43 protein-coding genes and 1 pseudogene are annotated in these 45,049 nt (G+C 65.7%); 18 read left to right on the forward strand and 26 right to left on the reverse strand.

All coding sequences use genetic code 11. From position 1 onward, the window contains the following. On the forward strand, positions 1-190 hold a 190-nt coding region (locus A5777_RS25475; RefSeq protein WP_231895080.1), incomplete at its 5' end, for a hypothetical protein. Here A5777_RS25475 and deoC read toward each other — a convergent pair. After that, positions 187-864: a deoxyribose-phosphate aldolase gene (gene deoC / locus A5777_RS15200; RefSeq protein ID WP_064863279.1), complete on the reverse strand. Its 678-nt coding sequence runs from the start codon at positions 862-864 to the stop codon at positions 187-189. The genes A5777_RS25475 and deoC overlap by 4 nt on opposite strands. A 27-nt stretch (positions 865-891) precedes the next feature. Here deoC and purU point away from each other — a divergent pair, with 27 nt between their 5' ends. After that, positions 892-1,785 carry a formyltetrahydrofolate deformylase gene (gene purU / locus A5777_RS15205; protein ID WP_064863299.1) on the forward strand — a complete coding sequence of 298 codons (894 nt, stop codon included), beginning with the start codon at positions 892-894 and terminating at the stop codon, positions 1,783-1,785. Between the two features lie 40 nt (positions 1,786-1,825). Here the strand turns inward: purU and A5777_RS15210 are convergent, their stop codons facing one another. The 6 genes from A5777_RS15210 to A5777_RS15235 form a co-directional block, all read right to left on the reverse strand. Further along, complete coding sequence (locus tag A5777_RS15210) at positions 1,826-2,623, reverse strand: hypothetical protein (RefSeq protein ID WP_064863300.1); 798 nt, start codon at positions 2,621-2,623, stop codon at positions 1,826-1,828. A 150-nt stretch (positions 2,624-2,773) separates the two neighbouring features. Then, positions 2,774-3,928, reverse strand: coding sequence for an LmeA family phospholipid-binding protein (locus A5777_RS25060; protein ID WP_064863280.1), 1,155 nt, complete (start codon positions 3,926-3,928; stop codon positions 2,774-2,776). Between the two features lie 76 nt (positions 3,929-4,004). Continuing rightward, positions 4,005-4,799, reverse strand: coding sequence for a carbon-nitrogen hydrolase family protein (locus tag A5777_RS15220; protein ID WP_039857072.1), 795 nt, complete (start codon positions 4,797-4,799; stop codon positions 4,005-4,007). Between the two features lie 44 nt (positions 4,800-4,843). Next, entirely contained in the window at positions 4,844-5,545 is a 702-nt protein-coding gene (locus A5777_RS15225; protein ID WP_231895082.1) for a class I SAM-dependent methyltransferase, read from the reverse strand. Between the two features lie 127 nt (positions 5,546-5,672). Next, positions 5,673-6,182, reverse strand: coding sequence for a DUF2505 domain-containing protein (locus A5777_RS15230; RefSeq protein WP_005209386.1), 510 nt, complete (start codon positions 6,180-6,182; stop codon positions 5,673-5,675). Positions 6,183-6,269: 87 nt separating this feature from the next. Continuing rightward, on the reverse strand, positions 6,270-6,764 hold the full coding sequence (locus A5777_RS15235; protein WP_064863281.1) for a DUF2505 domain-containing protein: 495 nt from the start codon (positions 6,762-6,764) through the stop codon (positions 6,270-6,272). 70 nt (positions 6,765-6,834) lie between these two features. Here A5777_RS15235 and A5777_RS15240 point away from each other — a divergent pair, with 70 nt between their 5' ends. After that, positions 6,835-7,917, forward strand: a complete 1,083-nt coding sequence (locus A5777_RS15240; protein ID WP_197501274.1) for a UDP-N-acetylmuramate dehydrogenase — start codon at positions 6,835-6,837, stop codon at positions 7,915-7,917. 130 nt (positions 7,918-8,047) lie between these two features. Here the strand turns inward: A5777_RS15240 and A5777_RS15245 are convergent, their stop codons facing one another. The 5 genes from A5777_RS15245 to A5777_RS15265 all read right to left on the reverse strand — a co-directional run bounded on the left by A5777_RS15245 (position 8,048) and on the right by A5777_RS15265 (position 12,384). After that, positions 8,048-9,127 carry an alpha/beta fold hydrolase gene (locus A5777_RS15245; protein WP_064863282.1) on the reverse strand — a complete coding sequence of 360 codons (1,080 nt, stop codon included), beginning with the start codon at positions 9,125-9,127 and terminating at the stop codon, positions 8,048-8,050. A 30-nt stretch (positions 9,128-9,157) separates the two neighbouring features. Then, positions 9,158-10,030, reverse strand: a complete 873-nt coding sequence (locus A5777_RS15250) for a MerR family transcriptional regulator (protein ID WP_064863283.1) — start codon at positions 10,028-10,030, stop codon at positions 9,158-9,160. 91 nt (positions 10,031-10,121) lie between these two features. Further along, positions 10,122-10,439, reverse strand: coding sequence for a DUF2516 family protein (locus A5777_RS15255; protein WP_005209405.1), 318 nt, complete (start codon positions 10,437-10,439; stop codon positions 10,122-10,124). Between the two features lie 10 nt (positions 10,440-10,449). Further along, entirely contained in the window at positions 10,450-10,971 is a 522-nt protein-coding gene (locus A5777_RS15260) for a helix-turn-helix domain-containing protein (RefSeq protein WP_064863284.1), read from the reverse strand. Between the two features lie 72 nt (positions 10,972-11,043). Continuing rightward, positions 11,044-12,384, reverse strand: a complete 1,341-nt coding sequence (locus tag A5777_RS15265; protein WP_156527339.1) for a DUF445 domain-containing protein — start codon at positions 12,382-12,384, stop codon at positions 11,044-11,046. Between the two features lie 112 nt (positions 12,385-12,496). Here A5777_RS15265 and A5777_RS15270 point away from each other — a divergent pair, with 112 nt between their 5' ends. Together A5777_RS15270 and A5777_RS15275 are read left to right on the forward strand one after the other, a co-directional pair. Beyond that, positions 12,497-13,234, forward strand: coding sequence for a TetR/AcrR family transcriptional regulator (locus A5777_RS15270; RefSeq protein WP_040517800.1), 738 nt, complete (start codon positions 12,497-12,499; stop codon positions 13,232-13,234). Beyond that, on the forward strand, positions 13,227-14,093 hold the full coding sequence (locus A5777_RS15275; protein ID WP_064863286.1) for a PPK2 family polyphosphate kinase: 867 nt from the start codon (positions 13,227-13,229) through the stop codon (positions 14,091-14,093). Before A5777_RS15270 ends, A5777_RS15275 begins: the two co-directional genes overlap by 8 nt. Before the next feature lie 19 nt (positions 14,094-14,112). Here the strand turns inward: A5777_RS15275 and A5777_RS15280 are convergent, their stop codons facing one another. Beyond that, positions 14,113-15,303 (reverse strand): benzoate/H(+) symporter BenE family transporter, encoded by a 1,191-nt coding sequence (locus tag A5777_RS15280; RefSeq protein WP_064863287.1) that lies wholly within the window; start codon positions 15,301-15,303, stop codon positions 14,113-14,115. 67 nt (positions 15,304-15,370) lie between these two features. Between A5777_RS15280 and A5777_RS15285 the strand changes: the two genes are divergently transcribed. Together A5777_RS15285 and A5777_RS15290 are read left to right on the forward strand one after the other, a co-directional pair. After that, positions 15,371-15,940 carry an XRE family transcriptional regulator gene (locus tag A5777_RS15285; protein WP_197501276.1) on the forward strand — a complete coding sequence of 190 codons (570 nt, stop codon included), beginning with the start codon at positions 15,371-15,373 and terminating at the stop codon, positions 15,938-15,940. Between the two features lie 118 nt (positions 15,941-16,058). Continuing rightward, positions 16,059-17,003: a type IV toxin-antitoxin system AbiEi family antitoxin domain-containing protein gene (locus tag A5777_RS15290; protein ID WP_064863288.1), complete on the forward strand. Its 945-nt coding sequence runs from the start codon at positions 16,059-16,061 to the stop codon at positions 17,001-17,003. 105 nt (positions 17,004-17,108) lie between these two features. On the opposite strand, the gene A5777_RS15295 is transcribed toward A5777_RS15290, so the two are convergent. The 4 genes from A5777_RS15295 to A5777_RS15310 all read right to left on the reverse strand — a co-directional run bounded on the left by A5777_RS15295 (position 17,109) and on the right by A5777_RS15310 (position 21,797). Beyond that, a complete protein-coding gene (locus A5777_RS15295; RefSeq protein WP_064863289.1) occupies positions 17,109-17,912 on the reverse strand; it encodes a hypothetical protein in 804 nt (267 codons plus the stop codon). A gap of 201 nt (positions 17,913-18,113) precedes the next feature. After that, on the reverse strand, positions 18,114-18,995 hold the full coding sequence (locus A5777_RS15300; RefSeq protein WP_197502392.1) for a 3-hydroxybutyryl-CoA dehydrogenase: 882 nt from the start codon (positions 18,993-18,995) through the stop codon (positions 18,114-18,116). A 221-nt stretch (positions 18,996-19,216) separates the two neighbouring features. Continuing rightward, entirely contained in the window at positions 19,217-20,503 is a 1,287-nt protein-coding gene (gene aceA, locus A5777_RS15305; RefSeq protein WP_005209419.1) for an isocitrate lyase, read from the reverse strand. A 526-nt stretch (positions 20,504-21,029) separates the two neighbouring features. After that, positions 21,030-21,797: a hypothetical protein gene (locus A5777_RS15310; RefSeq protein ID WP_064863290.1), complete on the reverse strand. Its 768-nt coding sequence runs from the start codon at positions 21,795-21,797 to the stop codon at positions 21,030-21,032. Between the two features lie 93 nt (positions 21,798-21,890). Here A5777_RS15310 and ramB point away from each other — a divergent pair, with 93 nt between their 5' ends. Next, a complete protein-coding gene (gene ramB / locus A5777_RS15315; protein ID WP_005209421.1) occupies positions 21,891-23,312 on the forward strand; it encodes an acetate metabolism transcriptional regulator RamB in 1,422 nt (473 codons plus the stop codon). A gap of 216 nt (positions 23,313-23,528) precedes the next feature. Further along, the gene (locus A5777_RS15320) at positions 23,529-24,929 is read left to right on the forward strand and encodes a lipase family protein (RefSeq protein ID WP_231895081.1); all 1,401 of its coding nucleotides are present in this window, start codon (positions 23,529-23,531) and stop codon (positions 24,927-24,929) included. A gap of 52 nt (positions 24,930-24,981) precedes the next feature. Here A5777_RS15320 and A5777_RS15325 read toward each other — a convergent pair whose 3' ends face one another. Further along, positions 24,982-25,449, reverse strand: a complete 468-nt coding sequence (locus tag A5777_RS15325; RefSeq protein ID WP_005209425.1) for a MaoC family dehydratase — start codon at positions 25,447-25,449, stop codon at positions 24,982-24,984. Positions 25,450-25,475: 26 nt separating this feature from the next. Between A5777_RS15325 and A5777_RS15330 the strand changes: the two genes are divergently transcribed. Beyond that, positions 25,476-26,036, forward strand: coding sequence for a carboxymuconolactone decarboxylase family protein (locus A5777_RS15330; RefSeq protein ID WP_039857059.1), 561 nt, complete (start codon positions 25,476-25,478; stop codon positions 26,034-26,036). A gap of 10 nt (positions 26,037-26,046) precedes the next feature. Next, positions 26,047-26,703, forward strand: a complete 657-nt coding sequence (locus tag A5777_RS15335) for a class I SAM-dependent methyltransferase (protein WP_005209428.1) — start codon at positions 26,047-26,049, stop codon at positions 26,701-26,703. A gap of 100 nt (positions 26,704-26,803) precedes the next feature. On the opposite strand, the gene A5777_RS15340 is transcribed toward A5777_RS15335, so the two are convergent. The 5 genes from A5777_RS15340 to A5777_RS15360 form a co-directional block, all read right to left on the reverse strand. Beyond that, a complete protein-coding gene (locus A5777_RS15340; protein ID WP_005209430.1) occupies positions 26,804-27,907 on the reverse strand; it encodes an LLM class flavin-dependent oxidoreductase in 1,104 nt (367 codons plus the stop codon). Continuing rightward, the gene (locus tag A5777_RS15345; RefSeq protein WP_005209432.1) at positions 27,904-28,644 is read right to left on the reverse strand and encodes an ABC transporter ATP-binding protein; all 741 of its coding nucleotides are present in this window, start codon (positions 28,642-28,644) and stop codon (positions 27,904-27,906) included. Before A5777_RS15345 ends, A5777_RS15340 begins: the two co-directional genes overlap by 4 nt. Beyond that, positions 28,641-29,483, reverse strand: a complete 843-nt coding sequence (locus A5777_RS15350; protein WP_005209434.1) for an ABC transporter permease — start codon at positions 29,481-29,483, stop codon at positions 28,641-28,643. The genes A5777_RS15345 and A5777_RS15350 overlap by 4 nt, the downstream gene beginning before the upstream one ends. After that, positions 29,483-30,481: an ABC transporter substrate-binding protein gene (locus A5777_RS15355; RefSeq protein ID WP_005209436.1), complete on the reverse strand. Its 999-nt coding sequence runs from the start codon at positions 30,479-30,481 to the stop codon at positions 29,483-29,485. The genes A5777_RS15350 and A5777_RS15355 overlap by 1 nt, the downstream gene beginning before the upstream one ends. Before the next feature lie 194 nt (positions 30,482-30,675). Continuing rightward, on the reverse strand, positions 30,676-31,560 hold the full coding sequence (locus A5777_RS15360) for a DNA-3-methyladenine glycosylase family protein (RefSeq protein WP_064863306.1): 885 nt from the start codon (positions 31,558-31,560) through the stop codon (positions 30,676-30,678). Positions 31,561-31,724: 164 nt separating this feature from the next. Here A5777_RS15360 and A5777_RS15365 point away from each other — a divergent pair, with 164 nt between their 5' ends. Further along, entirely contained in the window at positions 31,725-32,579 is an 855-nt protein-coding gene (locus A5777_RS15365) for a universal stress protein (RefSeq protein ID WP_064863291.1), read from the forward strand. 223 nt (positions 32,580-32,802) lie between these two features. On the opposite strand, the gene lpdA is transcribed toward A5777_RS15365, so the two are convergent. Next, positions 32,803-34,188, reverse strand: coding sequence for a dihydrolipoyl dehydrogenase (lpdA, locus tag A5777_RS15370; RefSeq protein WP_082933692.1), 1,386 nt, complete (start codon positions 34,186-34,188; stop codon positions 32,803-32,805). A 116-nt stretch (positions 34,189-34,304) separates the two neighbouring features. Between lpdA and A5777_RS15375 the strand changes: the two genes are divergently transcribed. Then, positions 34,305-34,904 (forward strand): TetR/AcrR family transcriptional regulator, encoded by a 600-nt coding sequence (locus A5777_RS15375; RefSeq protein ID WP_064863293.1) that lies wholly within the window; start codon positions 34,305-34,307, stop codon positions 34,902-34,904. Continuing rightward, a complete protein-coding gene (locus tag A5777_RS15380; RefSeq protein ID WP_064863294.1) occupies positions 34,901-36,109 on the forward strand; it encodes an oxidoreductase in 1,209 nt (402 codons plus the stop codon). Before A5777_RS15375 ends, A5777_RS15380 begins: the two co-directional genes overlap by 4 nt. A gap of 187 nt (positions 36,110-36,296) precedes the next feature. On the opposite strand, the pseudogene A5777_RS15385 reads toward A5777_RS15380, so the two are convergent. After that, positions 36,297-38,826, reverse strand: a pseudogene (locus tag A5777_RS15385) (excinuclease ABC subunit UvrA). A gap of 192 nt (positions 38,827-39,018) precedes the next feature. Here A5777_RS15385 and A5777_RS15390 point away from each other — a divergent pair. Both A5777_RS15390 and A5777_RS15395 read left to right on the forward strand, forming a co-directional pair. Next, positions 39,019-41,088: a prolyl oligopeptidase family serine peptidase gene (locus A5777_RS15390; RefSeq protein WP_064863295.1), complete on the forward strand. Its 2,070-nt coding sequence runs from the start codon at positions 39,019-39,021 to the stop codon at positions 41,086-41,088. A gap of 153 nt (positions 41,089-41,241) precedes the next feature. After that, the gene (locus A5777_RS15395; protein WP_064863296.1) at positions 41,242-42,390 is read left to right on the forward strand and encodes a lipase family protein; all 1,149 of its coding nucleotides are present in this window, start codon (positions 41,242-41,244) and stop codon (positions 42,388-42,390) included. 65 nt (positions 42,391-42,455) lie between these two features. Here the strand turns inward: A5777_RS15395 and A5777_RS15400 are convergent, their stop codons facing one another. Beyond that, positions 42,456-43,427, reverse strand: coding sequence for an AraC family transcriptional regulator (locus A5777_RS15400; protein WP_064863297.1), 972 nt, complete (start codon positions 43,425-43,427; stop codon positions 42,456-42,458). Between the two features lie 223 nt (positions 43,428-43,650). Between A5777_RS15400 and A5777_RS15405 the strand changes: the two genes are divergently transcribed. Continuing rightward, on the forward strand, positions 43,651-44,472 hold the full coding sequence (locus tag A5777_RS15405) for an SDR family oxidoreductase (RefSeq protein WP_064863298.1): 822 nt from the start codon (positions 43,651-43,653) through the stop codon (positions 44,470-44,472). Positions 44,473-44,512: 40 nt separating this feature from the next. Then, the coding region (locus A5777_RS15410; RefSeq protein ID WP_331710601.1) for a styrene monooxygenase/indole monooxygenase family protein at positions 44,513-45,049 on the forward strand (537 nt) is incomplete at its 3' end.

Here is a 45,049-nt window from a genome sequence, read left to right on the forward strand (position 1 = left end):
ATCGAAGGATGTGGGTGCTGCAGCGCACACATCCTTCGATTCGACACACATTCTCCGGTCAGTCGACGGCGTGCTGCCTCCAATCTTCGACGACGCCCGCACGATCGACGACTACGCGGCTGCGCTGCCGACCGCCCTACGTGCATCGGTCACGGCGAGGTCGGCGTTGATCATCGCGCCGGAACGCTAGTCGGGGAAGCCGTCGAGCACCGCGCGGCTGCCGGACAGTCCGAGCCTGCTCGCTCCGGCCTCGATGAGTTCTGCCGCGAAGTCGGCGGTGCGGATGCCACCGCTGGCCTTCACCCCGACAGTCTGGCCGACGGTGTCACGCATGATGCGCACGGCCTCGATCGACGCGCCGCCCGCCGGATGGAAACCCGTCGACGTCTTGACGAATCCTGCGCCTGCCGCCACTGCGCGACGACACACTTCGGCGAGAGTCTCGTGACCCGCAACGTCGAGGAGTACGGCAGATTCGACGATCACCTTGAGCACCGCGGCGTCGCCGATCGCCTCGTGCACGGTCAGCACGTCGACGAATACCTCTTCGAAGTTGCCCGCCAGCGCTGCTCCGACGTCGATGACCATATCGACCTCGTCAGCACCGGAGTCGACGGCCAGCCGCGCCTCCGCAGCTTTGACCAGCGAGTGGTGCTTCCCCGACGGAAAGCCCGCCACGACGCACGACTTCTGAGCGCCCGTCGCGATCGGCAACATCGACGGTGAGAGGCAGACGGCGTAGACGCCGAGGTCGGCGGCCTCGGCGATCGCCGCTTCGGCGTCGGCGCGCGTGGCTTCTGGTTTGAGGAGTGTGTGGTCGACGATCGCGGCGACGTCGGAGCGCGTCAGGTCGGTGTTGGTCACATAGGCGAGCTTGGCACACTGAGTGGTGTGACCCTCACAGACGCCTCCAGCCCAGACGCCTCGAGCCGACGGTATGTGCTGACCCTCGGATGTCCGGACCGGACCGGTATCGTCGCGCGGATCTCGACGTTCCTCGCCGACGTCGGCGGTTGGATCACCGAGGCCGCCTATCACTCCGACCCCGACACCGGCTGGTTCTTCACACGCCAGGCCGTCCGCGCCGACTCGGTCTCGGCAGACGTCGACGATCTTCGCGAGCGGTTCGCCGCGGCCATCGCCGATTTCGGACCGGACACCGTCTGGCGACTCACCGACAGCGGGGTGCAGAAGTCGGTGGTGCTGCTCGTCAGCAAGGAGGGGCACTGCCTCACCGATCTGCTCGGTCGCGCCGACCGCGGCGAACTACCCGCCCGCGTCAAGGCCGTCGTCGGCAATCATCGTGACCTCGAGGGACTCACGACGCGGTTCGGCGTGCCGTTCCACTACGTGCCCTTTCCCGCGGGCGACAAGCAGGGTGCCTTCGAGAAGGTGGCATCGATCGTCGACGACCTCGACCCCGATGCCGTCGTCCTGGCCCGTTTCATGCAGATCGTGCCGCCGCAGCTGTGCGATCGGTGGGCCGGCAAGGCCATCAACATCCACCACAGCTTCCTGCCGAGCTTCGTCGGAGCGCGCCCCTACCATCAGGCCTTCGCCCGCGGCGTGAAACTCATCGGCGCGACGTGCCACTACGTCACCGCCGACCTCGACGCCGGGCCGATCATCGAGCAGGACGTCACCCGTATCGATCACGGCGACTCGGTGAACGACATGGTGCGTCAGGGCCGCGACATCGAAACGCTCGTGCTGTCACGCGGACTCCGCTGGCATCTCGAGGATCGCGTGCTGGTTCACGGACGAAAGACCGTGGTGTTCAACTAGTTTCGCGCACAGTCGGCGGGATAGAGCGCCCGGTCGACGGTCAGAAGTCGAAGCCGCCGAAGTCGAAGCCCCCGTCACCGCCACCGTCGAAACCGCTGCCGCCGTCGAAACCATCGCCGCCACCGAAGTCGTCGCCGCCGTCACCACCGAAGTCGTCGCCGCCTCCGTCGATGCCTGCCATGTCGGAGCCGTCGCCCGCGCCGTTCTCGAATGCGGCTGCGTCGTAAGGCACTCCGTGCATGCCCGAGAACAACGTCGAGAAGAGCAGCATGGAGCCGACGCCCCATGCACCTGCGACCAGTGCGGGCTTCCACCACGGTTCGGAGTACCACCCGGCGGGTACAGGGCGTCCGGCAACCCGGCCGCCCGGATAGTAGTTCGGGGTCCGCGACGACGGAGCGGGCGACGCCTCGACCTGGCGTCCGTCGAACTCGACGGTGCGGTCCTCGGTGACGGCGCCCGCGCTGCGCTGACCGTCGAGCTCAGGGATTGCCGGGCCGGGGTCCATGTTCATCGCGGTGCGCGCCGCACGGATGTAGTAGAGGCCTTCGATCGCGGTCTGCTTCGCGAGGCGGGCCTGTGCGGGTGAGTTGGCCTGATCGATCTGCGAGCCCGCCGCCGTGTAGCGCTCCCCGGCATCGGCGAGTGCCTGCTTCGACGCAGGTGAGTCGCCGACCAGCATGTACACCTGGCCGCCGAGACGTTCGATGACCTGTCGGGCGTCGGCCTTGGCGTCGTCGAGGCTGCGGGCCTTGCTCGCGCCCGAACGCTGCTGCGACACCACCACCACCCCAACCACGAGGACGACGACGATGATGATCAAGAGCAGCGCGGTCATGTTCTCCTCCAACACGGGGGCGGGTGGGTGTCGCGGCGAAAAATCGGACATCCCCCTTCGAGGGTACCGATGCCGCACGAGTCCGGCCTGCGACGACGTTGTGGAACTACCCCTGCGGCCAGGGATTGGTCCCAGATCGGTCGGGCGAGGTCAGAGGACGTTGCAGCCATTCGTGTTGTCGTTGGCACCCGTGGCGGAGTTGGTCAGCGTGAGGTTGTCGCCGTCGACGGCAAAGTCGACGCCGTCGTTGGTCACCTTGAGGTTCTTGACGTTCACCTGATCGAAGAACGGGCCGAACATCGTCTTGGACACGCCGTCGACGATCTGCTGGGCATAGTCGGAAGGGATGCCGAAGACGAAGGCGTTGGCCTTGACGACCTCGAACTTGATGTGACCGTTCTCGGTCGTGGGTTTGATCGTCGCGCTCACCGGGATCGGGATGAATCCCAGGTTGAACGACGTACTGACGTCGACGGTACCGTCTGCCTCGTTACCCGTGATGGACTCGATGTTCGCGCCGGAGACGATCCCACCGGCACCACTCTGATCGGTTCCGGTGCCACTCCCGCCGGTACCGGTACCGCCTGTACCGCCTGTGCCCGTGCCGCTGCCGCCCGTCTCCTGCTTACCGAGTTCGACGACGCGAGAGAACGGGACGTAGCCGCTGCCGTCGAGCGAGCCGACGGTGGTCTTGTCACTCTCGGCGTCGATCCGGTCGGCACGGATGTGCAACCGGGTCGCGCCAGAATCGTTCGCGGTGTCGACCTGCACCCAGGGGATCTCACTTCCCGTGGCCTGCAGCAGCATGGGCTTCTTACTGAGCGAGACGGTCGTAGGCACCCCGGTGAGGCTGCTGAACTGCTGCTCGAGACAGTCCGTCACCCGCTTACGCAGGATCAGCTCCGACGCCACCGCGCCGATGACGAGTACCAGGACCAGCGCAGCCGCAGTGATGCCGATGATCTTGGCGGTGCGACGCCGACGCACAGGTGAGGTGAGGACCGGCTCGCCCGCGGGATCGGCCGGATCGATGACAGTCGTCGCCGTACCCTGCTCGAATGACCGGGTTCCACCGTCGGTCGCCGAGTACGCCCGCGGCCCGGGCTCGGTCGGCGCCGCCGCGAACTGCTCGGTCGGGGCGTGATCGGCAGGAGCGTGATCGCTTGGCGCGTGATCGGTCGATGAGACCCCAGCGTGCGACGACGACGAAGTCGAGTCGGCCACCGGCGCCCATTCGCTGTCGGGGGTTGCCGACGCGTCGGCGTCGCCTGGCCGCGCCTGGGGTTCTTTCTCGTTGTCGGTCATGGTCAGAGCACCTTCGGTCCGTGGTCGTCGATCCGTGGCGCACAAGCTCGGTGGTGAGTGCTTGGGCCGAGATCGGTCAGATGGATTTCCGGTTGGCGAGGACGGCGATGCGCGTCCGTGCCGTCTCCACCGCCGCTAGGTCGATGTCGTGAGCCCGGACACATTCTCCGGACCCGTACGCGGCGACCACCGTACCCAAGGGATCTGTGATTTGGCTGTGGCCTACACCGGTTGGTGTACTGCCCCGCGCAAGGTCCGGATCCTCGGGTTCTGCCTGCCCGACCGCAACCACGTAGCACGACGAATCGAGCGCCCTCGCCGTCGCGAGCACTTCCCATTGCGCGACCTTCCCCGGCCCCGCACCCCATGACGCAGGCACGGCAATGACCTGCGCGCCGCGATCGGCAAGGGTCGTGAACAGATCGGGGAAACGGATGTCGTAGCAGGTGGCGACGCCGACCGCGGTGCCCGCGACGTCGACGATCACCGGTTTGTCGCCTGCGGCAACGGTCCGGGACTCGAGAAACCCGAATGCGTCGTAGAGGTGGATCTTGTCGTACGACTCCCGGCGACCATCGGGATGCGCGATCAGCAGGGTGTTGAACACCCGGCCGTCGTCGGCGGGCGTGAACATGCCCGCGATGATCACGATCTGCCGGTCGACGGCGATCTGCGAGACCCGCGTGGCCCATGGCCCGTCGAGCGGTTCGGCGATCGGGCCCAGCGGAACCCCGAAGCGACACATGGTCGCCTCCGGGAACACGACGAGGTCGGCTCCGTCGCCTGCAGCCTGTGCCGCGGCGTCGGCAACGACGACGAGATTCGCGCTCGGATCATCGCTGGAGTTGATCTGTGCCATTGCGATGCGCATGTGGCAAGCGTAGTTGCCCGACCCGACCGTCGAGACGGTCTCGGCTACTCCGTCGGCGCAACGACGGACCACGGAACCGTCAATACATTGTCGACGCTGCGCCTGCGGACGGGCTCGACCGGAACACCCGCCTCGGACAACAGTCGCAGCGTTTCGCGCCACCGGGCACGCGGGCCGAACGCGGCGTGCGGAGCCGCGACGTCCCAGCACCGATCGGCGGCCACGAGCAGCTCGTGCACGGGCTCGCCGGGCACATTGCGGTGGATGAGCGCCTTGGGTAGCCGCTCGGCAACCTCCGACGGTCGGCTCGTGTACGCGGGAGCCCAGCTCAGGGTGAGGCTGCGGGGTCCGTCAGCGTCGAGCAACACCCACGTGCAGCGTCGACCGAGTTCGTCGCAGGTGCCCTCGACGATCACGCCGTTCGGTCCGAGCCGGTCCATCAGCCGACGCCATGCGGGCCAGACCTCGTCCTCGTCGTACTGCCGGAGCACGTTGAACGCACGGATGAGCTGCGGTCGCAGTCCCGCGAGTTCGAACCCACCGAGACCGAATCGCACACCGTCACGAGGTTCGACGACGCGCTCGGGATCGATCTCGAGTCCGACCATCTCCAGATCGGGCGCCACCGCTCGCAACCGCTGAGCCATCTCGACCGTGGTGTCGGGTCGGGCACCGTAACCGAGGTCGACGACGAGCGGTGCGTTCACCTCACCGAGCGCCGTGAGCACCGAGGCATCGGTTGCCATCCAACGGTCGACGCGGCGCAGACGGTTGATGTTCGTCGTGCCGCGAGTGATCCGGCCGGTCGGTTTGCCGGAGCCGCGCTTGTCGGAGCCACGCTTGTCGGGGCCGGCTCCGCGCTCAGGCAAGGCGCTAGAGGTTCTTCGTGATCCAGTCGGCGGCGTACTCGGCCTCGGCACGGAACAGGTCGACGAGGTTGACCAGCATCAACTGCTCGAGCTTGCCGTTGACGAACGGGATGTACACCTTGACCTCGGTGGTCTTGCGGATCGTGCAGCCCGTCTCCGTGGGAAACAGCTCCTGCCAGCCGTTGAGGCTGCCGGGACCCGCGGGAATCGACGCGTTGTAGTCGCCCTTGGTGTTGTCGGGGTCGAACGGACCGAACGACTCCTCGCGGGTGATGACCATGTCCTTCATCAGCACGGTCTGCGCCAGTGCCGGGAGCTGATCGCGTCCGATGGTCTGCTTGAGGACAACACTCATGCCGGTCTCGTCGGATCGGAAATCCTCGACCTCGCAGTGCGGCGAGATCATCTGGAACCCCGCCATCATGTCGTCCCAGTACTGCTTTGTGCTCTGCGCTTCGTAGAGCTTCTCCACGGGATGCGAGTAGCGCGCTGAGTAACTGAGCCGTCGTGCCATGGGTTTCAGGCTAACCGAGCAGGGTACGGCCATCAAAAACCGGCACCCGCGCCTACCCGCGCCGTAGCGCGTCCTCTCGCCACCAGCTCAGTGGTTGGACTGCTCCCAGGTGACGGTCTCGTCGTGCTCGGCGTCGAGCAGCTTGATCAGTTCGTCGATGACGGCCTTCTCGATCTTGCCGCCGACGAACGGGATCGAGACATTCGCGCTGCCGCTGTACTGCATCGACGCTGGATCGCCCGTCACCGACACCGTGGCCTCGACCGTCGCGGGCGCGCCGGTGACCGACGCGGTCATGGTCCCGCTGATGGTCTCACCGTTACGCGTGAACACGTTGCGACGCGGGATCTCCAGGTCGCCGGGGCGAACCTTGGTGATCATCGACGGCAGTTTGTCCTCGGGGATGCCCTGCTTCATCTCGACGGCCACGGTGTCGCCGTCGAGGGAGAACGACTCGAGCACGCCGTGACTCGAGTTGATGATCTGGAGCAGATCACGCCAATACTGCTCGTTGGTGATGATCTCCCAGTACCGCGCGGTGGAGAACGTGTAGGTCACGGTGTGATTCAGCGTGCTCGCCATGGGTGAGGACATTACCCGAGCGAGCGCGCACCATCGGTCCCGACAGCGCGCGCTCGGTTACCGTTACACCGTGATCGACAACCCCTCCGCCCTGCAATCCGCGCCGCTCGCCGATCTGACCACTCTGCGGGTCGGCGGACCGGCACACGCGATCGTGCACTGCCCGGACACCCGCAGCGTCGTCGAGGAGATCACCGCACTCGACGCCGAGTCGGAACGGGTCCTCGTCATCGGCGGAGGATCGAATCTGTTGATCTCCGACGATGGGTTCGATGGCACCGCCGTCGTGATCGAGAGCGGACACATCAACTTCGGCACCGGCCGCGAATCGGGTCGCGCGCACGTGACCGCCGACGCCGGGGTGGCGTGGGACTCGCTCGTCGCAGCAACGATCGATGCGGGATTCGGTGGGCTGGAATGCCTTTCGGGAATCCCGGGCGCCGCAGGCGCCACGCCGGTGCAGAACGTCGGCGCATACGGGGTCGAGGTCGCTGACATCTTGCGCAGCGTGCAGGTACTCGACAGGCGAGCACGAACGCTGCGCTGGGTGTCCCCCGGCGAACTCGGACTGGGCTATCGGACGAGCAACCTGAAGTACCGCGACGATTTCGTCGTCGTCGCAGTCTCGTTCTGGCTCAACGACGATCGCCTCAGTCAGCCTCTGCGATACCGCGACCTCGCCGACCGACTCGACGTCGCACGCGATTCACGTGTCGACGCCTCTCGCGTCCGCGAGACGGTACTGGGGCTGCGCCGCAGCAAGGGCATGGTGCTCGACGCCGACGACCACGACACCTGGAGTGCCGGTTCGTTTTTCACCAATCCGATCATCGGGTCCGGCGACGCACCCGCAGTCATGGAACGCATCCGCGACCGCGTCGGCGCCGACATCTCCATGCCCGCGTTCCCCGTCGCCGACGGCGTCAAACTCTCGGCGGGCTGGCTCATCGAACGGGCGGGATACGCCAAGGGCTATCCCGGCCCTGCCTCACCCGCACGACTGTCGACCAAACACACACTGGCAGTGACCAATCGGGGCGGGGCGACCGCCGACGAACTCCTCGACCTCGCACGCGACGTACGCACCGGCGTGTACGAGGCGTTCGGCGTCACGCTGCACCCCGAGCCGGTGCTGGTGAACTGCTCACTCTGACCGACTATCGCGGCCGACTGGATCGTGTACGCCGTGTGCACCCGGCCGCGCCACCACGAGACTGGCGAGTTCGTGGCCGGAGATTGAGCGCGGCGGCGGTCGCCCTGAGCCTCCCGTTGGTCAGCGCGCCTCAGAACTGAGCGGCCTGCACCTGGGTGCGCGACACCTCGCCGACGACGTCGTCGAGCAGCTCGTTGACGCGCTGCGCGGCCTCGATCGTCGACATGTGCCCGACGCCGTCGAAGATGATTTCGTCACGCAGAGAACCGTTGCGGCGCAGGATGTCTGCCATCTCGTCGGCGTGTCGGCGAGGGGTGAGCCGATCGTCGGTGCCCACGATCACGGTCGTCGGAACGCTCAGCGCATCGAGTCCGGCCGCGACGTCGAGGCGGCCCATCGCCGCACCCCACCGACCGCGCGCACGAGGCGAACACGCCATGATCATCGTGTCGACGAACTCCACATGCGACGCGCGTGCCTCTGAGCCGAGCGCCACGTATTGGGATATGCGAGAAGTGAACTGGCCGTGCGGCAATGGTGTCGACGCACTGGTGACGATTCGACTGACCGCGGGCACGAACGGCCTGCTGTAACGCGGCAACCCCTCGGGGATGAGCATGTGGTTCTGCACAACGCCGCGCGCCGCCGTGGACGCGAGCACCACCGCCGACACCGTCGTCGACACCTTCTCGGGGTGCTGCTTGGCCCACGACATGATGGTCATGCCACCCATGCTGTGGCCGATGAGAATCGCCTTGCGACCGGGCGGGACAACGGCGCCGAGCACGGCGTCGAGGTCGTGGCCGAGGGTGTCGACAGTCGGCCTGCGTCGTCCGAGCTCGCTGAGCCCGTGCCCGCGCTGGTCGTAGGCGACGACGGTACGCTCACCCGCGAAGTGGTTGATCTGCGGATTCCAGTAGTGGGCGTTGCAGGTCCACCCGTGTACCGCGACGATCACGTCACCGGTGTCGGCGGCTGCAGGATCGGGACCGTACAACTCGACGTTCAGCTTGGTCCCGTCGATGCTCGCCACGCTGCGCTGCACGCGAGGTGCCGTCGGGTCGGCCAGCAGGTCATCGGGTCCATCGTCGACGGCCGGAGCCGACGACATCACCCCGCGCGCGATCCCCGCGAGGTTGGTGCCCGCACCGACCGCCACCGAACCGAGCCCGAGCGCCGCGGCGCCGAGCGCCCAGTTCCGAGTCTTCATACGTCTCCACTCCACCCCGTGTGGTGCTCTCTACTCGCGAATGACATCTTCTGATGTAACACTACCCGTTGTCAGATTCGACGGCGATGCCTCATAGGTCGACTCCTCGGCGACCGCCTCCCCACCCGCGGCTGCCTCCCCGTCCGCAACCGCGTCCCCGCCCGCGGTTGCGTCTGGTCCGCCTGATGCGGCGTCGAAGTAGGTCGACGCCTCGCCGATGGCCTTCGAGATCTCGTCGTCGAGGGCTTTGCGAAATGTGGTCTCGACGATGTCGTGAGCCATCGGTCGGACCGTCTGGATGAGTTCGGCCATCTTGCTGACATTGGCCTCACCGAGTTCTGGCAGCTTCTCGTCGAAGTACTTGTCGGTGATGATCGAGACGAAACTGCGCGCCGCGTCTTCGAGGTCGTCCTGCACTCTAACGAACCGATCGAGCAGGACGTCGATGTCGACACCGCTCTTGACCAGCACCTCGGCACCCTCGAGAACCTCGGGGTTCTTGATCGCGTAGTGGGCGCCGTCCTTGACGAGCAGGCCGAGTTTCTGGCCGAGCGCGATCGATTTGTCCGAGGCATTGAGCGTCTTGCGCAGTTCGGTGATCGTGATCGTCGCGGCGCGTTTGAAGTTCCGGAAGCGGCCGCCCTTGGGTTCGCCGCGCAGCACGTGCTCGACCTTCATCCCGTAGTGGGCGGCGTGCAGCAGTTCGCTGATCGTCGCGAAGGTGTAGCCACGCTCGAGCATGCGGGAGATCAGGTTGAGACGGACCAGATGCTCTTCGGAGTACCAGCCGGTGCGGCCGCGGATCGTCGGAGGCGGGAGCAATCCGCGGTCCTGATAGACGCGGATGTTGCGAACACTGACTCCCGACGCGTCCGCGAGCTCGTTGATCCGATACTCAGCCATGAATCAGAGTGTATTCGCCACCCATCGGGGATCCCGCCACTCCCTGCGGCGGATCGACTCGCCGGGTTTCAGCAGCACCCGACCCACAAAACTAGCGCCCGACCTTACGGAACCAGGACTTCCCCTGAATCGAGTCGACGCGGGGCCGCACGTCGACGATGTACACCAGAACCGCGACGACGCCGATCAGATAGAACAGCGAGGGCGCCTGGAAGAACCAGATGAACACCGTCGACGCGGCGAGGATCGCGACCCAGATGACCTTCGTCTGCTTATCGACGGCCCGGAAGGCGTCGGAGCGTTGGATCGACGCGTGGATCAGCGACACGATCGCCGCAACACCGGCGACGATGGTCAGCACCCACAGGATCAGGTTTTGGCCCGCAGCCATGAAGCTCACAAAGTTCACGAATCACACTCTAGTCGTGGTTGCCCGCGGTCGGGTCGGCGTCGTTCTCGCAGTTCTCGCGCTGGAACGACTCGTAGATCTCCAGCAGCATCTGCTTCTGCCGTTCGCTGATCGACGTGTCGATCAGCAGCGCGTCACGCACGGGACTCGCCGGGCGCTCCTCGAGGATGCCCGCTCGCACGTAGAGCACCTCGGCGGACACCCGCAGCCCCTTTGCGATCTGGGCCAAAACGTCGGCCGACGGTTTACGCAGCCCTCGCTCGATCTGGCTCAGGTACGGGTTCGACACGCCGGCGCGGTCGGCGAGCTGACGAAGCGAGACCTCGGCAGCCACACGCTGCGAGCGGATGAAGGAGCCGATGTCCTGCGCGGCCGTGGCCACCACGTCCTGCGCGGCATTGGCGACCGTCTCCACCGGGTTGCTCGACCCCTCGTCGCCTGTCGCCTCGTCAACCGTCGCCTCGACGATCTCGCGCGCGTCGTCGGACCCGGTGTTCGCGTCGTCGTCCGACGGGATTGGTTTGCTCTGCACTGCTTCTCACTCCCGATACTCGCTGCCCCATGCCAGTATCGGGGTGCGTGCTAGCTCGTGCAAGCAGTGACGTCAGCCGAAGATCAGCACCGACACCGTGTAGATCGCGAGCCCGGCCAACGAACCGACCACGGTTCCGTTGATCCTGATGAACTGCAGATCGCGCCCCACCTGCAGTTCGATCTTCCGGCTGGTGTCGTCGGCATCCCAGCTGCGCACGGTTTCGGTGATCACGGAGATGATCTCGCGGGAGTAGTTCGTCGCGACGTGGTTAGCCACCCGCGCGACCCAGCCGTTCATCTTCTCCTGCAGCGGACGGTCGTCGCGGATACGCGTTCCGAGTCGGATGACGGCGTCGGTCAGGGTGTTGCGCAGCGTGCTGTTGGGATCTTCGAGCATCTGCTCGATGACGGCCTTGCCGGTGTTCCATGCGGTCGACGCCGCGTCAGCGACCTCGGCACTCCCGACGAGGTCGTGCTTGATGCCCTCGAAGCGCTCGATCATCGCGGGATCGTGCTGGAGGTCGTGGGAGAACTGCTCGACGAACTGGTGCATCGACCGCCGCATCTCGTGCTCGGGGTCGGTCTTGACCTTGTAGGTGAAGTCGACGAGTTCGCGATAGATCTTGTCGCCGACGAGGTTGGTCACGAATTTCGGCTTCCACGACGGCCCCACATCCTGATCGACGACTCGCTCGATGAGGTCCTGGCTGCCGACCGCCCAGTCGTAGGCACGGTCACACAGCAATTGGAAGACCGGGTCGAGCCGGTCCTCGTCGACGAGCTGCTCGAGGATGCGGCCGATCGGCGGCGCCCACTCGGGTTCGGCCGCCCACTTCAGCACGGCCTGGATGAACTGCTCGATGTCTTCGTCGCCGAGCATCTCCGAGGCCAACTTGATCGCGCGGGCGGCCTCATCGGAGATGCGCGGAGCGTTCGCGGGGTCGGCCAGCCACGTCGACACCCGACGGGGCATGTCGAGTTGTTCAGCACGTTCGACGACCACGGCCGGCGTCATGAAGTTCTCTTCGATGAACTCGCCGAGCTGATCTCCGATCTCGTCCTTCTTCTTCCGGATCAGAGCCGTGTGCGGCACCGGGATGCCCAGCGGATGCTTGAACAAGGCGGTCACAGCGAACCAGTCGGCGAGCCCGCCGACCATTCCCGCTTCCGACGCCGCGCGCACGTACCCCACCCACGCCGCCACGTTGGCACCGTCGTGATGCTCGAGGTAGCGCATGCAGAGGTAGACGATCGCAGCCACCACGAGGAAGCCGGTCGAGACCACTTTCATCTTGCGGAGGTCACGGCGCCGGCGCTGGTCACCCGGTCCGTCGGCGGCGCCGAATCCCGGCGACGACCCCTTCGCCCGCGCGGGCGTCTGCCCCGGTTGGCCGGAAACGTCCGGAATCACTGTCGACACTCAATAAGTTCTACCCTCTGCCGGGGATTAGGCTGGCCGGGTGATACCCAACCGCCCAAGCCCTGCGGCCGCGGCACGTACTGCGCTTTCGGCTGCTGCACACGTGACGCGCGGGGTCGAACAGGCGCTGCTCGGCGCGGTCACCGACGACACGGTCAAACCCGACGGGCGCAGGCAGCGGTGGGAGAAGCACAAACAGGATCGTCGGAGTGAGTTGACCGATGGCACGATCGACGCCGTGCGCGCGCTCGGAGCCGACGCCGGGATGGACGAGATCGCCACACACATCGGTGTCTCGAAGACCGTCCTCTACCGGTACTTCAGCGACAAGAACGACCTCGGAACCGCAGTGACCGTGCGCTTCTTCGAGACAACGCTGCTCCCCAGGTTGGCCGAGGCCATCTCCGACGACGCCGACGAGTACACGCTGACCAGAACGGTGATCGGCGTGTATGTGCGGGCAGTGGCCGACGACCCGGCGCTGTACCGGTTCGCACTGACCAACTCACCGACGTCATCGGTCGGGACTGTCGAATCGGAGCGACTCGTCGCCCAGTTGCTGACGGCGGCGATCGTCCTGCGGATGGAAGAGCGCTCCGCAGACACCTCCGGGGCCAAGGTGTGGTCCCACGTACTCGTGGGCGGCATCCAGCGCGCTGTCGACTGGTGGATGACCGACCGCGACGTCTCCGTCGACGAGCTGATCGACTACCTGACGATGATGGTGTGGAGTTCGGTCATCGGGATCGCCGGGGTCGACGGGTCCCGCGAGCAGTTCATCTCCGACCCTCCCCCGCTGACACAACCGACGAGACCGGAGGAGGCTCACGTCGATGGGTGAGAACGACAAGAACGCGGGATGGACGCGACCCGCGACCGAGGCACTGCGGGCCACGACACTCGGGCCGATCGCCGAGTTCGACGCCGGGTCCACCCCCGGCTTCGAGGGCGATCACGGGTACGGCACCCAGTTGCTCGCCGAACGCGGCGAGGTGCTCGCCGATCTACAGGAGTTGTTGTACGCCAACGGCCGATCCGGTGATCACCGCTCGGTGCTACTCGTGCTGCAGGGTATGGACACTGCGGGCAAGGGCGGGATCGTCCGACACGTCGGCGGTCTCGTCGATCCACAGGGCTTGTCGATCAAGGGTTTCGGTAAGCCCACACCAGAAGAGCTCGAGCACGATTTCCTGTGGCGCATCCGCAAGGCCGTGCCTCCCGCTGGGCATATCGGCATCTTCGATCGTTCGCACTACGAGGACGTACTTCCCGTGCGGGTACACAATCTCGTGCCGCAATCCGAATGGGAAGGACGCTACGAGACCATCAACGAGTTCGAGGATGATCTCGTCCAGACCGGAACGACCATCGTGAAGTGTGCACTGGTCGTCTCCAAAGGCGAACAGCGTAAACGCCTTGCCGAGCGACTCGACCGACCGGACAAGTACTGGAAGTTCAATCCGGACGACATCGACGAGCGACCGTTCTGGAACGACTATCTCGACGCCTACCAGGCGATCTTCGATCGCTGCGACTCCGACACGGCGCCCTGGTATCTCATTCCCGCGAACAAGAAGTGGTTTTCGCGCCTCGCGGTGTGTGAACTACTGATCTCCGCACTCGAAAGACTCGACCTCGAGTGGCCAAAGGCCGACTTCGACATCGACGCCCAGAAGAAGAGGCTCGCGGCCTCCGACTGAGTTCGCGGTGGGCAGCCGATCAGGTCGACGGGTCGCGGCGTCGGAGCACCGTGTGCGCCACGAGTCCGACGACGAGCGCCCAGAACGCTCCCCCGATGCCCCAGAACGAGATCCCCGCAGCAGCGGTGACGAACGTGAGCGCGGCGGGAATTCGGTACTCCTCCTGCGCCAGCGCACCGACGAGCGCCGAGGCGAAGGTACCGAGCAATGCCAGTCCCGCAACCGTTTCGAGCAGACCGTGCGGCGCGATCGCCGTGATCGTGACCAACACGCCCGACAGCGCAGCGAGGATGAGATACGACACGCCCGCGGAGACTCCCGCGATCCACCGTCGGGAACGATCCGGTCCGGCCTCATCGCCCGCGGCGAGCGCTGCCGACAACGCGGCCAGATTGATCGCGTGACCACCGAACGGCGCGCCGACGACCGTGCCCGTGCCCGTGACGAACATCGAAGCCCGCCAAGGGGTTTGGTAGCCGAACGACTTCAAGACCGCGACGCCCGGCACATTCTGCGAGGCCATCGTGACCACGTAAAGCGGGATCGCGATGCCGACGACCGCCGAGGCGTCGAAATGCGGTGTGGTCCAGGCGATCTGCGGCCACCATTCGGTGTGGGCCGCGGAGTCGACGCCGCGCACCGCGAGGTAGATCCCGATCACGACGAGCGCGGTCATCAGAGCGAGCGGCAACGCCCAGCGCGACAACCAGCGAGTGGCACATAGCCACACCACGAGAATCGGAATGGTCAGCAACGGTTGCACCGCAAGGGATTTGATCGGCGCAAGACACAGCGTCAGCAGCACGCCTGCGAGCATCGCCTGTGCGACAGGCGTCGGAATTCTTGCTATGAGATCACCGAGCGCGGGGATCAATCCTGTGGCGACGACGAGAACTCCGACGACGAGAAACGCGCCGACAGCGGCCGGCCAGCCCGCGTGGTAACTCGCACCCATCGCCGCGAGCAGGGCCGCGCCGGGCGTCGACCATGCCAGAGTGATCGGCATCCGATAGCGCAGGCACAGCACGATGATGCCGAGCGCGAATGTCGCCGTGAGCGCCAACAGACCCGACGCCGCCTGTGTCGACGACGCCCCGACGGCGCGAAGCCCGGACACGACGACCACAAACGACGAGGTGAAACCGACGAGCGCGGTGACGACGCCCGCGACGATCGGCTCGGTGTTCGACGCCTGCTGCTGTGCGGTCACGACGCCAGCATAGCGGTATCGTTCTGTAAACAGAACACTCGGTGCGACACCGCACCGCGACCGACCAATGACGCGGAAAGGCAGGCACGTGGTCGAGGGAGTTGTGAGCGACTCGGAGCGTGACGATCGGCGAAGAGACGTCGGTGAGCGGATCTCGGCGCTACGGACCGAACGCGGACTCAGCCTGTCCGCGCTGGCCCGCGCCGCCGGGATCGGCAAGGGTTCGCTGTCCGAACTCGAAGCGGGACAACGCAACCCGACCCTCGACACGCTCTACGCCGTGGCGGGCCCCCTCGGCGTGCCACTGACGGCCCTCCTCGGCGAGGCGTCGGGAACCGAGGGCGACGGCACGCACCTCACCGCACGGCTGCTCCACGTCGAACATCACGACGACGGTTCGACGACGGAGGTCTTCTGGCTCCACGTCTCTTCCGGAGGGGTACGACGCTCCCCGTCGCACGGCGCCGGCGTCGTCGAACATGTCCGAGTGGTCCGCGGAAACCTCGTCGCCGGGCCCGAGGGCGACGAAAGGGCCGCGGCCGCAGGCGAATCCCTGCAATGGATCAGCGACCGACCGCACACCTACCGCACCGACGACGACGTCCTCGCCGTACTCACCATCGACTCACCTGCCTAGCTTCGGTCGTCGGCGCGACCCCGTTGCGTTCGCGCGAACCCAACCCAGGTCGCGGGAACGGAACGACGTCGCGAAAAATCGAGGGAACCGCGCACGGGTCCGCTGCGTCAAAAGACGCATGCTCCCCGAACTCGACTTCCCGACCGATCGCCACGGACTAGTCCGCCGCAAGGCCGCTCTGCGCAATAACATCTCCGACGGCCAGCTCGCAGCCGCGATCTCGGCCGGAATTCTCATCCGGTTGGCCGACGGGGTCTTCGCCGTCTCCAGCGACGAGCTCACCGACGGCGACGACGGGGGCGATCGCCTGTATCGCCTGCGGACCATCGCGGTCGCGACGTCGTCGAAGAGCACCGGACCGAGAGTGCTGAGCCACTGGTCCGCGGCCGCGCTGCACGGTCTCCCGACACTGAAACCCGACCACGAGCTGGTGCACTTCGCGAACGGCGGCACGAGCGGCGGATTCGTACGCGGGCGACGCCACGTTCATTCCGCATTCGTGGCGCCCGAGCAGACGATGTCGATCGACGACCTGGCGTTGACAACCCTGGAGCGGACAGCCGTCGACATCGCACTGAGCGGGACCTTCGCCCAGGGGGTGGTCGTGTTCGACGCCGCGCTCCGCCTCGGCGCCGACCGCGACGCGATGCGCAAATTACTCAACGGTCGACGTCGTCGAGGCGTCCGCGGCGCACGACAGGCGCTCTCCGTCGCCGACGGCCGTTCGGAAAGCGTCGGTGAGTCGTGGAGCAGAGCACAGATCATCGAGGCCGAGTTACCCATGCCTCGTCTCCAGCACACGTTCCACGTCAACGGACGCGACTACCGCACCGACTTCGATTGGGCGGCGACTCTGATCGGCGAGTTCGACGGGATCAACAAGTACGGTATGCGTCCCGGCGAGACTGCACGCGAGGCGCTGATCCGAGAAAAGAAGCGCGAAGCCGATCTCGCACTCCTCCACGCGACCCTCGTGCGCTGGACATGGGGAATGCTCGAGCGCGACGAGATGGTGCCACTGGTGCGCACCAGGCTTCTCGATCTCGGGCTGATGGCCGCATGACCCCCACAACGCACATTCCCGCGAACCAAGTCCGTTGCCGCGACCGAAATGTCGGTCGCGGCAACGAATCGAGTTCGCGGGAATGCGAGTAGATGTGGCCAGAAACTAGCTGGTGCTCTTCTTGGCCGGGGTCGACTTCTTGGCGGTGGTCGACTTTGCCGGAGCAGCCGTGGTGGTGCGCTTGGCGGCAATCTTCTTGGCGGGCGACGCATTTGCGGTGCGCGCCTTGCCCTCGACCGCGCCTGCGGCACCGTCGATCTTCGATGCTGCGGTCGCGCTACGAGCCTTGGCGGTCTTGCCGGCCTCGGCGACCGCCGCGCTTGCCTCGTCGAGCTTCTCGTTCACCTCGAGAGCAGCCTCTTCGACCTTGCCGTTGAGATCGTCGACGGCGTCGTCGAGGGCATCGCCGGCTTCGCCGACGCGGGTGCTGACCAGCGTGGCGAGCTTGGAAGCCTGCTCACCCACGGCGCGAGTCTGATGCGAGACCACGCCGAGTGCGTCCTCGGTCAGGTCGACGGCGTCGTTGTAGGTCTTCTCCGCGCGGGTCAGCCCCTCCTGCACGATCGGCTGCTGCCACAGACGGCCGACAGCCTCTTCGCCGCGCTCGGCGAGCGAGGTGTAGACACTCGTGGCGAACTCGACGTAGCCGTCGGCGAGCTTGCGCAGCTCCTCCGGCGACAGCTTGGTGCGCAGGTCGTCGATGGTCGACTCGATGGTGCCCGGAAGTTCCTCGGGCAGAGCGTTCAGACGGCCGCGGGTCTCCTCGAAGCGGGTCTGGGCGGTCTCGCCAGCAGCCTCGGTGCGCTCCTTGATCTGCGTGACGGCGTCGCTGACCTGCTTGAGTGCAAGGTCGCCCGCGCCAACCACGGCATAGAACGGGCTGGGCAGATTGCGTTCGGTGGTGGTCATGGCGATCTCCTTAGTCAATTGGTCACCAAAAAAGGTTGCAGCACAAGGCATATCGAGGAGGCAACCACATTGTCGCTTCTGGTCTCGATAGGTGCCGCACCAGCACTTGTAGTGGTTCCATAAGCCAGTATGCCACGTTTGCTAGCTATTGCAAGCAATCTGCTAGCACTATTTGCGGAATCGCTGTGATACCGCCCACACTCAGAATCGCGCCTGCGGATCGTCGGCGTATCGATAAAAGCCGCGGCCCGACTTCTTGCCGAGGTGCCCGGCCTCCACCATGCGCAGGAGCAGCGGAGTCGGTGCGTACAGCGCCTCTTTCGATTCCGCATACATGCGGTCGGCGATCGCTGTGACGGTGTCCAATCCGACCATATCCGCAAGCCGCAGCGGACCCTTCGGATGCGCGCAGCCGAGCACCATGCCTCGGTCGACGTCCTCGACGTCGGCGAATCCGTTCTCCACCAATCGAATTGCCGACAGCAGGTACGGCACCAACATCGCGTTCACCACGAACCCGGACCGATCGGCAGACGCAATGACCTGCTTGCCGAGCACGGCGTTGGCGAAAGCCTCTGCGCGCGTGACGATGTCGGCATCGGTATGCAACGTCGACACCAACTCGACGAGCGGCAGTACCGGCACCGGGTTGAAGAAGTGCAGACCGATCACCCGCGCCGGATTCTGGGTGGCCATGCCCAGCGTGATGATCGGAATCGACGACGTGTTGGACGCCAGAACAGCGCCGGGATCGCACACTATCTTGTCGAGGGCCGCGAAGATCTCGGTCTTGACGCCCTCGTCCTCGACGACCGCCTCGCAGACCACCTGCCGATCGGCGAAATCGTCGAGTTCGGTGGTGAATCGCAGTCGCATCGACGCCTGTTCAAGTTCCCGCTCGGTGAGCTTGCCGCTCGACACTCCCCGCTCGAGCGAGCGCAATATCCGCGACCGACCGCCGGCGACGAGTTCGCGCGAAGGTTCGTAGACCAGTACGTCGGCATCGGAGCGAGCGCACACCTCGGCGATCCCCGCACCCATCTGGCCCGCACCGACCACACCGACACGCCACGCCTCAGACACACTCGCTCCGCTCAGATTTCGTTTGGTGACAACAGATCTCGCGGGCACATGGGTAACTCGCCGGGAACGCCCACGAGTGCCGAATATGCCAACAGGCGGCCCGCAACGTAAGTCGCGGGCCGCCTGTCGATTCGCAAAAGCTCCGGAGAGGCGGACGAGTCCGCAACGTAAAGCTGCGGGCCGCCTGGGCTGGAGCAGACCTCGAAGAGGCGGACTAGTTCCTAGTGGAACTGGCCTTCCTCGGTGGAGCCCTTCAGAGCAGCGGTCGAGGTGTTGGGGTCGACCGTGGTGGCGATGCGGTCGAAGTAGCCCGCACCGACCTCGCGCTGGTGCTTGGTGGCGGTGTAGCCACGAGCCTCAGCAGCGAACTCGCGCTCCTGCAGGTCGACGTAAGCGGTCATCTGCTCACGGGCGTAGCCGTAGGCCAGATCGAACATCGAGTAGTTGAGGGCGTGGAAGCCGGCGAGGGTGATGAACTGGAACTTGAAGCCCATCGCGCCGAGCTCGTTCTGGAACTTCGCGATGGTCGCGTCGTCCAGGTGCTGCTTCCAGTTGAAGGAAGGCGAGCAGTTGTAGGCCAGGAGCTGGTCGGGGAACTCGCTCTTGACGGCCTCGGCGAACTGGCGAGCCAGCTCCAGGTCGGGCTTGCCGGTCTCCATCCAGATGAGGTCGGCGTAGGGAGCGTATGCCTTGGCACGCGCGATGCAGGGCTCGATGCCCTTCTTCACGTTGTAGAAGCCCTCGGTGGTGCGCTCACCGGTCACGAACGGCTTGTCGCGCTCGTCGACATCGGAGGTGATGAGGGTTGCGGCCTCGGCGTCGGTACGAGCGACGACGACGGTCGGGGTGTTGGCAACGTCGGCAGCGAGGCGAGCCGAGGTCAGGGTGCGGATGTGCTGCTGGGTGGGGATGAGCACCTTGCCACCGAGGTGGCCGCACTTCTTCTCCGAGGCGAGCTGATCCTCCCAGTGGGTGCCAGCGGCGCCGGCCTTGATCATGGCCTTCTGCAGCTCGTAGACGTTGAGGGCGCCACCGAAGCCGGCTTCGCCGTCGGCCACGATCGGCACGACCCAGTTGTCGACCGAGTTGTCACCCTCGACGCGGGCGATCTCGTCGGCGCGCAGCATCGCGTTGTTGATGCGCTGCACGACGGCCGGCACCGAGTTGGCCGGGTAGAGCGACTGGTCGGGGTAGGTGTGGCCGGAGAGGTTCGCGTCACCGGCGACCTGCCAACCCGAGAGGTAGATGGCCTTGAGGCCCGCGCGCACCTGCTGCACGGCCTGGTTACCGGTCAGCGCGCCGAGCGCGTTGATGTAGTTGTCGCTGTTGACGCCTTCCCACAGGATCTCGGCGCCACGACGAGCGAGGGTGTGCTCCTCGACGACGGTGCCCTGGAGCTCGGCAACCTGCTCGGCAGTGTATTCGCGCGTGATGCCCTTCCACCGCGGGTTGGTGTCCCAGTCCTGCTGGATTTCCGCGGCGGTGCGGGGCTTTCCGACGTTGCTCATTAGCCACTTCGCTTTCGTTGTGCTGCTCGTCCCGATCTCCCGAGACGAATGCTTGTCCGGCTCACAGAGACCGGGGCCTATCTGGACCCGGCCGAAGCTGCCAAGGAATTGCACCCAGGCCGGATGATGTCAGGCCTCCGAGCGCGCGTCGCGTCCGCAAATGTGATGACCACCACAGGATGGGGTCGGAGTTTGCGAACTCTTCGGCACTTCCCGGAAACGCCTGACTCAAGGGTGCCACACCGAAAACACGCAGGTCCAATCCCCTTTGACTGCAAAAATGCGCCAACCATGTGGCGAAGATTTGCAAATTTTGCAAATCTGGAGATGTGAAGAGTCGTCAGCGGAGCGTTAAAAAGTACGCGCGTACTGCGTTTTCTCCGTGCGCTCCGCCGACGGTCGGCATGCGCAGGAGCATCAACCCGATGCCCGCTGGAAAGACTCCCGACACCTCACATGTGGCGTGTTTCACACCGAGGTTCCAGGTGCACCCGGCCGCGGCCTGGCCTCGTCACCGCGCGGTCGGTCATCTCGCGGCCGCTTTCAGTGCTGTGCCGAACAGATCGACGAACGCCGACGACGACATCGGCTCCACCGCGTCGGCAGGCGGATTCTGCGCCCGGCCGCCCGGACCGTTCACCGTGAGACTGACCGTGAGCACCGAACCTCCTGGACGCTTCACGAGCGCATATCCGACAAATCCGACCTGCTTTCGCACTGTCGAATCCGGCAGCGTCGTCGACACATCCGATCGCGAGAGAAAAGCACGTTCGACGCTGAGTCCGCCGGGACTCTTCGCGACCTCCGGCGGGTCGGGCAGCGTCGTCGACTCGGTGGTGACCGTCGCACCCGCAAGACTTCCCGCCGCAACAGTGGTGTGCGTCCTACGGCACTGCGCAGTCCTCGTGCGGATGTCGTCGTCGATGTCGCGTCGAGCAGTGGATACCAGCTCGACGAGCCCGACGTCGGCCGCGCTCGCTGCCAGCACCGCAGAGTTCGACGCGCTGACCTTCTCGGTGAACGCCGTGTCCGCAGTGGCGCGGCACTCCTGTGGCATCACGGTGTCGGCGCGTGCCGCGACCAGTTGCGCACGGTCGGAGTCCACGAGGTCGGAGACGGTCAGTTGCGTCGTCGCGAAACCCGACGGCAACTGCGCGGGCCGAAGCAGCAGATCGGCGGGAGCGACGGCCGCGGCGGTCGAGACCGCGTCATCGTCGCCGCATCCGGCGAGTGTTGCAGCAACACAGGCGAGCAGCGTCGCTGCCACCCACCGTCGAACCCACCGCGCACGCACGGGGTCACCGTACCCTGAGCGGGTCCGACGACATGGCGACCTATGGACTGCGGTGAGCTATGAACAGCAGTGAGCTATGAACGGCGGTGACCTATGAACAACAGGGCCTATGTCGGATCGCGCTTACGTCAGCTTCGCTCCGAACGCGGGCTGTCGCAGGTGGCGTTGGCCCAGACGCTGCGCATCTCCGCGTCGTATCTCAACCAGATCGAACACGACGCCCGCCCGCTCACCGCATCGGTGCTGGCGCGGATCACCGAGGCATTCGGAGTCGACGGCGGGTTCTTCGACTCCCAAGACGACGTGCGACTCGTCGCGGAACTGCGTGAGGCGCTGCTCGACGACGACATCGAGGCCGCCCCGACGACCGCCGACCCCCAGGAGATCGCGGCGATGGTCTCGGCCCACCCCGACATGGCGCAGGCGATGGTGAATCTGCATCGCCGGTATCGGATCGCGATCGATCAGCTCGCCGCGGCGACCGACGAGCGCAGCGACCGCGCCATGCGCGGATCGATCACCGCACCCCACGAAGAGGTGCGCGACTATTTCTACCAGCGCCGCAACTACATTCACGCACTCGATGTCGCGGCAGAAGAGCTCAACGCACGCATGCGGATGCACTCGGGCGACGTCCGACGGGAGATCGCCGACCGGCTCGAACGCGTCCACGGGGTGACGATCGCCCCGCGCGTCGACCTTGGCGACTACCTCCTGCACCGATTCGACCCCGCGACACGACGTCTCGAGGTCTCGGCCGCGCTGTCGGCCGGCCAGCGCGCATTCAAACTCGCCGCAGAACTCGCGCTCGTCGAATTCGACGATCTACTCACCGAATTGGTCGAGGAGGCGAACTTCACCAACGATGAGGCCCAGGCGCTCGCGAAGACCGGACTGGCCAACTACTTCGCGGCCGCAGTCCTGTTGCCCTACACGCAGTTCCACGGCGCGGCAGAGGATTTCCGCTACGACATCGAACGCCTCTCGGCGTTCTACGCGGTCTCCTACGAGACCATCTGCCACCGACTCTCGACGCTGCAGCGCCCGAACCTCCGTGGCGTACCGTGGTCGTTCGTCCGCGTCGACCGTGCGGGAAACATGTCGAAACGCCAGTCCGCCACAGGATTTCACTTCTCGTCGAGCGGCGGCACATGCCCACTGTGGAATGTCTACGAGACGTTCGCCTACCCCGGAAAGATCATCACGCAAATCGCCGAAATGCCCGACGGCCGTGACTATTTCTGGGTCGCCCGCACGGTGGAGAGGCGGGCCGTGCGATACGGCCAGCCGGGCAAGACGTTCGCGCTCGGACTCGGCTGCGAGCTGCGACACGCTGCTCGAGTCATCTACTCGGACGGACTCGAAATCGGCCCTCAGGCGCGAATCACGCCGATTGGTGCGGGATGTCGTGTGTGCGAACGACAACATTGTGCGCAGCGCGCATTCCCACCACTCGGCTCGAGCCTACGTGTCGACTCCCATCGCAGCAGCGTGTCGCCCTACATGTCGCTCTGACACAGTCGACGCAGTCGCTTTGACGCAGTCACACTTTCTCGACAACTCTTCTTGTCGCACAAGCGGACCCCGGTCCGAGGGTTACAGATCCATCACAGGTCATACGTCGTAGCCATTTGTGGATCAATCGATCAGGATGCGCCCTATGGTGGGCGCGGGAGAGGGGAAGCAGCCGTCGGGGGTGCTTCCCCTCTCCCGGTCTGGAGGCACGACGCCATGCGTTCAACACGGCGACATTCACCACGGCGAAACTTTGCTGTCGCCGCCTTCGTGCTGGCGTGTGTTGTCGTCCCGAGTGCACCGGGCATCACTGCCGCGGACCCGCCGAACATGATGGGCATCCCCCAGCAGGTCCCCGATGCCATCGACCACGTGGTACCCGCACCGCCCTTTCCGCATCTGTCGAGAATTCCGTTGCGCGCACAGTCACCCGGATTATCTTGGCGGACACAGGAATTGCGCGAGGCCACGCTCCCTACCCCGACCGGGGATCCCATGTTCGACCGCTGGCCGTCGAACCTCGGTTCCCTTCGCCCCGGCACCGTCATCGCCACGCGCGACGTGACCGCATCGGCCGCGCCGGTGGTCACCGCGCCGATTGCGTCGGCAACGCTCATCAAGTTCCGCAGTACGGACGCAGTCGGCACACCAAGCTTCGGTACCGCGACGCTGATCACCCCTACCGCTTCCGCACCTGTGCGCGGACCCAGGCCGATCCTCGTGAACAACCTTCCCATCGATTCACTCGGGACCGCGTGCAACCCGGGTTACACCCTCGCTCACGGCTTTTCGATCGCAAGTGGCGTGACAGACCTACTGCCTCCGACGACGCAGCTCGCGCTTGCGCACGGGTATGGCGTGCTGATCCCCGACCACCAGGGGCCGCGGATGGCATACGCAGAGCCCGTCGTCGCGGGTCACGTCGTGCTCGACTCCATCCGCGCAGCGTCGAACCTGGAGCCGAAGATGTTTGGACACAGCGCAATTGCGATGAGCGGATACTCCGGCGGCTCGATCGCCACGGCCGGTGCGGCGAAGCTCCTGGCCGGGTACGCGCCTGAACTCGCCCCGCGCGTCGTCGGGGCAGCACTGGGCGGCGTGCCTGCCGACTTCCGGATGCTCGTCGGCAGTATGAACGCCAACCTCGCGACGGGACTGTTCCATGCCGCGACGTTCGGCATCGCCCGTGAGCGGCCCGAGATCCTCACCATGGCCAACAATCCGGCTCAGTGGATTGCGTCGTCGCCGTTGAAGAACGTGTGCGTGATACCCGAGGCCCTCGCGGGCGCGACATTCATGCCGATGCAGCTCATGGCAAACGTCGGTGATCCGTTCCACTCGCCCGTCGCAGAACACGTCTACCGCGTGACACAGATGTCCGACACCCGATCGGTGGTTCCGCTCTACATCTACAACGGCGCCCAGGAGTGGTGGATACCGGCCGCCGGGGCGCGCAGCCTGTTCGTCGAACAGTGTCGACTCGGCGCGAACGCTCAGTACCGTGAGGTGCTCGGCGAGCACCTGACCGCTGCCGTGATCGGCTTTCCGGACGCGATGAGTTGGCTCGACGCGCGACTACGCGGCTCACCTGCACGCGGCGGCTGCCCACGTCGGTGACTGTTCAAGCGCTGATCGGTTCGGGCAGTGACGTGTTGAGGCGGCGATGGGTTCAGTAGACGAGCACGCGCACGTTCTCGGCGACGCACGCGGGTTTCTCGACGCCGTCGATCTGCACCGTGCTGCGCACCACCATGGTGACCCCGGCGGGGCTGTCGTCGATCGAGACGATCTCGGCGTTGGCCCGGATTCGCGATCCGACCTTGACCGGGCTGGGGAAGCGGACCCTGTTCAGTCCGTAGTTGATCACCAGCTTGGGCCCGTTCACGGTGAAGATGTCGCCCGCCAGCAGTGGGAGCAGCGACAGCGTCAGGTAGCCATGCGCGACCGTCGCACCGAACGGCCCGTCATTCGCGCGCTCGGGGTCGACGTGAATCCACTGGTGATCACCGGTCGCATCGGCAAACGCGTCGATGCGCTCCTGGGTGACCTCCAACCAGTCGCCGTACCCCAGATCCTCGCCGATCGCCGCTGTCAGCTCTGAGATGCTGTTGAACGTCCGTGGTGTGATGTCCGTCATGAATTCCGTAGTCTACCGTTGCGATCATGACGACCAGTGAAGGTGACGTGGCAACCGGTCCGCGTGTTGCGCCCGGAACATTGAGCGACCTCGGACTCATCAACTGGGTGTTCGCGAGGGGCGCGGCACGCGTCATCGGGGTGCGCGACGCTCACGTCTTCTCCACTCTGGGGCGCACGCGCGGGCTCTTCCGCGCATGGCTCTACTACTCGAGCAGGCTGATGCCGTTCGGCTCACTCTCGCGGCGCGAGTCCGAGATGGTGATCATCCGCGTCGCGCACCTGCGCGGCAGCGACTACGAACTCGACCACCATCGCCGCCTCGGCAAACGCGCAGGCATCGACGACGCCGAGCTCGCACGGATCATCGCCGGACCCGACGCCGGCTGGGGTGACCGGGAGAAGTGGATGCTGCAGTCCGTCGACGAATTGATCGCCGACAAGGACATCAGCGAGACCACCTGGACGTCGTTGCGTCGTCATCTCGACGAACGCCGGGCCATCGCCTTCGTCTTGCTCGCGCTGCAGTACGACTCGTTGGCCACCACGCTGCACACCTTGCGGGTTCAGCGCGACGAACGCGTGTGAGGTTCCCACGATGACTTCGCTGGCCCAGCGGGCCATGAACAATCCACTGTTCAGCGAAGTCTATGAACGACTGTGGCGACCGGCGTTCACCCGACTGTTCAGTTTCGGCGGGTCCTCGACCGAGGTCGCCGATCGCGCACTGGTTGCGCATCTGGCTCGACCCGGTGAGCGCAGCATCCTCGACGTCGCGTGCGGCCCGGGCAACTACACGCGGCGGCTGTCAGCGGCGCTCACCGGCGACGGCCGTTGCGTCGGCATCGACTTCTCGCCGACGATGCTGGCCAAGGCCGCGGCCACCAACAGCGACGAACGAGTCGCCTACATTCGCGCCGACGCACATTCGATTCCGTTCGGCGACAACACCTTTGATTCCGTCGTGTGCCTGGCAGCGCTGTATCTGATTCCCGACCCGCTGCCGGTGATCGACGAGCTCGTACGGGTCGCCACACCAGGTGGCGAGGTGGCCGTATTCACTTCGGTCGTCACCAACCTGACCGGACTGCCGGGCGTCCGAACCGTCACCGCGCTCACCGGGTATCGGATCTTCGGCCGCGCCGAGATCGTCGATCGCCTGCGGGCGGCCGGAGCGGTCGACGTCGAGCAGACCATCACCGGGCAGGGGCAGTTCATCCTCGCCCGGCTACCGGCCGACGAAGACCGCCCCTGAATGTGTGTTGAATCGAAGGATGTGTGTGCTGCAGCACCCACATCCTTCGATACGACACATATTTAGACGCCCAGCTTCGCGCGCCGTCGACCTCTGACGCTCAGATCGCCTGCGGCGCGCGGGCTTCGGCAGCGCGCACCAGCGGCGCCACTCCCTCCGCGAACCAGTACGCCTCCTCGATGTGCGGCTGACCGGACAGGATGAAATGGTCGACGCCGAGCGCGCGGTACTGACCGATGAGGTCGGCCACCTCGGCGTGGCTGCCCACAAAAGCGGTGCCGGCACCGGGCCGCACCAGTCCGTAACCCGCCCACAAACCGGGGTATACCTCGAGATTCGCGAGGTCGGCGTTCAACGACAGTTGTCGACGCTGACCCTCCGACTCGGACTGCAGAAGCCGTTCTCGCGCAAGGGCAATCACGTTCGGGTCCATGCGGTCGACCAGCTTGCGGGCTTCCGCCCACGCCTCTTCGCGCGTGTCGCGGGTGATCACATGCGCACGGATGCCGAATGAGAGTGTCCGGCCGTACTTCGCGGCCCGGGCACGCACGTCGTCGATCAGTGCGGCTACCTTGTCCGGCGGTTCCCTCCACGTGAGGTACGTGTCGACGTGTGCGGCAGCAACCTCCCGCGCGGCGTCGCTTGCGCCACCGAAGAACACGGCAGGCGCTGGTTGCGGGGGCCGTGCCACGGTGGCCCCGGTGACGTCCAAATACTCGCCGACGAAGTCGTACGGTGTGCCCGACCACGCCCCGCGCACAATCTGTAGGAACTCCGCGGTACGGGCGTACCGTTCCTCCTTGCTGAGGCGATCACCGAAGCGCTCCTGCTCTTCCCTGTCGCCGCCGGTCACGATGTTCAATGCCAATCGCCCACCGGACAGTTCGGCAAACGTCGCGGCCTGCTGGGCGGCCAACGTCGGCGTGATCAATCCCGGCCGGAACGCGACGAGGAACTTCAGCCGAGTGGTCTCCTGAATGAGCGCCGCGGTGGTCACCCACGCATCCAGACACCAGGTTCCGGTCGGGGTGAGCACCGACTCGAATCCCAACTTCTCGGCGGTCTTGGCGACGAGAGTCAGGTACTCGAGATCGGGGGCACGGTGTGCCGACGCGGTGCCGAGGACACCGGACGACTGCAGCGCACCGAACACCTCTCGACCGTCGCCCGACGTCGGCAGAAACCAGTGGAATGACGCACTCATCGGGCAGGCTCCTCAACAGCTGTCGCATTGGTGTCTCGGCTTCCGACGCCGAGGTGGCCGAGCACTCGTTCACGCAGTTCGACGACGCGCTGATCATCCCGATGGCGGGGACGCTCGACGTCGACCGCGACGTCGTACGCGATGGCGCCGTCCTCGAGGACGAGCACTCGGTCGGCAAGCACCACGGCCTCCTCGACGTCGTGAGTGACGAGCAGCGCGGCGAATCCGTGTGTGCTCCACAGCCTTGTGAGCAGTGTGTGCGCTTCGATCCGGGTGAGCGCATCGAGTGCACCGAATGGTTCGTCGAGCAGTAGTACTTCTGGATTGCGCACCAATGCGCGAGCAAGCGACGCACGCTGGGCTTCTCCACCGGAGAGCGTCAGCGGCCAGGCGTCGACGCGATGCGATAGTCCGACCTCGTCGAGCGCCGTCACCGCCCGCGCTGCGGCATTGCCGCCGGAGAGGTTGAGCGACACGTTCTTTCGGACGCTGCGCCACGGCAGCAGCCTCGGCTCCTGGAATGCCACCGCGCGCGATCCGTCGACCTCGAGTCGGCCACCGTGCTGGTCGTCGAGCCCGGCGATGATCCGCAGCAACGTCGACTTGCCCGAGCCCGACCTGCCGACGAGTGCCACGATCTCGCCGCTGTGCAGTGTCAGATCGATGCCGTGCAGCACCTCGACGTTGCCGAAGGAACGTGTGATCCCCTGTGCACGAACAACTGTCTCGCCGCTCATCGACTCACCCTCCATCGGAGCAGCCATGCCTCGAGGCCGCGGACAATCGAATCACTGAACAGACCCAGCAATGCGTAGATCACCAGTCCGAGGACGATGATGTCGTTGCGGAAGTAGGTGCGCGCATTCATGACCAGGTAGCCGAGCCCGGCGTCGGCGTTGATCTGCTCCGCAACGATCAGCGACAGCCACGCGACACCGAGGGACAGACGAAACCCGGTGAGGGCGCTGGGCGTCGCTCCGGGAAGAATCACGGTGCGTGCCAATCCGATTCGCCCGAGACCCACCGAGCGACCCGCCTCGATCAGTTTCGCATCGACGCCGTGGATACCCGACACCAGATTGAGGTACAGCGGGAACAGTACGCCGAGCGCCACCATGTAGACCTTGGGCTCCTCGCCGATACCGAACCACACGACGAACAACGGGATCAGCCCGAGGAACGGCACAGTGCGGAGCATCTGCAGTGGCGGGTCGATGGCCAGATCCGCGATCCGGAAGAAGCCGACGAGCAGACCGAGCGCGACTGCCAACACCACGCCGAGCGCCAGGCCGATGCCGACACGCTGCAGCGAAACACCCAGCGCCGCTTGCAGTTCGCCTGTGCCCCACAGTTCACGCGCCGCCGCCCACACCTGTGTCGGCGGAGACAGCTTGCTGGCCGGAATGACACCGTTGGTCGATAGCACCTGCCAGGCGATCAGCAGGACGAGCGGTGAGATGAGGCGCAGCCACGGACCGACCGACAGGCGCGTGCGCCGTCGGGTCGACGCGCGACGACTGCCTGCGTCGGCGTCACCCCGGATCGCGGTGGCCGAGCCCGCGACTGCCCCCGTCATCAGTTCGTGCCCGCGAGTGCGCCGTTGAACTGGTTGTCGAAGTAGTCGGCGGCCTTGGGCTTGTTGGGGATCACCTTGGCGTTGGCGAACAGGTCGATGAGATGCTGATGCTTGGCGATCTGCTCATCACCGATCGGGACCAGAGAACCGGACGACGTCGAGAACGTCGCTCGTGCAACGGGTTCGGGGAGCTTGGTGAGTTTGCTGTAGATCGGAATCCACTGGTCCTCATGGGTCACCGACCACTTGTTCGCTCGCGCGAGACGGCCGACGAGATCGCTGATCGCCTTCTGCTTCGCCAAGTCGCCGAGCGACGCCGAGGAGGCGAGGTAGTACGCCTGCTGGGTCACCAAGCCTTCGCCGTCGGAGACGACCTTGGCGCCGTGCTGCGAGATCGCCACTTGCGCAAACGGATTCCAGACCGCCCAGGCGTCGACCTGGCCGTTGGTAAAGGCCGAGAGGCCCTCGGTGGGCGTGAGGTAGGTCTGCTGGATGTCACTGGGCTTGAGGCCCGCCTTGTCGAGGAGCGCGAGCACGAGTCCGTTGGAGCTCGATCCCTTGGTGAAAGCGACCTTCTTGCCTTTGAGGTCGGCGATCGACGTCACCGACGAGCCGCTCGGAGCCAACAGGAAGTCGCCGGGCTTCTCGCGTGACTGGACCGCCACGATCTTCAGGGGCGCACCGCTGGCCTGCGCGAAAACCGGTGGCACATCGCCGGTTCCACCGATGTCGACCTTGCCGGCCGCTGCGGCTTCGAGCAGTGGCGGACCCGACTCGAACGAAGCCCAGTCGATGTCGTAGGGCAGGTCTTTCAGCTCACCGGATGCTTCGAGGAGCGACTGGGTCTGCTTGACCTGATCGCCGACGGTGAGGGTGATGCGTTGCGCCGATGCCGACTGGCCGCCGCTACCCGAATCATCGGACGAGCATGCGCTCACAGACAGCGACAGCGCAGCCACGAGCCCGACGGCCAATGCGCCCCAACGTTTCCTCGACACGGTACTTCCTTTCCAGACCACCCCCGCGGGTGTCGATGTTGGGAAGAATTGTCGGCGCCGACGTGGCGATCACACCAATCGCCGCCACCGCCGCACTCCGCTGGCGAACGTATCGGCCCAGCTCAACTGCGCCGCAAATACTTCCACTCACCGGGACTGAAATGCACGCGTCGATCAGCGCAGCTCGACGCCGATCACAGCTCCCGATAGTCGCGGACCGACATTCGGTGCCCCCGACGCGGCGCCCAGGTGCCGTGGAGTTCGGCCATGCGCACGATTCGATAGCGTTGGCCCGCATAGGGTTCCAGCAGCTCCAGCATCCCGGCGTCGTCGACCTTCTCCCCGATCAGCGTATGGCCGATGAGAGCCGGGATGTGGTAGTCGCCGACCGGGACGACGTCGGTGTCGCCGACGGCTCGCGCTCGGGTTTCCGCGACAGTCCACGGGCCGACTCCGCGGAGCACCTCCAGCTTGTCGTGGTGACGTTCGACGTCCAGTGCCGTCGCACCTCTGATGGTGCGCATCCGCACGGGCTCTGCACCACTGCGATGCCACTCCCACACCGGAATCCGCGCCCAGTCGGCCCGCGGGGGTGGCACGCGCATGTCGCGCGGAACCGGTCCCGGAGCGGGTTCGCCGAACCGCCTGAGTATGTGCCGCCACGCCCGCCACGCCTCGGTCCCGACGACCTTCTGCTCGAGGATCGCCGGCGCTAGCGCCTCCCACACGCGGCCGCTGCTGCCGATACGCAATCCGGTCGACGCCGCGACCAATCGAGCGACGGCAGCGTCTTTCGGCACCAGTGCGGCCGGGTCGTCTGAGGCGCCGAGCATGTCCGGCATCTGCTCGAGTAGCCACGCGGCGCCGGGACCCCAGGCACGCCCGCGGATCGTCGAACCGTCGGTGGCGACGGCCAGCGTGCCCGGTCCGTCCGGAGTGTGTACCGCGCGCCAGATGGAACCGTCGGCTCCGTATCGGAAAGCCGGGTCGCCGCTGCCACGCCGGTGCAGCCCGAGCGTCGCGCGGACGTCGACCGGTTGCAACGGTGTCCACAAGCGTGTGGCCTCGCCCCTGCTCATCGGTTTCTCCCTGCCCAAGCCTTCCTGCCCGCGCCTCTTCGACTGTAGTCGTCGTGTCCGACATCGCTCGGATAGCACACTGGCGCCGTTGGGGGCCGTGCGACCCGCGCCGGTTGGGACGTAAGCCTCACGATCGGCGTCGCTGACCAGCGCACACTCGGGTCATGAGGTACTCGGAACCCATCACCGTCGGCATCGACGGTTCGTCGAACGCATTGGCAGCGGCGCGCTGGGCAGCGCACACAGCATCTATCCATCAGACGACCCTCGACATCGTCTTCGCAGTCGAGGCGGCATCACCCCCACTGATCGAGTACGCCGTACCCGAAACATTCTTCGACGCCGCGCGCCTGGGCGCCAAGGCCGCGCTCAATGCGGCGACGGAGGTCGCCCTCGACGAGGACCCCGATCTCGCGCCGCGCACGCACATCGTCACCGGTTCGCCGCGTGGCGAGTTGCTCGCGCGCTCGCGGGCGTCGTCGATAGTGGCCGTCGGCGCGTCCGGGACCGGCCGTCTCACAGCGGCTTTCATCGGGTCGACCGCGTCAGCGCTGACGTCGCACTCGGTCTGCCCCCTCGCGGTGATACGCGAGAACAGCGACGACGTCGGACCCAACGGTCGGGTCACCGTCGGTGTCGACGGTTCTCCCGAATCACTGGAGGCGCTCGATTGGGCAGCGCACGAGGCGACCGATCGAGCTGCTGAACTTGTCGTGCTCTCGGCCTGGGACGCAACGGGTTTCGACCACTCGCGTAAAACGTTCACCACAGCCGCACACCAGATCGAAGGCACACTCGCCGTACCTGTCGAAGCGATCAAACGACGCCTGCCCCGCTTGCGCGTGACCACACAGATCGTCGACGACGCTCCGGTTGCCGCACTCACCAAGGCCTCGGCCGAATCCGACGTCGTCGTCGTCGGCAGTCGCGGGCGCGGCGGATTCACCGGGCTTCTACTGGGATCGACGAGCCAACGGGTTCTGCATTCAGCCCAGTGCCCCCTGATCATCGTGCCGTGATTCCCGCGCCGTGACTCTCCTACCCTGAAGCCTCGTCGCTGAAGAGACGCGAGCCGGAACCGACATTGTCGTCGGTCCCGGCTCGCGTGTATTCGGTTGTGCTGCAGGGTGTTCTACAGGTTGATCATGTGCCCGATCGCGCCGTGGCTACACGACGCAACGCGCGGCTCACAGGTTGATCATGTGCCCGATCGCGCCATGGCTACACGACGCAACGCGCGGCTCACAGGTTGATCATGTGCCCGATCGCGCCATGGAACGTTTCTTGCATTGCTTCGCTCATGGTCGGGTGGGTGTGGACGTTACGGGCCAGTTCCTTGGCCGTCAGGTCCCACTTCTGCGCGAGCGTGAGTTCGGGCAGCATCTCGGAGACGTTGTCGCCCACGAGATGTGCGCCGAGAAGCTCGTCGGTGTCGGCGTTGGTGAGGAGCTTGACGAAGCCCGCGGTCTCGCCCATGCCGCGTGCCTTGCCGTTCGCGCTGAACGGGAACGTGGTGGCCTTGACGTTGAAGCCCGCGTCCTTGGCCTGCTGTTCGGTCAGTCCGAACGAGGCGACCTGCGGCTGGCAGAACGTCGCGCGCGGCATGAACCGGTAGTCGCCGAGCGTCATGGTCTCGGCGCCCGCGATGGTCTCCGCGGCGACGACGCCCTGCGCCTCGGCGACGTGTGCGAGCTGGAGCTTGGCGGTGACGTCGCCGATCGCGTAGATGCCGTCGACGTTGGTGCGCATGAAGTCGTCGATTGCGATGGCGCCGCGATCGGTGAGCTCGACGCCGGTGTTCTCGAGTCCGAAGCCCTCGACGCGGGGAGCGAAGCCGACCGACATGAGCACGCGGTCGACGGTGACCTCTCCGTCGTTACCCTTGGCGTCCTTGTAGGTGACGGTGACGTCGTTTCCGTTGTCGGTGACGGTCTGGACTCCGGTGGAGGTCAGGACCTTCACGCCGAGCTTCTTGTACTGCTTGGCGATCTCCTTGGAGACGTCGATGTCTTCGTTGGGGAGCACGCGGTCGAGGAACTCGATGATCGTCACGTCGACGCCGTAGTTGGCGAGCACGTAGCCGAACTCCATGCCGATCGCGCCCGCGCCGACGATGACGATGGAGCCGGGCAGATCGCGGGTGAGGATCTGGGTCTCGTAGGTGACGACGTTGTCGGAGAGCTCGACGCCCGGCAGGAGCTTGACCACCGAGCCGGTGTCGATGATGACGTTGTCGAAGGTGATCTCGCGGTCGCCGACCTTGATGGTCTTGGCGTCGACGAAGGTGCCGTAGCCCTCGATCTCGGTGATCTTGTTCTTCTTGTTCAGGTAGTGCACGCCCTTGGCGCTCGCGTCGGCGACGCTACGACTGCGGTCGAATGCCGAGCCGTAGTCGAAGGTCACATCCCCGGACATCCCGAACGTCTTCGACTCATGGTTGAAGATGTGGGCGAGTTCGGCGTTGCGCAGCAACGCCTTGGACGGAATACATCCAACGTTCAGACAGACACCGCCCCAATACTTCTCTTCGATGATGGCGGTGTTCATGCCCAACTGGGCGGACCGGATCGCGGCCACGTACCCACCTGGACCTGCTCCCAGGACAACTGTTTCAAAGTGATCAGCCACGACTGCCAGCCTACGACTAGGGCCAACCTGCGCGCAGAACGTCCCCCGTACTGGTCCGAATCGACCGTTGCCGCAAATCGGCCACCGCGTCGTTCAATCACTGATTGAATCGCCGCATGAGCGTGTCCACATCACCCACCCGCGAGCAATTGCTGCGGACAGCCGAGCGCCTCTTCCTCATCGAGGGCTACGACGCCGTCTCCGTGCGCGCCATCTGCGCGGGCGCGGGAGCCAATCCGGCGGCCGTGCACTACCACTTCGGATCGAAGGATCAGCTCGCGACGGCACTGCTCGAGGCGCGTCTCGCCCCGCTGTGGGCGGCGGCACTCGGCTCCGTCGATGTCTCACGTGACTCCGTCGCCGCGCTGGTCGACGTCGTGATCACCCCGTTCGTCGAGATCCAGCGCGACCCCGCCGGACATCTGCATCTGCAACTCCTGGCCCGCTTCGTCCACGCGCGTCCCCAGGCTCCCTGGCACGGCGCCTGGTTCGATCTCGACCGGTGGGCCGACATGCTGGTCGCGATGGTCGGCGGCCTCGGCCACGACCAGGCTCGCCGACGCTGGGCACTTGCATTCGAGCTGATCCTGTCGCGCTTCTCCGCCGACCGTCCGCTGTCCGACGACGACGTGGCGTCGCTCCGCGAGTTCGTCACAGCCGGACTCGGTCAGCCTGCGGCCACGAGCACCGCGGCCGGTACCGAGGACAACCCGTGAACGGCTCGTCGCCGACCCCCGATCCCTTCGCACCGGCACGACTGGGTCCGCTGACGCTGCGCAACCGCCTGATCAAATGTGCGACGTTCGAGGGTGCGACCCCCGACGCACTCGTCACCGACGATCTCGTCGAGTTCCACCGCGAGGTGGCTGCGGGCGGCGTCGCCATGAGCACGGTTGCGTACTGCGCGGTCGGCCCCGAGGGGCGGACCGATCGACATCAGATCTGGATGCGTCCCGAGGCAGCACCGGGGCTGCGCCGGCTCACCGACGCCATCCACGCCGAAGGTGCCCTTGCCGCTGCCCAGCTCGGCCACGCGGGGCCGGTCGCGAACTCGGCGTCGAATCGCGCGAAAGCCCTTGGTCCGTCGCGCATTCCGGCGCCGATGGGAATGTCGGTGACACAAAAGATCTCGGCTGACCGCATCGCGGATCTCCGCACATCGTTTCGACGGGCGGCGCGCATCGCGGTCGATTCGGGTTTCGACGGACTCGAAATCCATTGCGGCCACAACTATCTCATCAGTTGTTTTCTCTCACCTCTGCTCAACCATCGACGCGACGGATACGGCGGCACACTGGTCAATCGTGCGCGGCTCGCGCGCGAAGTGGTCGAGTCGGTGCGCGACGAGGTCGGCGATTCGGCTGCCGTCTGGGTGAAGCTGAACATGTACGACGGCGTGGGCGGTGTCGGGAGGTGGCGCGGATTCGATGTCGACGAGGCATGCGAGGTCGCGCGACTTCTGGAATCGGACGGCCACCTCGACGCGATCGAGCCGACGGCAGGCAGCTCACTGCTGAACCCGATGTACCTCTTCCACGGCGACGCACCGCGTGAGGCTTTCGCCGACGCCTTCCACGGCGCGATGCGGTGGGGACTGAAGGCCGCTGGCCCCTTCTTCCTCAAGCACTACGACTATCACCCCGGCTACCTGATGCCGCTGGCCCGCAGGCTGCGTGAGAGCGTCGACCTGCCGATCATCCTGCTCGGCGGCATCACCGACCGCGCAACGATGGACACGGCGCTGGCTGAGGGTTTCGACTTTCTCGCGATGGGCCGCGCACTGCTGCGCGAACCCGACCTACCGCTGCGGATCGCCGACGACCCCGCCGTGCGCTCGCTGTGCACTCACTGCAACCTGTGCATGCCGACGATCTATTCGCGCACGAGGTGCCCGCTGCGCGAAGAGGTCGGCGCTGAGTGAGCCACCCCCCTCCCGCTGAGTGAGCCGGGCCGAAGCGCCAGCGGAGGCCCGAGTCGAAATCACTGCGCCCACCCCGCAGGCTTCGACACGGGAGCTCGCTCCGCTCGCGCCCGGCTCAACCAGCGGAATAACGCCCGGCTCAACCAGCGGAATAAAGCCCGGCTCAATCAGCGGAATAACGCCCGGCTCAACCAGCGGGTAGCGGACCCGCGGACGTGTGCTCGGCGAGGTAGCGGCCGGTGATCGACGCGGAACTGCTCGCCACCTCGCCAGGTGTGCCGACCGCGACGATCCGACCGCCCGCTTCCCCACCCCCTGGCCCCATGTCGATGACATAGTCGGCGTTGGCGATCACGTCGAGGTCGTGCTCGAATGACGATGATCGTTGCGCCGCGCTCGGTCAGTCGAGTCAGCACCTGCAGTAGCGTGCGCACGTCCAGCGGGTGCAGCCCGACGCTCGGCTCATCGAGGACGAACACCGTGTCGGACTGGTCGCGGTGCAACTGATTCACCAGTTTCAGACGCTGCGCCTCGCCGCCCGACAGCGCCGGCGTCGATTCCCCGAGTGTGAGGTAGCCGAGACCCAGTTCGTCAAGAGCCTTGAGCCGCTTGGTCACTCGCGCCAGACCCGACACTGCGCGCGCAGCGTCGCGGATCGTGTAACCGAGCAACTCCGGAAGCGACACTCCGTCGCGAGTGAACTCCCTCGCACGCGGCGCGAACCTGCTCCCCTTGCATTCAGGGCACACGATGTCGATGTCGGGCAGGAACTGCACGTCGAGTGAGACCTCGCCCGTCCCCTCACATCTCGGACACGAAAGCGATCCGGTGTTGTAGGAGAAGTCCGAGGCGGTCAGACCCGCAGCTCTCGCGGCGTCGGTCTCGGCGTAGGCCCGACGGAGATCGTCCATCACACCGGAATAGGTTGCGACAGTTGACCGTACATTGATACCGATCGGCGTCGCGTCGACCACCTGGGGACGAAATCTCTTGCCCGAGGGCAGTTCCGGCACACCGAGTTCGACGACATGCCGCGGGAGCCGCGCCGGAGGTTCGGTCGACAACGCCGCCAACGCCGGTACAAATGACTCGAGCACCATCGTGGTCTTGCCCGAGCCCGACACCCCGGTGACGGCAACGAGCCGACCGCGCGGGATGTCGACGACCAACGGTTCGACGGTGTGGATCGCCGACGTCTCGATATGAAAAGAGCCGAGTGCGAACACCTCGTCGCGCGAACTCTGCGCGCGAACCACCACATCCTCTGCGCCGGTGAGGAATCCGGCCAGGCGCGAATCCGGGTCGTCGGAAACCGTCGACACCGTCCCCTGTGCGATGACCCTGCCACCGTCGCTTCCCGATCCGGGTCCGATCTCGACGAGCCATTCCGCCTGGCGCAGAATTTGCACGTCATGGTCGACGAAGACCACCGAGTTACCGTCGGCGAGAAGGTCGTTCATCACACCGAGCAGGCCTTCGATGTTCGCGGGATGCAGACCGATCGACGGCTCGTCGAGAACGTAGAGCACGCCGGTGGTCCGATTGCGCACCGCCCGCGCGAGTTGGACGCGCTGCCGCTCGCCCGTCGACAGCGTGGCGCCCGCGCGATCGAGGGTGAGGTAGCCGAGGCCCAACTCGACAAGTCGTCGCGCCATATCGAACAGCGTGTCGACGAGCCCCTGTGCCATTTCCCGCATCTCGGGTGGCAGTGTCGCCGGAACCCCTGGCGCCCAGGCGAGTACATCGTCGAGCGAGAGCGCGGTGATATCCGCCAGGTTGTCGTCGCCGATCCGTGGTGCCCGCGCCGCGTCGCTCAATCGTGTGCCGTCACAGGTGGGACAGGTTCCGACAGTGAGGAATCGGCTCACTCGAGCGAGCCGCTTCTCGTTGTCGGCACGCTTGAGCTCTTCGGTCACCGTGAGTCGGGCGTTACGGAAGGTGAAGTCGAGATCGTGCACGCCCTTCTTCGACGTGACGGTGATGTGCTTCTTCTCCTCAGGTCCGTCGAGCACGATCTCGCGTTCGTCATCGGTGAGGTCGCGCCAGGGCACGTCGGTGCGCACCCCGAACTCGCGGGCGATGGCAGGCTGCACGTTGAACCCGAACATGTTCCACGGCACCACCGCGCCCTCGTCGAGGGTCTTGTCGGGGTCGGGGACGAGCGCGTCGTCGTCGACGGTCCGTACGACGCCGGTCCCCGCACACGTCGGGCACGCGCCGCGCGAGTTGAAGGCGAGATCCTCGGCGCCGGGAGCGTCGACCTGCGCGCCGCACACCGGGCAGAAAAACGGCCGTTCGGCAGCGACGTCGATCGTCGGGGGCACGTAGTGGCCGTTGGGACATCTGTGCGACGCCAGGCGCGAGAACATCAGCCGCAGCACGTTGAGCAACTCGCTCGACGTACCGAACGTCGAGCGCACTCCCGGTGGCGCAGGTCGCTGTCGCAGTGCGAGCGCCGCCGGTACGTGTTCGACGGAGTCGACATTCGCACGCGCCGCCTGCGCCATGCGTCGTCGGGTGTAGGTCGACAGCGCCTCGATGTAGCGCCGCGACCCCTCCGCGTACAGCACCCCGAGCGCCAGCGACGACTTACCCGACCCGGACACTCCCGCGATCCCCACCAGCGCGCGCAGCGGGATGTCGACGTCGAGGTCGGCCAGATTGTTCACCCGAGCCCCGCGGACGGAGATCTGATCGGGCTCTGCACTGCGGCGCATTGGGGCGGACACATGCTCGACGGAACGGCTCACCCTATCGAGCCTATCCACGCCCGACGGTATCGACACGCTGCCGACATCGGCGACCAGCAGCACACCGACCCCACTGCGCGGGCGCGCTATTTTGGCCAGTAGGTCCGCGTGAGCGGACGATCGACCCGGCAGACGTCCACGACGAGAGGTTGCGCACCGATGACATCCGAGAGCACCGACCCATACCTGTGGCTCGAGGAGGTCACCTCCGACTCCGCGCTCGACTGGGTGCGCGAGCACAACGCCCCGACCGTCGACCGGCTGACCGCGTCGAAGCGATTCGCCGAGATAGAGGAGCAGACCCTCGAAGCCCTCGACACCGACGACCGAATTCCCTACGTTCGACGCCGCGGCGACTACCTCTACAACTTCTGGCGCGACGCCACCAACACGCGCGGCCTGTGGCGCCGCACCACACTCGACTCCTACGTCACCGACGATCCCGAGTGGGACGTGTTGATCGACGTCGACGAGCTCGCGAGGTCCGAGGACGAGAACTGGGTGTGGAAGGGCGCGACGGCGCTGCGTTCGACAACTGACAGCGGCCCCGACTATCGGCGCGTGCTCATCTCGCTGTCACGCGGCGGTGCCGACGCCGCGGTGGTGCGCGAATTCGACCTCACCAGACGCACCTGGGTCACCGACGGATTCACGCTCCCCGAGAACAAGTCGACGGTGAGTTGGATCGACGAAAACAACGTCTACGTCGGCACCGACTTCGGTACCGCACCCGACGGGCACAGCTCGCTGACCGAATCGGGATACCCGCGCATCGCGAAACGCTGGACGCGCGGCACCCCACTCGATGACGCCGTCACCGTCTTCACCGGCGAACCGTCGGACATCTCGATCAGAGCCGTCTACGACGACACTCCCAGGTTCGAACGTCACTTTGTCTCCCGCGCAACGGATTTCTTCAACTCTCTGCTCTTCGAGAACCGCGACGGCGAGCTCGTCCTCATCGACGTCCCCACCGATGCGTATGCGGGCGTACGACGCGACTGGCTGCTGGTCATGACGCGCTCGGAGTGGTCGCCGTCGGGCCCCGACGGTCCCACGTACGCGCCCGGCACGCTCCTCACGTTCGACTATCCGGCCTACCTCGACGGAAACCGCGACGCCACAGTCCTGTTCGAGCCGGACGGCCACACCAGCCTCGTCGACTTCACGTTCACCAAGAACTACCTGATCATCACGACGCTGCACGACGTGCACACATCGATCACGGTGCTGACCGTTGGCGACTGGTCGCCCGTCGAGATCGCCGGATTGCCGGGCCTGGCAACGATTTCCGTGCTCGACACCGATCCCGACCACAGCGATGAAGTGTTCTGGTCGGCCACGTCGTTCACCGAACCGCCCAGCCTGCTGCACGGCACGATCGGCTCCGACGACGCCACCGTGATCAAGCACAGCCCCGCGTTCTTCGACGCCTCATCGGTGACCACCGAGCAGTACTTCGCCACCTCCGACGACGGCACGCTCATCCCCTACTTCGTCGTCCGACGGACCGACGTCACGAGTGGTCCGACGCTGCTCTACGGGTACGGCGGATTCGAAAATGCGCTCACCCCAGGCTATTTGACAGTTGCCGGGAGGGCATGGATCGAACGCGGCGGCATCTATGTGATCGCCAACATCCGCGGTGGCGGCGAGTACGGCCCCGCATGGCACACCGTTGCCCAGAAGGCGGGACGCCATCTGGTCTACGAGGACTTCTCCAGCGTCGCGAAGGATCTGGTCATCCGACGCTTCACGACTCCGGAACAGCTTGGTGCACAGGGTGGTTCGAACGGCGGACTGCTGATGGGCGTCATGCTCACCCGCTATCCCGAGCTCTTCGGTGCGCTCGTCTGCCAGGTGCCGCTGATCGACATGTACCGCTATCACCTGTTGCTCGCGGGAGCGTCGTGGGTGGCCGAGTACGGCAATCCGGAAGACCCCGACGAGTGGGCGTTCATGCAGCCGTTCTCGCCATATCAGAACATCCGACGCGACGTCGACTACCCGCCGATCCTTGTGACGACCTCGACCCGCGACGACCGCGTACACCCCGGTCACGCACGCAAACTCGTTGCGCGGCTAGAAGAAAACGGACACACCGTGGACTACTACGAGAACATCGAGGGCGGCCACGGCGGCGCCGCCGACAACAAGCAGGCGGCATACAAGTCGGCGCTTGCCTACGAGTTTCTCTGGGAGACACTGGGCGAGACCGACCGTCGGTGAGCTGACTCCACCCCAACGTCCGATGGCGCTTCGGATCACAGACGGAGCCGACCGTGCGTCCCGCTACATGGCACTCCTGTGACGACCGTCTGATATACGCTACAAACACTCGTACCCACAGGAGTCCACATGTCACACTCTCGCCGTCGAACCATGACGACAGTCGCCCGTATCTCAGCGATTCTCGTTGCCGCAGCAGCAGTATCGCCGTCGATCGGTACAGCTCACGCATCGCCTCCGACGTCGTCGGTCTCTGGTACGCCGACCGCGATATCGGCGATCTCCGCCGACCGACTGCCGCACGATGCCGCTGCCGGATACCGCATGAACTACTCCACGACGGACGAATACGGTCATCCCGCAGTCTCGGCCGGACAGATCTACGTGCCGCGCGGCACTCCGCCTGCGGGCGGTTGGCGAGTTGTCAGCTGGGCCAAGGGAACAGTCGGTGTCGGGAACAAGTGCAGCATGGATTACGCGCTGACCCACAATCTGCCAGCGCCTCCCGCCGTCGAGATGGCAGAGCCGCTCGTCGAGGCACTCCTGCGCGCTGGAATCGCCGTCGTATCGACCGACTACGTCGGGCTGACTCCCAACGGAAAACACCACTACCTCAACAGTTCTGCCGAATCCCACGCAGTCGTCGACATGGTCAGCGCCGCGCACACGGCACTTCCGCAACTCTCCCAGACATGGGCGGCAGCGGGGCACTCACAGGGTGGTCAGGCGGCCATCACCGCGAGCGCGCTCGTCAGTGGCACCGCCGCGACCAAGTTTCGGGGCACGGTGGCATTCGCGCCGGCGTCCAACACCGAGACCGCGCTCGGAGCGCTCGGCCCAGAGGTCCCGTCGATCGGTCCGATCAAGAACCTCACCGCAACGTTGATCTATGTGCTCTACGGTCTCCGTGATTCGAGGCCCGACCTCCACCTCGACTCCTATCTCACGCCCCGTGGACGCGCGCTCGTCGACCGCGCGCCGCAGCTGTGCATCTTCGATCTCCGCAGCGCCGTTTCGTCACTCGGTCCGAACCAGGTGCTCGCGAAACCGCTTATCGGTCCAGTCGCCGACGCACTGCGCACCTACATGTCCGTACCGGTCGCGGGTCAGCGGAAACCCATCACCATCGAACACGGCACGCACGACACGGTTGTGCCGACGGCCGGAAGTGCACTGTTGACGACTCAGCTTCTCGCCAACGGCGCACAAGCCCACCTAGACCTCGTCGATGCGACTCACTATGACGTGATCGCGAAGACCACACCCCAATCGGTGACCGTGCTCCGCAGGCTTCTCTCGTAACCGATTCCCCCACAACAGAACTCCTGCGACGCCGGATCTCCGACGTCGCAGGAGTTCTCGTCTGGTCAGCTCCGCAGAGTCGTCGCGGGGGTCTCACCGAACTCGTCGCGGTAGGCGGCGGCGAAACGCCCCAAATGTGTGAAGCCCCATCGCACCGCGACGTCGGCGACCGTCGTCGTCGTCGGATCGGCCGCCGACAGTTCGTCGTGCACCCGCCGAAGCCGCAACGACCGCAGGTGTCCTGAGGGAGTCGTCCCGAAGTGGGTGCGGAAGCCCATCTGGAGCGATCGGACACTGAGGCCGACCTCGTCGGCGATGTCGGGGATGTTGATTTGCTCGGTCGCGCGAGCCGCCAACAGGTCCGCGGCCCGGCGCACCGGCCGCGGGACCGCCGATACCGAACGCGCGGAATGGAGTTCGTCGGAGTAGTTGTTCGACTGGCTGAGCAGGAGTTGGTTCATCACCGCGTTCCCGAGTTCACCGATCGCGAGGTCCTGCGGCCCGGCGCCGAGCGTGTCGACCCCGTCCACCAGCGTCTTGACCAACCGCACCCACGCGTTCTCGCGGTCACCATCGAGTCGCATCGAAGGATCGAATCGGATCGACTCGCGCGGCACCCGACCGAGACGTCGACGAAGTCGGTCGTGGAGGGCATCGCTGTCGATATGCACCAATAGCTGCCGGTTGCCGTTACTCCAGCGCATGGACACCGGCGAGCCGGGCTGCAGGATCGACGCCATCCGCGTCGTCGACTCCATCTCCCATCCACGACCGGCGATGATCGCCGACCCGTCAAGCGGAACCTGCACAAGGTAGAAGTCGTCGAGATCGCGAGGGTCTATCCGTACCGAGCTGCCGTAGTCGAGGTAATAGAGCCCCACGTCGCCGAGTTCGACTCCGTGGAATCGCGCGGCGAAGGAACTTCGTCCGTCCAGCGGCGCCAATTGGTGCCGGCAGAAGGCATCCCCGACTCGTGCTCGCGCATCGTCGACGTCAGTCGACTGTGCGAGCGGATAACGGGAAAGCGGCAAGGTCATGGCAGTTCACTCCTGCTGTCACCACTCAAGATACTGCGCAATTCTGACCGCCGTCAGGAAACCGTGTTAACTCTGCGTTCCGGGTTCGATTCGATCCCGTCAACTTCCGATCCATGTGCGCATAGCGGATAAGACCTGCGCATCGCGCACAGACTCCAGTTCACGGAGTTCTTAGCGTTGGTCGCATCCCAAGCGGATACGTCCACTCAAGAACGGAGATCGCATGACACCCATCGAACTCAACTCCTCGTCCGACGCCGCGACGCCGTTGTCCGGACGCGTGGCGATTGTGTCGGGCGGCGCCACCGACCTCGGCTGGGGTGTGGTCGGCAGCCTGCGCGATGCCGGTGCATCGGTGGTCGTCGCCGACATCGACGTCGATCGCGGGAAGCAACTCGCCGACAGCGATCCGGGCATCGTCTTCGTCGAGACCGACCTCACCGACGATCGCTCGTTGGCGACGTTGGTGTCGACGACGGTCGGCACGTTCGGCGGAATCGACGTCCTGGTGAATCTCGCATGTTCGTACGTCGACGACGGCGCGGCCACGACGAGGGCAGACTGGCTACGGGCGCTCGACGTCAACCTGGTGAGCGTCGCGATGCTCTCCGAGGCTGTGCGGCCGCATTTGCTCGCCAGGGGCGGTGGAGCGATCGTCAACTTCGGCTCCATCTCGTCGAAGGTCGCCCAGACCGGACGGTGGGTCTATCCGGCGAGTAAAGCCGCCGTGGTGCAACTGACCCGGTCGATGGCCATGGACTATGCCGCCGACGGCATCCGCGTGAACTCGGTCAGTCCCGGATGGACCTGGTCGAAGATCATGCGCGAACTCTCCGGAGACGATCGCGCGAAGACCGACTCCGTCGCAGCCCCCTTCCACCTGACCGGCCGAGTCGGCCATCCCTCCGAGGTCGGCGACGTCATCGCGTTCCTGGCCTCCGCCAAGGCCTCTGTCGTCACGGGCGCCGATTGGGCCGTTGACGGTGGCTATTCCGTCATCGGTCCCGAACGCTCCGAAGCAGCTATCCCACTTCTCGCACAGTAATCAGATGCAGCGCAACCCTTTTCACGAGAAAGCAGACACCATGCCAACTATCACCATCGTCGGCGCAGGCCAGTCCGGCCTCCAACTCGCGATCGGCCTCCTGGGCAACGGGTACGACGTCACCGTCGTCTCCGACCGCACACCTGAGCAGATCGCCACGGGACGTGTCACCTCCAGTCAGTGCATGTTCGGTTCCTCGCTCGCGCGTGAGGCTGCACTCGGACTCGATTTCTGGACACAGTCATGTCCCGACGTCGACGGCATCGGGTTCGCCGTCCCCGGACCCGACCGGACACCGGCATTCGAGTGGCAGGCACGCCTCGATCTCCCCGCACGATCGGTGGACCAGCGGGTCAAGATGCCGCGATTCATCGACGAATTCGTCAGTCGCGGTGGAAACTTCGTGATCGAGTCTGCCGACATCGCGGCGCTCGAACGATACTCGACCACATCCGATCTCATCATCGTCGCCGCGGGCAAGGGAGAGATCGCCCAGATGTTCACGCGCGACGACGAGCGCTCGACCTTCAGCGCACCCGCCCGCGCGCTCTCGCTGACCTATGTCACGGGAATGCCC

Origin of the sequence: Gordonia sp. 852002-10350_SCH5691597 (assembly GCF_001665715.1) — a bacterium.
Classification (GTDB): Bacteria; Actinomycetota; Actinomycetes; order Mycobacteriales; family Mycobacteriaceae; genus Gordonia; species Gordonia sputi.

Coding starts and splice junctions, on each gene's coding strand:
- A5777_RS15210 (WP_064863300.1), bottom strand. CDS start 2,623: ATGACCGCGCTGCTCTTGATCATCATCGTCGTCGTCCTCGTGGTTGGG.
- A5777_RS25060 (WP_064863280.1), bottom strand. CDS start 3,928: ATGACCGACAACGAGAAAGAACCCCAGGCGCGGCCAGGCGACGCCGAC.
- A5777_RS15220 (WP_039857072.1), bottom strand. CDS start 4,799: ATGCGCATCGCAATGGCACAGATCAACTCCAGCGATGATCCGAGCGCG.
- A5777_RS15225 (WP_231895082.1), bottom strand. CDS start 5,545: ATGGCAACCGATGCCTCGGTGCTCACGGCGCTCGGTGAGGTGAACGCA.
- A5777_RS15230 (WP_005209386.1), bottom strand. CDS start 6,182: ATGGCACGACGGCTCAGTTACTCAGCGCGCTACTCGCATCCCGTGGAG.
- A5777_RS15235 (WP_064863281.1), bottom strand. CDS start 6,764: ATGGCGAGCACGCTGAATCACACCGTGACCTACACGTTCTCCACCGCG.
- A5777_RS15245 (WP_064863282.1), bottom strand. CDS start 9,127: ATGAAGACTCGGAACTGGGCGCTCGGCGCCGCGGCGCTCGGGCTCGGT.
- A5777_RS15250 (WP_064863283.1), bottom strand. CDS start 10,030: ATGGCTGAGTATCGGATCAACGAGCTCGCGGACGCGTCGGGAGTCAGT.
- A5777_RS15275 (WP_064863286.1), top strand. CDS start 13,227: ATGGGTGAGAACGACAAGAACGCGGGATGGACGCGACCCGCGACCGAG.
- A5777_RS15285 (WP_197501276.1), top strand. CDS start 15,371: ATGACGCGGAAAGGCAGGCACGTGGTCGAGGGAGTTGTGAGCGACTCG.
- A5777_RS15290 (WP_064863288.1), top strand. CDS start 16,059: ATGCTCCCCGAACTCGACTTCCCGACCGATCGCCACGGACTAGTCCGC.
- A5777_RS15295 (WP_064863289.1), bottom strand. CDS start 17,912: ATGACCACCACCGAACGCAATCTGCCCAGCCCGTTCTATGCCGTGGTT.
- aceA (WP_005209419.1), bottom strand. CDS start 20,503: ATGAGCAACGTCGGAAAGCCCCGCACCGCCGCGGAAATCCAGCAGGAC.
- ramB (WP_005209421.1), top strand. CDS start 21,891: ATGAACAACAGGGCCTATGTCGGATCGCGCTTACGTCAGCTTCGCTCC.
- A5777_RS15320 (WP_231895081.1), top strand. CDS start 23,529: ATGCGTTCAACACGGCGACATTCACCACGGCGAAACTTTGCTGTCGCC.
- A5777_RS15325 (WP_005209425.1), bottom strand. CDS start 25,449: ATGACGGACATCACACCACGGACGTTCAACAGCATCTCAGAGCTGACA.
- A5777_RS15330 (WP_039857059.1), top strand. CDS start 25,476: ATGACGACCAGTGAAGGTGACGTGGCAACCGGTCCGCGTGTTGCGCCC.
- A5777_RS15335 (WP_005209428.1), top strand. CDS start 26,047: ATGACTTCGCTGGCCCAGCGGGCCATGAACAATCCACTGTTCAGCGAA.
- A5777_RS15340 (WP_005209430.1), bottom strand. CDS start 27,907: ATGAGTGCGTCATTCCACTGGTTTCTGCCGACGTCGGGCGACGGTCGA.
- A5777_RS15345 (WP_005209432.1), bottom strand. CDS start 28,644: ATGAGCGGCGAGACAGTTGTTCGTGCACAGGGGATCACACGTTCCTTC.
- A5777_RS15350 (WP_005209434.1), bottom strand. CDS start 29,483: ATGACGGGGGCAGTCGCGGGCTCGGCCACCGCGATCCGGGGTGACGCC.
- A5777_RS15360 (WP_064863306.1), bottom strand. CDS start 31,560: ATGAGCAGGGGCGAGGCCACACGCTTGTGGACACCGTTGCAACCGGTC.
- A5777_RS15365 (WP_064863291.1), top strand. CDS start 31,725: ATGAGGTACTCGGAACCCATCACCGTCGGCATCGACGGTTCGTCGAAC.
- A5777_RS15375 (WP_064863293.1), top strand. CDS start 34,305: ATGAGCGTGTCCACATCACCCACCCGCGAGCAATTGCTGCGGACAGCC.
- A5777_RS15390 (WP_064863295.1), top strand. CDS start 39,019: ATGACATCCGAGAGCACCGACCCATACCTGTGGCTCGAGGAGGTCACC.
- A5777_RS15395 (WP_064863296.1), top strand. CDS start 41,242: ATGACGACAGTCGCCCGTATCTCAGCGATTCTCGTTGCCGCAGCAGCA.
- A5777_RS15400 (WP_064863297.1), bottom strand. CDS start 43,427: ATGACCTTGCCGCTTTCCCGTTATCCGCTCGCACAGTCGACTGACGTC.
- A5777_RS15405 (WP_064863298.1), top strand. CDS start 43,651: ATGACACCCATCGAACTCAACTCCTCGTCCGACGCCGCGACGCCGTTG.